Source organism: Myxococcus sp. AM011 (assembly GCF_013372595.1).
Lineage (GTDB): Bacteria > Myxococcota > Myxococcia > Myxococcales > Myxococcaceae > Myxococcus > Myxococcus eversor.
In genome coordinates this window covers 1-52140 of the sequence record NZ_JABXEM010000042.1, presented here as the reverse complement: position 1 = coordinate 52140, position 52140 = coordinate 1, and the positions used below count along the sequence as shown (strand labels likewise).

General features: G+C 69.0%; 49 protein-coding genes. 21 read left to right on the top strand and 28 right to left on the bottom strand.

The features are described 5' to 3' along the window. Window positions 1–19: 19 nt before the first annotated feature. Window positions 20–877, top strand: coding sequence for a hypothetical protein (locus HUW62_RS11685; RefSeq protein WP_176434458.1), 858 nt, complete (start codon window positions 20–22; stop codon window positions 875–877). A gap of 10 nt (window positions 878–887) precedes the next feature. On the opposite strand, the gene HUW62_RS11680 is transcribed toward HUW62_RS11685, so the two are convergent. Beyond that, window positions 888–1667 carry an alpha/beta fold hydrolase gene (locus HUW62_RS11680; protein ID WP_176434460.1) on the bottom strand — a complete coding sequence of 260 codons (780 nt, stop codon included), beginning with the start codon at window positions 1665–1667 and terminating at the stop codon, window positions 888–890. Between the two features lie 95 nt (window positions 1668–1762). On the opposite strand from HUW62_RS11680, the gene HUW62_RS11675 reads away from it, so the two are divergent. From HUW62_RS11675 to HUW62_RS11665, 3 genes are all read left to right on the top strand, one after another. After that, window positions 1763–2281, top strand: a complete 519-nt coding sequence (locus tag HUW62_RS11675) for a nuclear transport factor 2 family protein (RefSeq protein WP_176434457.1) — start codon at window positions 1763–1765, stop codon at window positions 2279–2281. 372 nt (window positions 2282–2653) lie between these two features. Then, the gene (locus HUW62_RS48670) at window positions 2654–3037 is read left to right on the top strand and encodes a hypothetical protein (protein WP_255203379.1); all 384 of its coding nucleotides are present in this window, start codon (window positions 2654–2656) and stop codon (window positions 3035–3037) included. A 2-nt stretch (window positions 3038–3039) separates the two neighbouring features. Further along, on the top strand, window positions 3040–3501 hold the full coding sequence (locus HUW62_RS11665) for an SMI1/KNR4 family protein (RefSeq protein ID WP_176434456.1): 462 nt from the start codon (window positions 3040–3042) through the stop codon (window positions 3499–3501). A gap of 14 nt (window positions 3502–3515) precedes the next feature. On the opposite strand, the gene HUW62_RS11660 is transcribed toward HUW62_RS11665, so the two are convergent. Beyond that, entirely contained in the window at window positions 3516–4352 is an 837-nt protein-coding gene (locus HUW62_RS11660; RefSeq protein WP_176434455.1) for a ceramidase, read from the bottom strand. Window positions 4353–4395: 43 nt separating this feature from the next. Next, on the bottom strand, window positions 4396–5763 hold the full coding sequence (locus HUW62_RS11655; RefSeq protein ID WP_176434441.1) for a hypothetical protein: 1368 nt from the start codon (window positions 5761–5763) through the stop codon (window positions 4396–4398). Window positions 5764–6094: 331 nt separating this feature from the next. Here HUW62_RS11655 and HUW62_RS11650 point away from each other — a divergent pair, with 331 nt between their 5' ends. Both HUW62_RS11650 and HUW62_RS11645 read left to right on the top strand, forming a co-directional pair. Beyond that, window positions 6095–8545, top strand: a complete 2451-nt coding sequence (locus tag HUW62_RS11650; protein ID WP_176434454.1) for an ABC transporter permease — start codon at window positions 6095–6097, stop codon at window positions 8543–8545. Between the two features lie 78 nt (window positions 8546–8623). Further along, window positions 8624–9007, top strand: coding sequence for a hypothetical protein (locus tag HUW62_RS11645; RefSeq protein ID WP_163863023.1), 384 nt, complete (start codon window positions 8624–8626; stop codon window positions 9005–9007). Between the two features lie 109 nt (window positions 9008–9116). Here HUW62_RS11645 and HUW62_RS11640 read toward each other — a convergent pair whose 3' ends face one another. From HUW62_RS11640 to HUW62_RS11610, 7 genes are all read right to left on the bottom strand, one after another. Next, the gene (locus tag HUW62_RS11640) at window positions 9117–9698 is read right to left on the bottom strand and encodes a DUF1629 domain-containing protein (RefSeq protein WP_163863021.1); all 582 of its coding nucleotides are present in this window, start codon (window positions 9696–9698) and stop codon (window positions 9117–9119) included. A 15-nt stretch (window positions 9699–9713) separates the two neighbouring features. Then, complete coding sequence (locus HUW62_RS11635; RefSeq protein ID WP_368670389.1) at window positions 9714–10727, bottom strand: AHH domain-containing protein; 1014 nt, start codon at window positions 10725–10727, stop codon at window positions 9714–9716. 410 nt (window positions 10728–11137) lie between these two features. Continuing rightward, window positions 11138–11875 carry an urease accessory protein UreG gene (gene ureG / locus HUW62_RS11630; RefSeq protein WP_163863017.1) on the bottom strand — a complete coding sequence of 246 codons (738 nt, stop codon included), beginning with the start codon at window positions 11873–11875 and terminating at the stop codon, window positions 11138–11140. Window positions 11876–11887: 12 nt separating this feature from the next. Then, entirely contained in the window at window positions 11888–12550 is a 663-nt protein-coding gene (locus tag HUW62_RS11625) for an urease accessory protein UreF (protein ID WP_163863015.1), read from the bottom strand. Between the two features lie 16 nt (window positions 12551–12566). Then, window positions 12567–14282 carry an urease subunit alpha gene (ureC, locus tag HUW62_RS11620; protein ID WP_176434452.1) on the bottom strand — a complete coding sequence of 572 codons (1716 nt, stop codon included), beginning with the start codon at window positions 14280–14282 and terminating at the stop codon, window positions 12567–12569. After that, window positions 14279–15049: an urease subunit gamma gene (gene ureA, locus HUW62_RS11615; protein WP_163863011.1), complete on the bottom strand. Its 771-nt coding sequence runs from the start codon at window positions 15047–15049 to the stop codon at window positions 14279–14281. Before ureA ends, ureC begins: the two co-directional genes overlap by 4 nt. An 85-nt stretch (window positions 15050–15134) precedes the next feature. Next, window positions 15135–15980, bottom strand: coding sequence for an urease accessory protein UreD (locus HUW62_RS11610; RefSeq protein ID WP_368670388.1), 846 nt, complete (start codon window positions 15978–15980; stop codon window positions 15135–15137). A gap of 174 nt (window positions 15981–16154) precedes the next feature. Here HUW62_RS11610 and HUW62_RS11605 point away from each other — a divergent pair, with 174 nt between their 5' ends. Both HUW62_RS11605 and HUW62_RS11600 read left to right on the top strand, forming a co-directional pair. Then, window positions 16155–17285 carry a saccharopine dehydrogenase gene (locus tag HUW62_RS11605; RefSeq protein ID WP_240356135.1) on the top strand — a complete coding sequence of 377 codons (1131 nt, stop codon included), beginning with the start codon at window positions 16155–16157 and terminating at the stop codon, window positions 17283–17285. After that, window positions 17285–17938 carry a TetR/AcrR family transcriptional regulator gene (locus tag HUW62_RS11600; protein WP_163863005.1) on the top strand — a complete coding sequence of 218 codons (654 nt, stop codon included), beginning with the start codon at window positions 17285–17287 and terminating at the stop codon, window positions 17936–17938. Before HUW62_RS11605 ends, HUW62_RS11600 begins: the two co-directional genes overlap by 1 nt. A 40-nt stretch (window positions 17939–17978) precedes the next feature. Here HUW62_RS11600 and HUW62_RS11595 read toward each other — a convergent pair whose 3' ends face one another. The 3 genes from HUW62_RS11595 to HUW62_RS11585 form a co-directional block, all read right to left on the bottom strand. After that, the gene (locus tag HUW62_RS11595; protein WP_163863003.1) at window positions 17979–18341 is read right to left on the bottom strand and encodes a PilZ domain-containing protein; all 363 of its coding nucleotides are present in this window, start codon (window positions 18339–18341) and stop codon (window positions 17979–17981) included. A gap of 82 nt (window positions 18342–18423) precedes the next feature. After that, window positions 18424–19125, bottom strand: coding sequence for a zf-TFIIB domain-containing protein (locus tag HUW62_RS11590; protein WP_176434450.1), 702 nt, complete (start codon window positions 19123–19125; stop codon window positions 18424–18426). Window positions 19126–19147: 22 nt separating this feature from the next. Beyond that, window positions 19148–20569, bottom strand: a complete 1422-nt coding sequence (locus HUW62_RS11585; RefSeq protein WP_163862999.1) for a galactose oxidase-like domain-containing protein — start codon at window positions 20567–20569, stop codon at window positions 19148–19150. A gap of 214 nt (window positions 20570–20783) precedes the next feature. Between HUW62_RS11585 and HUW62_RS11580 the strand changes: the two genes are divergently transcribed. Both HUW62_RS11580 and HUW62_RS11575 read left to right on the top strand, forming a co-directional pair. Continuing rightward, a complete protein-coding gene (locus HUW62_RS11580) occupies window positions 20784–22226 on the top strand; it encodes an ELWxxDGT repeat protein (protein WP_163862996.1) in 1443 nt (480 codons plus the stop codon). Window positions 22227–22288: 62 nt separating this feature from the next. Continuing rightward, complete coding sequence (locus tag HUW62_RS11575) at window positions 22289–24808, top strand: hypothetical protein (protein ID WP_176434449.1); 2520 nt, start codon at window positions 22289–22291, stop codon at window positions 24806–24808. 38 nt (window positions 24809–24846) lie between these two features. Here HUW62_RS11575 and HUW62_RS11570 read toward each other — a convergent pair whose 3' ends face one another. Both HUW62_RS11570 and HUW62_RS11565 read right to left on the bottom strand, forming a co-directional pair. Continuing rightward, window positions 24847–25620 (bottom strand): glucose 1-dehydrogenase, encoded by a 774-nt coding sequence (locus HUW62_RS11570; RefSeq protein WP_163862992.1) that lies wholly within the window; start codon window positions 25618–25620, stop codon window positions 24847–24849. 32 nt (window positions 25621–25652) lie between these two features. Beyond that, window positions 25653–26639, bottom strand: a complete 987-nt coding sequence (locus tag HUW62_RS11565; protein ID WP_163862990.1) for a zinc-dependent alcohol dehydrogenase family protein — start codon at window positions 26637–26639, stop codon at window positions 25653–25655. Window positions 26640–26884: 245 nt separating this feature from the next. Here HUW62_RS11565 and HUW62_RS11560 point away from each other — a divergent pair, with 245 nt between their 5' ends. Further along, window positions 26885–27940, top strand: coding sequence for a lysylphosphatidylglycerol synthase domain-containing protein (locus HUW62_RS11560; protein ID WP_163862988.1), 1056 nt, complete (start codon window positions 26885–26887; stop codon window positions 27938–27940). Here the strand turns inward: HUW62_RS11560 and HUW62_RS11555 are convergent. Further along, window positions 27873–30089 carry a molybdopterin oxidoreductase family protein gene (locus HUW62_RS11555; RefSeq protein ID WP_176434448.1) on the bottom strand — a complete coding sequence of 739 codons (2217 nt, stop codon included), beginning with the start codon at window positions 30087–30089 and terminating at the stop codon, window positions 27873–27875. The two genes, HUW62_RS11560 and HUW62_RS11555, sit on opposite strands and share 68 nt — an antisense overlap. Before the next feature lie 121 nt (window positions 30090–30210). Between HUW62_RS11555 and HUW62_RS11550 the strand changes: the two genes are divergently transcribed. The 6 genes from HUW62_RS11550 (at window position 30211) to HUW62_RS11525 (ending at window position 37615) form a co-directional block, all read left to right on the top strand. Next, window positions 30211–31128, top strand: a complete 918-nt coding sequence (locus tag HUW62_RS11550) for a hypothetical protein (protein ID WP_176434447.1) — start codon at window positions 30211–30213, stop codon at window positions 31126–31128. A gap of 143 nt (window positions 31129–31271) precedes the next feature. After that, on the top strand, window positions 31272–32282 hold the full coding sequence (locus HUW62_RS11545) for a 3-oxoacyl-ACP synthase III family protein (protein ID WP_163862982.1): 1011 nt from the start codon (window positions 31272–31274) through the stop codon (window positions 32280–32282). A gap of 312 nt (window positions 32283–32594) precedes the next feature. Then, entirely contained in the window at window positions 32595–33146 is a 552-nt protein-coding gene (locus HUW62_RS11540) for a chalcone isomerase family protein (RefSeq protein ID WP_163862980.1), read from the top strand. Window positions 33147–33285: 139 nt separating this feature from the next. Then, entirely contained in the window at window positions 33286–34089 is an 804-nt protein-coding gene (locus HUW62_RS11535; protein WP_163862978.1) for an OmpA family protein, read from the top strand. 38 nt (window positions 34090–34127) lie between these two features. After that, a complete protein-coding gene (locus tag HUW62_RS11530) occupies window positions 34128–36743 on the top strand; it encodes a TonB-dependent receptor (RefSeq protein ID WP_163862976.1) in 2616 nt (871 codons plus the stop codon). 2 nt (window positions 36744–36745) lie between these two features. Further along, window positions 36746–37615 (top strand): hypothetical protein, encoded by an 870-nt coding sequence (locus tag HUW62_RS11525; protein ID WP_163862974.1) that lies wholly within the window; start codon window positions 36746–36748, stop codon window positions 37613–37615. A 66-nt stretch (window positions 37616–37681) separates the two neighbouring features. On the opposite strand, the gene HUW62_RS11520 is transcribed toward HUW62_RS11525, so the two are convergent. The 3 genes from HUW62_RS11520 to HUW62_RS11510 form a co-directional block, all read right to left on the bottom strand. Continuing rightward, the gene (locus tag HUW62_RS11520) at window positions 37682–38251 is read right to left on the bottom strand and encodes a DUF1629 domain-containing protein (protein WP_176434459.1); all 570 of its coding nucleotides are present in this window, start codon (window positions 38249–38251) and stop codon (window positions 37682–37684) included. A gap of 15 nt (window positions 38252–38266) precedes the next feature. Continuing rightward, window positions 38267–39625: an AHH domain-containing protein gene (locus HUW62_RS11515; protein WP_163862970.1), complete on the bottom strand. Its 1359-nt coding sequence runs from the start codon at window positions 39623–39625 to the stop codon at window positions 38267–38269. 68 nt (window positions 39626–39693) lie between these two features. Then, window positions 39694–41022, bottom strand: a complete 1329-nt coding sequence (locus HUW62_RS11510; RefSeq protein WP_163862968.1) for a hypothetical protein — start codon at window positions 41020–41022, stop codon at window positions 39694–39696. A 212-nt stretch (window positions 41023–41234) separates the two neighbouring features. Between HUW62_RS11510 and HUW62_RS11505 the strand changes: the two genes are divergently transcribed. Both HUW62_RS11505 and HUW62_RS11500 read left to right on the top strand, forming a co-directional pair. After that, entirely contained in the window at window positions 41235–41663 is a 429-nt protein-coding gene (locus tag HUW62_RS11505) for a hypothetical protein (RefSeq protein ID WP_163862966.1), read from the top strand. A gap of 160 nt (window positions 41664–41823) precedes the next feature. Further along, a complete protein-coding gene (locus HUW62_RS11500) occupies window positions 41824–42234 on the top strand; it encodes a hypothetical protein (RefSeq protein ID WP_176434446.1) in 411 nt (136 codons plus the stop codon). 118 nt (window positions 42235–42352) lie between these two features. On the opposite strand, the gene HUW62_RS11495 is transcribed toward HUW62_RS11500, so the two are convergent. After that, a complete protein-coding gene (locus HUW62_RS11495) occupies window positions 42353–43606 on the bottom strand; it encodes an Hsp70 family protein (RefSeq protein WP_163862963.1) in 1254 nt (417 codons plus the stop codon). A 165-nt stretch (window positions 43607–43771) separates the two neighbouring features. Between HUW62_RS11495 and HUW62_RS11490 the strand changes: the two genes are divergently transcribed. Together HUW62_RS11490 and HUW62_RS11485 are read left to right on the top strand one after the other, a co-directional pair. Further along, window positions 43772–45244 carry a hypothetical protein gene (locus tag HUW62_RS11490; RefSeq protein ID WP_176434445.1) on the top strand — a complete coding sequence of 491 codons (1473 nt, stop codon included), beginning with the start codon at window positions 43772–43774 and terminating at the stop codon, window positions 45242–45244. Between the two features lie 77 nt (window positions 45245–45321). Then, complete coding sequence (locus tag HUW62_RS11485) at window positions 45322–45846, top strand: hypothetical protein (RefSeq protein ID WP_176434444.1); 525 nt, start codon at window positions 45322–45324, stop codon at window positions 45844–45846. 59 nt (window positions 45847–45905) lie between these two features. Here the strand turns inward: HUW62_RS11485 and HUW62_RS11480 are convergent, their stop codons facing one another. The 8 genes from HUW62_RS11480 to dps form a co-directional block, all read right to left on the bottom strand. After that, on the bottom strand, window positions 45906–46805 hold the full coding sequence (locus HUW62_RS11480; protein ID WP_163862956.1) for a CHAD domain-containing protein: 900 nt from the start codon (window positions 46803–46805) through the stop codon (window positions 45906–45908). A gap of 4 nt (window positions 46806–46809) precedes the next feature. Then, a complete protein-coding gene (locus HUW62_RS11475; protein ID WP_163862954.1) occupies window positions 46810–47349 on the bottom strand; it encodes an inorganic diphosphatase in 540 nt (179 codons plus the stop codon). Between the two features lie 90 nt (window positions 47350–47439). Beyond that, window positions 47440–47853, bottom strand: a complete 414-nt coding sequence (locus HUW62_RS11470) for a hypothetical protein (protein ID WP_163862952.1) — start codon at window positions 47851–47853, stop codon at window positions 47440–47442. Beyond that, entirely contained in the window at window positions 47850–48404 is a 555-nt protein-coding gene (locus HUW62_RS11465; RefSeq protein ID WP_163862950.1) for a hypothetical protein, read from the bottom strand. The genes HUW62_RS11470 and HUW62_RS11465 overlap by 4 nt, the downstream gene beginning before the upstream one ends. A 56-nt stretch (window positions 48405–48460) precedes the next feature. After that, window positions 48461–49903 carry a YdiU family protein gene (locus tag HUW62_RS11460; protein WP_176434443.1) on the bottom strand — a complete coding sequence of 481 codons (1443 nt, stop codon included), beginning with the start codon at window positions 49901–49903 and terminating at the stop codon, window positions 48461–48463. 20 nt (window positions 49904–49923) lie between these two features. Continuing rightward, complete coding sequence (locus HUW62_RS11455; RefSeq protein ID WP_163862946.1) at window positions 49924–50541, bottom strand: glutathione S-transferase N-terminal domain-containing protein; 618 nt, start codon at window positions 50539–50541, stop codon at window positions 49924–49926. Further along, window positions 50538–51398, bottom strand: coding sequence for an SDR family oxidoreductase (locus HUW62_RS11450; RefSeq protein WP_176434442.1), 861 nt, complete (start codon window positions 51396–51398; stop codon window positions 50538–50540). Before HUW62_RS11450 ends, HUW62_RS11455 begins: the two co-directional genes overlap by 4 nt. 102 nt (window positions 51399–51500) lie before the next feature. Beyond that, window positions 51501–52058 carry a DNA starvation/stationary phase protection protein Dps gene (gene dps, locus HUW62_RS11445; RefSeq protein ID WP_163862944.1) on the bottom strand — a complete coding sequence of 186 codons (558 nt, stop codon included), beginning with the start codon at window positions 52056–52058 and terminating at the stop codon, window positions 51501–51503. Between the last annotated feature and the right edge of the window lie 82 nt (window positions 52059–52140).

Here is a 52140-nt window from a genome sequence, read left to right as displayed (position 1 = left end):
TGTATAAGAGACAGGGACGATGGAGGGCGTGCAACTGGCGGGCATCGCCAACGTCACGGGCGGCGAGGCGTTGGGACTCCAGCTCGCGGCGGGTGGCAACCTCGCCTTCGGTGGGGCGACGGGCGTGCAGCTCGGGGGCATCATCAACTACTCGGAGCGCTCCTTCTCCGGGTTCCAGCTCGCCGCGGTGGGCAATCGCTCGGACGCGGACATGCATGGGCTCCAGCTCGTCGGCGGCGTCAACATGGTGGAGAACCTCACGGGCGCGCAGATTGGTGTCTTCAATCTGGCGGGCAGCGTGACGGGCGCGCAGGTGGGCCTCATCAACGTCGCGGGCAATGTGAGCGGGGTGCAGCTCGGGCTCATCAACATCGCCGATGACGTGTCGGTGCCCATCGGCCTGCTCAGCCTGGTGCGCAAGGGGCGCATCGCCTTCGAAATCTGGACGGACGAAGTGACACCGCTGTCCGTCGGCGTGAAGTACGGCAGCCGCACGGTGCACGTGCTCGCGAGCATCGGCATGAAGGGGCTGGAGGGAGACGACTCCTGGCGCACCGTCACGTCGCTGGGCGTGGGCGTGCACCTGCCCTTCGGCGACGCGGACCGCTACTACGCGGACGTGGACCTCTCCCTCGGCGGCTGGCAGCCCAAGCTCTTCGGTGAAGGCACGAAGAACAACCTCTATCGCCTGCGCGGCAGCGTGGGCTGGGAGCTGAAGCGTCGCTTCGCGCTCTTCGGCGGCGTGTCGCTCAATGCCTATACGCCGCCGGAGGACAACCCCGACAAGGGGATGACGTGGATGCCCCAGTGGCAGACGGGACGCGGGCCCTCGGGTACGCGCATGTGGCCCGGCCTGTTCATGGGTGTGCGCATCTGACGCGCGGGCCTCAGTCGCGCAGCAGCCACTCCAGCAGCTCCTTCGCGGCGTCCACATGGACGAAGTGTCCCGCACCGGGGAGCGTCGTCACCGGGCAACCGGCGGCCTCCAGGCGGGCGGCCTCCTCGTCGGAGACGTAGCGCGAGCGGCCTCCTCGGATGCACCGCATGGGTGGACGGCCCGTGCGCTCCACCGCGGTCCACAGGTCCGTGCCATTCACGCGCGAGTGCAGCTCCGCGAGGGCCTGCCGGTCGAAGCGCCAGCGCACGCCGTCGCCGTCCGTCATCAGATTCATCACCAGCCAGTCCGCGAGTCCGTCGGACAGTCCCTTGCTGGTGAGCGTCGCGCGCATCTCCCTGCGGTCCTTCGCTTGGGGCGGGGCCTGGAGGAGGATGCCCAGCACCATGCCGCTGTCGGACAAGTCGTAGGGCACGGGGCCGGGGGCGATATCGAGCAGCGACACGCGGGAGACGGCCTCGGGGACGTGGAGGCTGGCGGCGAGCGAGACGCGACCGCCGAGCGAGTGGCCCACCCAGTCGAGGGCGCCGTTGAAGCCCTGGGCGCGGGCGGTGTCCAGCACGTCGCGAGCGACGGTGTAGAGGTCGGCGCTCGGGGGAGGGACGGGCGAGGTGCCGTGGCCGGTGAGGTCGGGAAGGAGGAAGCGGCGCCGAGGGTCCGCGGCGCTCCACGCCAGCGCCAGGGAGCGCAGGTTGCGCCCCGAGCCGAGGAAGCCGTGCAGCAGCACCGTGGGCACATCCCCCTCACCGACCTGGAAGCTCTCGAGGACCACGCGACTCACGCCTTTCTGGCCCGCCCGGAGTCTTGACCCGGGGGTGGGCCGTGCCGCTTCATATCGCGAACTTCTCTTCGACGAGGTTGCCCCGCGTGTCCACTGTCTCCCTGTTGTTGTTCGTGCTCGCCGCCGCTCCCGTGACGGGAGCCTCCTCGGACCCGAAGGCCGCCATCACCACCGTGTTGGACGACTGGCACAAGGCCGCCGCCGACGCGGACGAGGCGCGCTACTTCGGGTACTTCACGCCGGACGCCGTCTACATGGGCACGGACGCCACGGAGCGGTGGACGCGCGACGAGTTCCGCGCCTGGGCGAAGCCGTACTTCTCCAGGGGCAAGGCGTGGAGCTTCAAGGCGGTCTCCCGCCACATCTTCGTGTCGAAGGACGGCGCGGTGGCGTGGTTCGACGAGGCGCTGGACACGCCCAACCTGGGGCCCAGCAGGGGCAGTGGTGTGTTGGTGAAGGACGGCGCCACCTGGAAGATTGCCCAGTACAACCTGTCCATTCCGATTCCGAACGACATCATGGATGAGGTGGTGAAGCGCATCCAGACGCAAGAGCCCGCGAAGCCCGCGCCGGCTCCCGCGCCTCCGGCTCCGAAGAAGAAGTAGTCACGAGGGATGAGGTGCGGAGTCGTGGTGCGGTGCGTGCCACCGCGACCTCGCGCGAGGCGCGTCTCCCCGATGTTCTTCTCGAATTCGCTGAGGCTATTTCGCCCTATGTCAGTCTCCCTCGGGTCCTTGTCTCGCGCGAGCAGCCCCCTCCTGCTGCTCGTCATTTCAGGTTGCGGCTCAGCCACGATCAGCTCCACTGGTGCCACACCAGCCACGGCGAAATGGATAGGTCCATCGATGCCGACGCCTGATGGTGGTTCGGTGCGAACGGCCATCTATTACGGCCCCTGGCAATGCAACGCGCAGTGGATGGCGCGGTGTGAGCAATGATGTGCCACGGCCGGGCACGCGCTGCTCGGCTGTATCTGGTTGGCGGACATCAAGGGGGATTGGACGGGGCGCTTCCTGGGCTTGCCTGCCGAGGGGGGCACTCGCCTCGCAGTGACGCACTGCTGCTGTGACTACCCGACGGTCAGCAATGCGGAGGAGATTCGCCGCCAGTGGGACAACGTGCGGAAGACCTTCCGGCGCACCTGGGCAGAAGAACTGGGCGAGTGGCCACAGACCGCTGGCCGGAACTGGCCGGGGCACCACATCCACGACCTGCTCCATGGCGGACATCCCACGGCGCAGTCGAACGTGCTGCCCCTCCCCGAAGAGGTGCACAAGGTCGTCAACGACGCGTACCCTGCATGCTATGCCAGGGACCCGCGATGGCTCTCCATCGGCTCAGTGAAGCCGTACGTGGACTGACCATGACGATGGAAGAACTCCTCGCCGAAGTCTCCCGTGTCCATCATCCGCATGCACCCGCGGCGCGGGCGGAGATCGCCGCTTTCGAGGAACGGGTGGGCTGGCGCCTGGATGATGAACTTCGCGCCTTCTATCAACACTGTGATGGTGCCGAGCTCTTCGACCCGTTGCCGGATGCGCGCTACAGCATCCTCTCGCTCGCGGAGATTCGACGTGCACGCATCGCGATTCGGGGAAGAGACGAGGACTCGGCGGGTCCTGCTGGCTGGTGGGCGCTCGTGGATGTCCAGGACGGGGACTATGCCCTGCTCGACGTCAGCGCTCCTCGTGACGGCGGATACCCACTCCTGGATGGGTGGCACGAATCGTATCCACTCAGGTGCCGGCCGATTGCCGCATCCTTCCGTGAGTTTCTGGAGCGAGCGCTGTCGGGTGGCGACAAGCTCTATTGGCTGAACGAGTAGGCTCGCTCCTGTCGTCAGGTGGGATTCGCTCCGTCCCGTGACGAGGGTGGTGCCACCTGCTCCCTGAGCCGTGAAGGCAACAGGACTCGCGGAATCACGCCGAGCACGGCCCGAAGCTGGGACTCCTTTCCCAGCGTCCTCAACCGCTCCCGCGCAATCACGAGCAGGAGCGCGTTGAACCCGAAGGCCACGAGCACGTGCCACCATGCATGGAATTGGGGGTTGGGGATGCCTCGTGCGGGAAGCGTCTCGTTGAGCGTGGGGCAGAAATGGATGTCACTCACCCACAACACAATCGCGAGCGCATAGGCCCCGATGCCGAGCTGGAACAGTCGCTTCGTGGCCATGTCCGGACTGCGCCGCTGCAGGAAGTACGTCCGCCCGAGCGCGAAGAACTCCAGCGACGCGAAGCTCACCTGGAAGAGGAAGAACTGCACCGCGCCCCGGGTGAACGCCGTCAGGTACGTCACCAGCACCGCGTGCCCGAACAACGCCCACGGAAACCAGCTCCCGAACCGTCGTTGGGGCCGGTCCTCCAGCAGGATGTAGACGATGACGATGGCCAGATAGAGCATCGGCAACTCGTCCAGCATCTGGTGCTCGCGGCGCAGCGTCATGTGGAACGCCGTGCTGCCCACGCCCACCAGCGCGAGCAACGCGAAGGCGAGGAGGAACCGCCGCTCCAACACCCGGCGGTGCAACACGACGCCCAGCACCCCCGTGAGGACCAGGATGAGACTGGACGCCGAGTTGAACAGCTCTCCGACGTGGAACAGGTGCTGGTAGTTCGTCTCGCACCAATCCACCGTGGAAGTGCTCGGGCCCCAGAAGCCCGTCGTGGTCGAGGACATGATGCCCGGCAGCGTAGCACCCGGACTTCACGTCTACCTGCACTCAGCGCGGCGCGACGATGTAGCGCCCCAACCGCGACACGGTGCCGCTCACGGTGTTCGCCGCCGTGTCCACCTGCGCTCCCGGAACCTCCTGCGCGATGCTCGCCGCGGGCTTCCAGTAGAGCGTGAGGGAGGACTCGGACGCGCCCGTGGGCATGAGGCTTGGGTCGTAACGCACCGTCAGTCGAGCCTGCTTCAAGAGCGGTTCTTCCCCGAACGTGAAGGAGTAGTTGTGCGTCCCGGCGAACGATTCCCACCCGGTCGGCACCACCATTCCCGAGCGCCAGCTTCCAGGCCCGACATGAAAACCCTCGGCCACGGCCCCCGCTGGAAGCTCCCAGTGCACTCGCCCTCCATACATGGAGATAGTGCCGCCGGCAGGGGTGAAGCTCGCCACGTCACCGCATTGGTTCGGGCGCAGCTCTCCCGCCATCGTCAGCCCCGTGAAGGTGTCCTCGCCCGCGAGCCCGTCCAGGAGGCGGTGATACTGGTACATGGACGTGGCGAGGGGAACGCCCCGGTAGAGGACCTCCGTCCCATCGCCTCTGGACCACAACGTGTCGATTCGCCGCACGCTCTCCGCGAGCTGCGGATAGTCGAGCCCGTGCTGCTGGCACAGGTTCCAGGCCGTGGGTGCGAACAGCTCGTTCGTCGCATCACACAGGCTCTGGGCGTCTCCGCTGACGCGGTAGGAGACCGCGCGCACGAACCACTCGTGAGAGAACTCATGGCGCAGGAAGAACACGACGTGCGCGTACTCGTGTGCCACCAGCACCTGGTTCGCGCGGGCCAGCGCGTTCTCCACCGTCAGGGGACGCGGGACGTTGGGCGGCTGTGCTCGCGATGCCTCCAACTCCCACAGGCAGACGTTCGACCCGGGCCCTGGACCTTCCGGTGTGGAGTTCATGAACGACGCGCCCGCGAGGTTGCCCGGACTCCCGCACACGCTGTCCGAGGCGAGGTGGATGTCCACCGGCATCATCTTCGGCGCCACGTCGACCCCCGTGAGTGACAGCAGGTCGTCCTTCACCGCGCGGAAGCCCGCGTAGCGAGCGAAGATGTACGACTCCTCGATGGGGCAGGGCGCCTGACAGACGATGCGGAACGTGTCCCCGGCGCGCTGATAGGCGACGTAGGACTGCCCGCCCAGCGTCACCGTCTGCGCGGGAATCGAGGGCACCTCGATGGGAGGCCCAGCATCGGCCCCGGCATCCGTCCCGCCATCGGTCCCCGCATCTGTTCCCGCGTCGCGCCCCTGGACACCCGCGTCGACAGGGTCACCGGGCGACGGGTCCTCCTCGTCGCCACAGGCCGTGAGCAAGAGCAGCGTTCCGAGCAGGGCACATCGCGCGAGATGAAGGAGGGTCATGGAGGATGTCGTCTCAGGGGGGGTCGCGAAGACGGATATGGCCCATTTCTCCTGTCGTGGGTACCCGTCCTCCCCGGAGTCTTCACCTGAAGTGGTCGCATCCCAACGCTTCGGCGAGGTCCGCGCGAGCCCTTGGCGTCGTCTCCCCGTCCGTCATGCACCACGAAGCGCGAGTGAGGCGCTGGCAGGCCCCACTTCGTGTTCCACGGGTGGGATTGGCTTGTCCCATAAGTGGTGCGCCCAGGAGCCCGCTGGAGCGCCAGGCGGGGGGCGCTCCGTGGCACGCTTATTCCATTCCGGGGAGCGGCATCCCCGGAACGGAGCGCGCGGCATGACGGCAGTCTGGCAGGACCTTCGGTATGCCGCGCGCGGGCTGAGGCGCGCTCCTGGCTTCACGCTGGTGGCGGTGGCGGTGCTCGCGCTGGGCATCGGCGCGAACGTGAGTCTCTTCTCCGTGCTCCACGCCGTGCTGCTCAACCCGCTGCCGTACTCCGAGCCGGAGCGACTGGTCGTCGTGCAGCAGGCGAAGCCGGGTGAGCTGGGCGGAGTCGCGTATCCGAACCTGCTCGACTGGCGCTCGGGCAGCACGTCCTTCGAGCGGCTCGCTGTCTACACGTCCACCCGCTTCACGCTGAGCGGTGACGGTGAGGCCACGCGCGTCACCGGTGTCATCGCCTCCTCGGACCTGTTCCCATTGCTGGGCACGTCGCCCCTGTTGGGGCGCACCTTCCTCCCCGAGGAGGACCGACCCGGCGGTGGGCCCGAGGGGGCACGGCCGGTGGTGTTGAGCCATGCGTTCTGGCGCAAGCACTTCCCTGGCGCGGGCGCGGGGGATTCGGGCGTGTTGGGGCGCGTGGTGCGACTGGATGACCTGTCGTTCACCATCGTCGGTGTGTTGCCCGAGGGCTTCAGCTTCCCGCTGCTGCACGAGCCCGCGGACCTGTGGGTGAGCGTGGCGGTGGACGCGGAGCCCAGCGTGTACGGCGGTACCATTCCGTCCAGCCGTGGCTACATGCGCTACGACGCGGCCCTGGGCCGGCTGAAGCGGGGCGTCTCCGTGGAGACCGCGCGGCAGGAGCTGAGCGCGCTCGCGAAGGAGCTGGAGAGGGCCCATCCGGACAGCGGCACGTTCACCGGAGTCGAGGTCGTCTCCGGGCTGGAGCGACTGGTCGGCCCCGTCCGGCCGGTGCTGTTGCTGCTGTTCGGCGCGGTGGCCTGTGTGCTGCTCATCGGCTGCGTCAACGTGGCGAATCTGCTGCTGGCCCGTGCCACGGTGCGACGGCGTGAGGTGGCGGTGAGACTCGCGTTGGGAGCGAGCCGCGCGCGCGTGGTGCAGTGGATGCTGACGGAGAGCCTGGTGCTGTCCTCCCTGGGCGGCGCGCTGGGCCTGCTGCTCGCCGTGTGGGGCGTGGATGTGATTCAGGCGTTCGCTCCGGCGGAGGTGCCTCGGCTCGACGAGGTGCGCGTGGACGCCGTCGCCCTGGGGTTCGCGGTGTTGCTCTCACTGCTCACGGCGCTCGCGTGTGGGCTGGTGCCCGCGCTGAGTGGCACGGAGCCGGGGCTTCGCGAGGCGCTCAAGGACGCGGCTCGGGGAACCACGGGTGGACGCTCGGCGATGCGATTGCGCGGTGCGCTGGTGGTGGCGCAGACGGCGCTCGCGCTGGTGCTGCTCGTGGGCGCGGCCCTGTTGGTGAACAGCCTGGTGAGGCTCACGCACGTGGACCCGGGGTTCGAGACGCGCGGGGTGCTGGCGGTGAGCCTGGACCTGCCCGTGTCCCGCTATCCGATGCGCTCGGCGAGCGTGACGGGCTTCTATGCGCGGTTGGTGGACCGGCTGCGCGGGATGCCCGGCGTGCTCTCCGTGAGCACCGCCGAGGGGCTCCCGTTGAGCGGGATGAACAACGGCACCAGCGTGCAGGTGGAAGGGGCTCCCGTGCGCAAGGACGAGGCGCGGCTGCGCTTCGTGGGGCTCGACTACTTCCGCACCCTGGGCATCGGCCGTGTCGCGGGTCGGGACTTCGCGGTGGGCGATGACCGGACGAGCCCCTCCGTGGTGATGGTGAATGAAGCCTTCGTGCGGCGATACCTGGACGGACAGGCCCCGCTGGGGCGTCGGCTGAAGCTGGGGTGGGGCGGCGAGGCGCCGAAGGAGATTGTCGGCGTGGTGCGGGACGTGAGGCACCAGGGGCTCGGCGCACCGCCGGAGCCCGAGGTGTATGTCCCTCATGCCCAGTTCCCACTCAACGCGCTGACGGTGTTCCTGCGGACGTCGAGCGAGCCGCTATCGCTCCTGGCCACGGTCCGCGCGGAGGTGCGCGCGCTGGACGCCGGGGTGCCACTGGCGGGAGCGCGGACGGTGGAGGGCTTCATCGAGGAGGCCCTGGTGCCGCAGCGCTTCGTGACGTTGCTGCTGGGCGCGTTCGCGGCGGTGGCGCTGGTGCTGACGCTGCTCGGACTGGGCGGCGTGATGGCGTACACCGTGGCGCAGCGCACGCACGAGTTCGGCGTGAGGGCGGCGCTGGGTGCGCAGGCCTCGGATGTGCTGTGGTTGGTGTTGCGGCAGGGGATTCGTCGCACCTGCGTGGGCGTGGCGCTGGGTCTGGTGGGCTCGCTCGTGCTCACGCAGGTGCTGGAGCGCTGGCTGTACGGCATCACCGCGACGGACCCGTGGACCTTCGTGGGGGTGTCGTTGCTGCTGACATTCTGTGCGCTCCTGGCCTGCTATCTGCCGGCACGACGGGCGACGAGGGTCTCCCCACTGGTCGCGTTGCGGGCCGAGTAACCGCGCGCGGCGCGGTGTCCTGGTGGTGTTGACGGCCTGGGTGGGAATATCCTGGGCGCATTGTTCGAAGGGGGCGCCATGTTTGATCATCCCCATCCGTGGCTTTGGGCCGTCATCAATCTGCTGGTCATCTATGTGGGGGCACTGGCCATCAAGGCGGTCCGGAAGCAGCGCCACAGGCGGAACTGGATCCTCACCCATGGCCGACGGGTGAAGGCCACGTTGCGCGAAGTCGACACCGGGTCCATGTTCCCGCAGGAGGAGGCGACCCTCAAAATGTCGCTCCTGATGCACGAAGGGGAGCCGGGCAAGGACTGGCTCCTGGAGCAGGTGCGTTTCGTGGAAGGGCGTGAGCGCATCGGCCAGCTGACAGCCGGCACGGTGTTGGATGTGGCCTATGACCCCGCGGCCCGTGAGAAAGATCCGCTGATTCTCCAGGTGGATGGCGACACCGTGATTTGAGTCGCATCGACAGTGCCTCCCAGGCTCTGGACGGTGGAAGGCAACTGATGTGGGCCATGCCCCCTCGGACCGTGAGAAGGGTTCGCGGCGGCCCCGACGGAGACGGTGGCTACCGCGCGGGTCCCGTCACGTCCGTGAACTTCGCGCCGGTGATACCCGCTCGCTCCATGGCCTCTTTGATTTCTTCGGAGACAACCAGGGCCACCGTCCAACCCCAGGTGCGGAAGACCTTGGCGCTTCCCACCTGTATCGGGTCGATGCGCATCCCGGCTACCGAGGCGTATGTGCCCACCTTCTCGGGCAACCCATCCTCCGGAGTCCAGTACCGCACCTCTTCGCTCGCCGTATCGTCGATGCACTTCACCAAGCGAGTGGCGTTGAGGATGAAGTGTTGTTCCGGGGAGTCGAGTTCCACGGGAAAAAGCTGCACGTCGTCGGGTGCCAATGCGGTGAAGAGGGGTGCCGCCTTCGCATGGATGACGGGGAGGCTGAATGCCGCGTGTGAGTAATCGAGCGGCTTGCCTGGGTGCTTGACGGGAATCTGGATGCGCTCAGTGGATTCAGTCGGATGCCCGCTCCTGAACCGCCATGGGTCCTCAATCTTCTGGCCCTCCTGGTCGAGCGGGTGCCCCAGTTCCCACCGGCCGGCGAGGTACACGTCATCAGTCAGTTTGAAGAACCGCTTCGGCATGAAGTCAATCTTCCGTCATTCAGTTCGGGTGACCCACCGGTTGAGTCGTGTCCCCGTCTTCGCGACCTCGCGAGCCAACATCCCGAGAATCCTGGTCAGCGCTTCTCGGCAGCGCTCGATGCTCTTGCAGGTCGAGGTGGCCTCGTCCAGTCGCTCGTAGACCTCTTCATGGTACTGCCTTGGATGAGGCCCCTTGTGGCCGGGGACTCGGACCAGGTTCGCCGCGTCGTCGAGCGACATGCCCGCCCGGTCGAAGACTTCTTGATACCTGGGCGTCCAAGGGCCTCCGTTGTTGGTGGACGTGCCGAACTTGTCGGAAGCAATGTGATGCCAGGGGCCCTCTGTGTCGACCGGAGCAATGCTGGTGGCGCTCGTTTCGCGGGCTGACATTGCCAGTGCGCCAGGTGCGAGCGCGATGGTGATTGCGCCCTCGGCGGGAATAGCCACCGCGCCGACCTCCGCGAGCGCCGCGAAGCGGAAACCGCCCTGGACCTCGGCCAGTCGCATGGCCTGGACGGAGCCCGGAAGTCCTGGTGTCTTGGTTGCCAGCCCCGCTGTGCTTCCCACGGCAGCCGTCGCGAGCATGATGAATACACGTGCCGAATTCTCGCCGAGGACCTGGCCGTAGCTTTCGCCGGCTGCGCGCAGTTCGTCGAAGGTCGTGGCGTGCCCGACGTCTTCCGCGAGGCGCTGCCAGCCTGCAATCAGGCTCCAGACGGTATCGATGCCCAAGTATGCGATGAGACATGCTGTCAGGGTGGCGGCCACGCCTTTGCTCACGGGCTCGGGTAGCAACCAGAGGCCGAGATACACGCTCATGGCGGTAATAATCGTGTTCCGCACAGCGATGGGGTCCGCCATCTCAGCCAGCGCTTCTTGGGTCTCCCGCAGGACCGAGCCGAGGGCGAAATGAAGAGCGACGGTGCGTCTGGCCTCTTCGTCGAGCGTGGGGCCATCCTCCAGCAGCCGAAGGCAGTCTCGGGCGTGCTGCGTCTGCTCGCACCAGCGACCATAAGCCCGCGTCAGCACTGAGTCTGCTTCTGGCCTCCAGGCCTCGCTGGGGTGGTCGCCGATAGACACGAGGCCCAAGCGTCCACGCACGTTCGCGTAAGCCTCATGCGAGGGGGGCCCCAACAGCCGACGAGCAGCCGACCCAGGTTGTGCGGACCTGCGCACATCCCGACCCAGACTCGCGATTGCCTTCGTGAAGTCGTCCTCATCCAGTTCCACGACCGCAACGTCATGGGGGCGTGGGGTGAAGGTGATGGGCTCGCCCGAGACTGTCTCCAGGCGCACGGTTCTGCTCGCACCTCCGCAGCCGACCACCATCAAGAGCAGCAGGGGAAGCAACCCTCGTGGTGACATGCGGAGCCTCTTGATGCGAGTTCACTTCGTCGGACGCTCCATCGAGCGCCCTCACAGCATCATGAACCGCCGGGTCAGGACGCGCGGGCCCCGGTGCGCTGCTTCCACGCGGTGAGCAGGTGTTCGACGACCTCGTCCAGGCCCACGTCCTTGGTGACCTGGGTGAAGACGAAGGGCCCGCTGCCTCGCATCTTCTTCGCGTCGCGCTCCATCACTCCCAGGTCCGCGCCCACGTGCGGCGCCAGGTCCGTCTTGTTGATGATGAGCAGGTCCGACTGCGTGATTCCCGGCCCGCCCTTGCGTGGCACCTTGTCCCCTCCCGCCACGTCAATGACATACACCGTGTAGTCCGCCAGCTCCCGGCTGTACTGCGCCGCCAGGTTGTCGCCGCCGCTCTCCACAATCAGCAGCTCCGGCGTCAGCTCCTCCATCAACTGCTCCAGCGCCAGCAGGTTGTGGCTGATGTCCTCGCGAATCGCCGCGTGTGGGCACCCTCCCGTCTCCACCGCCTTGATTCGCTCCGGCGACAGCGCGTGGTTGCGGACCAGGAACTCCGCGTCCTCCTTGGTGAAGATGTCGTTCGTCACCACGCCCAGCCGGTAGCGCTCGCGCAGCCTGCGGCACAGCGCCAGCACCAGCGCCGTCTTCCCGCTGCCCACCGGCCCGCCGATGCCGATGGTGAAGGCCCTCGACTGGTAGTCGCGCTTCTTCGGCTCCTCCCGCTCCTCGAAGTGGCCCGGATGGTCCCACTCCTCATGCGTGTGGTCGTGCTCGTCGTCATGGCCATGGCCGCGGTGGTCATCGTCGTGCATGTGCGCTTCACCTCAGGACAGGAAGAGTCTCGAATAGAGCCGGTCGTGCGTGGAACCCAGCAAGTCCAACAACGGAGACGGCTGCGCCAGCTCCTCCAACCCCAGCCCCGCGCAGCGCTCCCACACCGTGTCCAACAACGTCGCCGCCTGATGCTGGAGCTGGTGCGACTCGTGCGTGCCGATGATGCCCAACCGCACCGCCGCCGACAGCGTGCCTCTCAGCGTCAATGACAGATGCAGCCGCTGCGCCTCCGCCAGCTCCACCTCCAACACGTTCAACACCGCGCCGAACACCGGCGCGTGGTGGAAGCCCAGCCCCGCCGCCCGCGCTGACTCGCGCAGTGGGCCCACCGGCCCCGGGAAGATGCGCGCGCACGTGTCCAGGAACGCGCGGCCCTGCGTGCGGCTCGCCCGGTGCGCCACGTGGCTGGTGAGGAACGCCTCCGCGCGCGCGTCCAGCTCCGGCAGTCGCGACGGCTCGCGATGCGCCGCGCTCAACAGCGGCAGCGCTCCATACCCCGCCTGCCACAGCAGCTCCCGCGCGAAGCGGCGCAGCTCCGGCGCGCCGCGCACCTCGCCCGCCTGCACCGCCGCCTCCAGTCCCCCCGAGTGCGCGAAGCCCCCCGTGGGAAACCCCGAGTCCGCCAGCTGAAGCACCTTCCAGGACGAGCCCATGGCGCGCGGCTCCCGGTCAGAACAGCGAGTAGCGCTGCGCCAGCGGCAGCTTCACCGCGGCCTCACACCGCAACAGCTCTCCGTCCGCCCGCACCTCGTACGTCTCCGGGTCCACCGTGATGACCGGCAGCGCGTCGTTGAGCCGCATGTCCCGCTTGCTCAACCCTCGACACCGCTTCACCGCGACCACCCGCTTCGTCAAACCGAGCTCGCGCGTCGTCCCCTCCGCGAGCGCGCGCGGCGAGACGAACACCACGCTGGTGGCCCCGAGCGCGCGTCCCCGCGCTCCGAACATGGGCCGCATCAGGTACGGCTGCGGCGTGGGAATGGAGGCGTTGGCGTCACCCATCTGTCCCCAGGCGATGAAGCCGCCCTTGATGACCAGCTCCGGACGGATGCCGAAGAAGGCCGGCCGCCACAGCACCAGGTCCGCCAGCTTCCCCACCTCCACCGAGCCCACCTCGTGGGACAGCCCATGGGCGATGGCCGGGTTGATGGTGTACTTCGCGACGTAGCGCCGGATGCGCAGGTTGTCGTTGTCGCCCGTCTCCTGGCTCAGCCGCCCGCGCTGCTCGCGCATCTTGTGCGCCGTCTGCCACGTGCGACAGATGACCTCGCCCACGCGCCCCATGGCCTGGCTGTCCGAGGACATGATGCTGATGGCGCCCAGGTCATGAAGGATGTCCTCGGCCGCAATCGTCTCGCCCCGGATGCGGCTCTCGGCGAAGGCCACGTCCTCGGGAATCTCACGGTCCAGGTGATGGCAGACCATGAGCATGTCGAGGTGCTCGTCCAGCGTGTTCACCGTGTACGGCCGCGTGGGGTTGGTGGACGAGGGCAGCACGTTGTCCACGCCGCACACGCGGATGATGTCCGGCGCGTGGCCACCGCCCGCGCCCTCGGAGTGGTACGTGTGGATGGTGCGGCCCTTGATGGCCGCGAGCGAGTCATCCACGTAGCCCGACTCGTTGAGCGTGTCCGTGTGGATGGTGACCTGGACGTCCTCGTCCTCGGCCACGGTGAGGCACGTGTCGATGGCGGCCGGCGTGGTGCCCCAGTCCTCGTGCAGCTTCAGGCCGATGGCGCCCGCGCGAATCTGGTCCACCAGGCCCTCCGGCATGGACGTGTTGCCCTTGCCCGTGAGGCCGATGTTGAGCGGAATCGTGTCCGTGGCCTGGAGCATCCGCTGGAGGTTCCAGATGCCCGGCGTGCACGTCGTGGCTTTCGTGCCCGTCGCGGGGCCGGTGCCTCCGCCCACCCAGGTGGTGATGCCGCTGGCGAGCGCCTCGTCCGCCTGCTGCGGGCAGATGAAATGGATGTGCGTGTCCAACCCGCCCGCGGTGACGAGGTGCCCCTCCGCGGAGATGGCCTCCGTGGTGACGCCCACCACCATGCCCGGCGTCACCCCGGCCATGATGTCCGGGTTGCCCGCCTTGCCGATGCCGACGATGCGGCCCGCCTTGATGCCGATGTCCGCCTTGTAGATGCCCGTCCAGTCGAGGATGAGCGCGTTGGTGAGGACGACGTCCAGCGCGTCCGCGTCGCCAGCCCCCGCGCGCTGGCCCATGCCCTCTCGCAGCACCTTGCCTCCGCCGAACTTGCACTCGTCACCGTAGACGGTGGCGTCGCGCTCCACCTCGGCCCACAGCCCCGTGTCGCCCAGCCGCACCTGGTCTCCGGTGGTGGGCCCGAACATGTCCGCGTAGTGGCGCCGGTCCATCTTCCGACTCATTCGCGCTCCCCCTCATGGCCGAAGCCTCGCGCACGGACCGCTTCCATTCCGCGTGCGAGGTTCTCGGCGGACACCTTGCCGCTGCCCAACGCGTTGCCGCCGCGCACCACCTGCTCGCCCGCGATGGCCACCAACTGCACCGTCTTGCGCTCACCCGGCTCGAAGCGGACGGCCGTGCCCGCGGGGATGTCCAGGCGTCGGCCGTAGGCCTTCTCGCGGTCGAAGGCGAGCGCGCGGTTCGTCTCGAAGAAGGGGTAGTGGCTGCCCACCTGGATGGGGCGGTCTCCCAGGTGCGTCACGGTGAGGGAGAGGGTGTCGCGGCCCGCGTTGAGCTCGATGTCGCCGGGCTTCACGCGTACTTCACCGGGCACTCCGTCCCCCGTGGACACCGGCGCGCTGAAGCGCTCCAGCGAGGGCACCGGAAGGAAGCTGCCGTACAGCGCCAGCTCCAAGTCGCCATGCTCGGCCACCACCGGGTGGTGCACCGTCACCAGCTTGGAGCCGTCCGGGAAGGTGCCCTCCACCTGCACCTCCGCGAGCATCTCCGGCACGCCCTCCATCACCTGCGCGCGTCCCAGGAAGCGCCGCCCCAGGTCCATCAGCTCGGCCACGCTCCGGCCGTCACGGATGAACTCCAGCAACTGCGTGGCGATGAGGGCGACGGCTTCCGGGTAGCTCAGCCTCACCCCTCGGGCGAGCCGCTTCTGGGCCAGGAAGCCCGCCTGATGCAGCAACAGCTTGTCGACGTCGCGAGGGGACAGGTGCACGAGACCAACTCCCGGGTGCCCGAGGGCGCCATGACTTGACGCGTCAACACTAGTGCAACGGGTCGGTCGTCGCCAGGGAGGAGGTTCAGACGCGGCGGGCCCAGGGGTCGTCGCCGAGCAGCGCGGGGAGGAAGGAGAGCCAGTCCCGGGTGGTGCGCACCAGCTCCTCCACGGACATGGCGGCGGCGCGGACCAGCAGTCCCTGGGTGCCCAGCGGGCTGGAGGAGGGGATGAGCAAGGCGCGCGAGGTGACGGGCAGCGCGGTGATGCGGGCGTGCAGCGCCTCGCGCACGGTGGCCAGCGCGGGGCCGACGAGGAGGAGGGTGGCCATGGCCTCGAAGCGTCCCAGGCGTTCGGGGAGCGTGCCGTGCGTGGGGTCCAGCAGCCAGCGCTCGTCGACGAGGGCGCGCTCGCCCACGTGGACGCGCAGGGTGGAGGCGTAGTGCGAGAAGGCCCAGCGCTCGCCGCTGGCGCTGCGTCCGGAGGTGATGAGGTCCGCGAGGACGAGCGACGCACCTGGCGCGAGCTGGAAGGCGAGGGTCTGGCTGTAGCGCGCGCCGGTGAAACACGCGGTGGGGTCCGGCACCCAGGCGAGCAGCGCGTCCTCGCCCACGCGGGCCGACACATCGCTGCGACAGCCGGAGGGCGAGCGGTAGACGCGATTGGCGCCCTGGGAGGACACCCACGCGGCGGCGCCGGGCGCCACGTCCACCTGGAGCGAGAGGTGGTCCCCGTCCACGAGGCCGCCGCCGAAGGAGCTGGTGTAGGCCCACGCTGCGTGGCCGTGGTTGCGCGGGGTGAGCAGGCGCAACGGGCTGTGCGCGAGCGCGGTGCGCACCACGGTGCGGGGACCTGCGCGCTCGAAGGCGAGGTGGGCGAAGCCCGCGCGGCGGGGTGTCTCGTGGAGGGGGGACAGCGGGGCCAGGCTCACGCGGTCAGCCTGGGCCAAACGCCGCTGGAGCACAACGCCCGGCCCGTGGCGAGTTGCCCACGCGCGCGCCTCTGACGGGAATGAGCCCCTCGCTCCCACCAGGGCGTCCCGGGCGATTGTCGTGAAAATTAGGTCATGTGACCTATATTGTCCTCGTCGAGGCACGGACGTCCCGTGTCCACCCGTGTGGGAGTCGTCATGGTGTCCGAGGGAAGTGTCGTGCTGGTGGGGGGCTACGGCGTGGTGGGCGTCCGGCTCGCCCGCTTGTTGAGGGAGCGCCATCCCGGGCTGCCGCTCGTCATCGCTGGCCGGAGGCTGGAGCCCGCGCGCGAGCTGGCCGCCGAGCTCGGGAACGCCGAGGGCGTGGCGTTGGATATCCGGGCCCCGTCACCGCTGGCGGTGCTCGGTGCGAAGCCTCGGGCCGTGGTGTCGTTGGTCAATGACCCGGAGGACCATCTGCTGATGTCGGCGGCGCGCGACGGCGTCCCCGTGCTGGACATCACCCGATGGACGTCGCGGGTGAGGGCCGCGGTGCTGCGGCTGTCGGGCACGCCTCCGCGCGGGCCGGTGATGCTGGGCTCGGCGTGGATGGCGGGGCTGGTGCCTCGGCTGGTGGCCATGGCCGCGCGGCGCCTGGGACGGCTGGAGCACGTGGACGTGGGCATCCGCTTCGCGCTCGCGGACGAGGCGGGGCCGGACTCCCTGGAGTACATGGACCGGCTGGGGCTGTCCTATGACGTGACGGAGCAGGGACGGGAGCGCCAGGTGCTGCCGCTGACGGACGGGCGGCGCGTGACGTTCTCGGACGGACGGAGCACGCGGGTGTTCCGGCTCGACACTCCCGAGCAGGCGACGCTGCCCATGGTGCTGGGCGCGCGCGGCGTGGCGACGCGGCTGGGGTTCGACTCGGGCTCGGCGACGTGGTCTCTCGTGGTGCTCCAGCGGCTCGGAATCCTCCGCCTGCTCCAGCATCCCCGGCTGACGCCGCTGCGCCGCGCGCTGCTGGCGACCCACGGCACCGGAGGCGAGGCCGCGTGGGTGGCCGACCTGGAAGGAGCGCACGGCCGCACCCGCATCGAGGTGGTGGACCCGAAGGGCCAGGCGCACCTCACGGCCGTGGGCGCGCTGCTCGGCGTCGAGCGGCTGTTGGGGATGGATGGCGCGCCGCCTCCGTCCGCCGGCGTGTGGTTCCCCGAGCACGAGCCCCGGCCCGAGGAGCTGCTGGCCACGCTGCGCGCCTGTGGCGTCACCGTGCGGCTCGATGAGGTAGCGTCCTCCGAGGTGCCGACGAGGAAGGCGGCCTGATGTCCCCACGCGCGAGCAAGTCTCCCGGGAAGCTCCCCTCCGCGAAGCCGCGAGCGGGCACCGCCGTCCACGCCAAGGGCCATGAGCGCGTGGAGCGCATCCTGGACGCGGCCATGGACGTGCTGGTGGAGGACGGCTACGCGGGGCTGAGCCTGCGCGGCGTGGCCCAACGCGCGGGCCTGAGCCTGGGCAATCTCCAGTATTACTTCCCCACCAAGCAGGACGTGGTGCGCGCGCTGCTCGCGCGCTACCTGGAGACCGCCATCCGTCGCGTGCGCGAGCGCATGGACGGCGGAGGACAGGAGCCGGCGAAGCGGCTGCGACACGCACTGGACGCCTTGCTGGAGGACCAGGAGTCCCCCCGCCACTTCCAGCTCTTCGCGGAGCTGTGGGCGCTGGCCGCTCGCGACGCCATGGTGGCGGAGGCGCTGGGGGTCTTCTACGCCGGCTATCGCGAGGGCGTGGTGGCGCTGCTGCGAGAGCTGTCTCCCGACCTCACGCCCGCTCGACGGGAGCGACGCGCGGCCCTGCTGGTGGCCTTCTTCGAGGGGCTCTCCCTCTTTCGCGGCGGAGGCAGCCTGCGTGCCTCCTCCGTGCCCGGGTTGGAGCAGGAGCTGCGCGCCCTCTGGGACGAACTCGCCGGACGGCCCTGAGCCTTCCAGCGCCGTGCGACGAGGGAAGCTCCGGGGGCCTTCAGTCCTCTTCGACGACGAGCACCGACTTGAGGCGCTCCAGCGTCTCCGGGGTGACGTCCGTGAACGCGAGGCCTACTTCGTAGACGGCCACGCCGTCCTTGGGGAGCTTGCGCAGCCATGCCACGCGCGCGCGACATTCCAGCGTGGAGCCGTCTCCCAGAAACAGGTCCACCTCGAGCTGGGTGCCCTCCGCGTACTGTTCGTCGGAGTAGATGCGGACGCCGCCCAGGCTCGCGTCCAGCACCTGCCGCTTGTCGCCGAATTTCAGACGCGCCGGGCGCGCGTACAGCGGCGCCTGAAGACGGGGAAACAGACGACGGTCATCCGGCGGAATGCTCTTCGTGCTCACTTGGCTCATCATTCGGCACTCCCCCCGTCACAATCCGGCGGGTCTCACGGGACTGTCACGAGCATAGGGGATTCAGGCGCGGTGTGAAGGTGGGTCAATGGAACAACCCCGCCACCACCTCCAACAACCCACCCATCGCTTCTCCCACCAGGTTCGCCCCCTCCACGGCCGCCTCGGCGGCGGAGCCCAGTCCCTCGCTGGCCGCCTCCACCGTGACGCCCAGCATCTCGCCGACCTCCACCACGTCCGCCGCGTCGCCCGCCCGCTCCAGGGAGGTCGTCAGGACCTCGGCGGCCCGGGAGCGCTCGGGGCTGCCCGCCGTCACCTGGGACAGCGCCGCCACCGCCACCGCCGCCGCGGCAGCCGTACCCACCACCGCCGCGCCCACCGCGAGCGGACGCTGGGAGCGCTGGTGCCAGTCGATCAACGCCTTGAGCTCGTTCGCGTCCAGCCAGAGGCCATGGCAGCTCCCACACAGGTCGACCGAGCACACCTCCGTGCGCACCTGGGAGAGGAACTTCGCGCAGGACGGACAGCGCGCCGCGGGAGCGCCGCACAGCCCGCACTGCTCATGCGTCGCCGGGACATGGTGCCGCGAGTGACGGCAGCGCCGGGTCGCCGTCGGCAGGGCCGCCCGGAGGGCCTCCGTCTTCCAGCCCGGTGCCAGCCGCTCCAATTCACCCGCGTCCAGCCAGTGGCCGTGACAGCGGGTGCAGGTGTCGACGGAGACACCGCGCAGGTCGATGACGCGCAGCGTGGGAGCAGGTTGTGTGCAGACGGGGCAGTCGCTCTTCATGCGGTGTGCATTCTTCCACGAATCAGGGCGGGGGAATGCGCAGCCTCCGGCCACTGGAAGGCACGCCCGCGCTGTTCACGATGAAGAGCTGGTAGTAGCCCGGCGGCGCGAGGTTGCGATTGGCGGGCATGGTGGCGGTGATGCTTCCCGCGTCGCGCGTGAAGGACAGCGTGAGCAACCGCTGGTTCTGGTCGAACGTGTGCGTCGTCGCGTTGAGCGCGATGAGGGACACGCGGGTGGTGCTGGCCGCGTCGGGTGTGGTGATGGTGATGGTGCTCGCCGGCTGGGCCGTCGTCGGGGCCGCGGTGACGACGGGGCGCGCGCCCTTGAAGAGGTAGGGCGGTGAGTAGACCTCGGCGGTGCGCTCCATGTTGCCTCCCGCCGACAACACGCGTCCATCCGGCAGGAGCACCCCGGTGGAGTGATAGCCCCGGTAGCGCACGTTGCTCGCGAGCGAGGTCCAGGTGTTGGTGGCGGGGTTGTAGAGCTCGGCGTAATAGACGGGGAAGTCGGACGAGTCGAAGTCCGGGCCGCTGCTGCCTCCCAGGACGAGCACGGTGCCGTCCGGCAGAATGACGGCGTTGTGCTGCCGACGGCGGATGCTCATCGGGGCCATGTATTGCCAGGTGGGGTTGGCCGCGTTGAGGTCAATCTGCTCCACGGTGGAGGTGGGGGGCTGTCCTCCGCCGATGAGGAGCACCTTGCCGTCCAGGTAGACGGCGGGCCCGTAGCTGCGGGTGCCGTAGTTGCTCACGGGCCCGGTTCTCCAGGCGCCATTGCTGGTGGGGTCCAGCCAGAGCGAGCCGCGCAAGGAGCCGGCGTAGAAGAGCTGCCCGTTGGGGGCGAGGAACATCTTCGGGTAGTAGGGGATGTCCATCGACGCGTTGGTCAGCGTCCGCCAGGTGTTCGTCCCCGCGATGAAGCGCTGGGGAATGAGGTTGATGTCGTTGGCCCCATTCATCTCTCCAGAGGTGACCACGATGTCACCGTTGTTGAGCGTGGTGTTGGTGGGGTACCAGCGCGGACCGTTCATGTCCGGCATCTGCGTCCAGGTGTTGCTGAGGTAGTCGAAGATGCTCGCGTGGGGGAGGCCCACGTGGCTGGCGATGTGTCCTCCGGTGACGAGCAGCTTGCCATTCGAGAGGAAGGAGTGGCCGGAGCAGAAGATGTTGTAGCCCGCATAGGGATACTCGGTGAGCACATTGGTGGCGGGGTCCCAGCGTCGGGGCGGCAGGGCCCCCTCCTCGAACTCGCCGTAGAACATCACCTTGCCATCGGGGAGCAGGCTGGTGTGGGTGGCGGAGATGGGCCAGTTCATGACACTGGCCCATCGGCCGACCTGAGCGGGGGCCGGCTGGGCGCGGGCCGACGAGGCACACACCACGAGCCCGAGCAGCCAGAGCGCGCTGACGCGCGGCGAAAGCGTGACACAGCGGTTCGTCATGGAAGGGGAGACTCCGAACGCGGGGTTGTCCAGGCGCGGGCCAGAACGTAGGGGCGAGGCCGACAACGTCGAGCTGTTCCCGAGTCCCGTTCGCTGACGATTGCCCGACGAGACGCTGCCACTGGAGGGTCGTTGTCGCGCGTCGCGAAGTGTCTTCAGTCTCGGGCCCGCGCGAGTGATGGCTGTCGACTCGAGCGGATGAGGAGAAGTCCCGATGAGGTACAGGTGCTGTTTCCTGGTGGTGGTGTGTTTGCTGGCGAGTTGCTCGTCGTCTTCGGGGTCGCCGGAGCCGGTGCAGGCGGGCTCATCGCTGCTCGCGGGTCCCTGGGAAATCTGTACGAGGACCGCCGTGTCGCTGGGGGTCTCCCTGTTGGAGGAGTCTCCGTTCGCGCCGCCCGCGGAGCTCGTGACGCCCATGGCGCCCAGCGCGGGAGGCATGGTGTTCAGCGTGGACGACGGGGTGCGAGGCAGCGAGCCGTGGGTGAGCAGCGGCGCTCCGGGGGCGGGCACCCGGCTGCTGAAGGAGATCATCCCTGGAGCGGTGGGCTCGCACCCGACCTGGTTCACGACCGTGGGGAGCCGGGTGTTCTTCGCCGCCGATGACCCGGTGGCCGGGCGCGAGCTGTTCGTGACCGATGGAACGGTCGGTGGCACCCGCCGCGTGAAGGACATCTGGCCCGGCGCGGTGGGCTCGTTCCCGAATGAGCTGTTCGCGTTCAACGGACTGCTCTACTTCGCCGCGGGGGACCCGACGCATGGACGGGAGCTGTGGCGCAGCGATGGCTCCGCCGCCGGGACCTTCATGGTGGAGGACTTCGAGCCGGGCATCGAGGACTCCTCGCCCCATCGGTTCACCCTGGGGGGAGACGGCTCGCTCTACTTCCTCGCGTCGTATCGCGGCGTCATCACGATACTGCTTCGCTCGGACGGGGGGCCAGGCGCCGACGAGGTGTTCCGGATGTCGAGCGACCATGGCTTCCAGCTCCCGTTGGTGGCCGTGGGCAGCAAGCTGTTCTTCGCCGTGGGCGTGTCGCACTCGGGTGGAGCGATGCTGATGGTGACGGACGGGGGGGCGCCTCCGGTGATGCTGCGTCAGTTCGGGATGGTGGGGGAGATGGCGGGCGTGGGAGGGAGGTTGCTCTTCAGCGCGGCCATGGGGATGGACAGCGACGACATGGAGCTGTGGCGCAGTGATGGCACGGCTTCGGGGACGGTGCTGGTGGAGGACATCCTCCCGGGGCCCATGGGCTCGAATCCCGACCACTTCACGGTGCTGGGCAACCAGCTCTTCTTCGCCGCGGACGATGGCGTCCATGGCGTGGAGCCCTGGGACAGCGACAGCACGGCGGCGAAGACGCGTCTGTTCGGCGACCTGGAGGCCGGAGCGGGGAGCTCGTTCCCGGACGTGCTGACCACCGTCGACAACCTGTTCTTCTTCAGCGCGGCGATTCGCAACCGGGGCGCGGAGCCCTGGGTGAGCAACGGGGTGCGCATCACCACGGTGTCCCTGACGGAAATCGCACCCGGTCCGCTCGACTCCTTCCCGAGGAGCTTCACGCGCTCCGGTCAGAATGTCTTCTTCACGGCGCAGGACAACAGCGGCGTCCGGTACGTGTATGCGCTGCCCATCGCGCCCGTGGGAGGGTGTCCTCCCTGAGCCAGGCGCGTCCTGGCGCCGTCCGGGAGTACAGCGGCGCCGGGACGTTGTAGACAGGGGGCATGGCCCTTCCGTGGGAGAACGGTGCCCTGCGTGGCACGCGGGTGCGGTGTCCAGGCTGCACCCGCTTCAATACACCCGGCGTCCGCTGTCCGAGCTGCGCGTGCGGCCCGGTGCCGCCCGAGCACTACGGCGCCGCGCGCATGCTGCTCCACGCGGGCGTGGACCGCTTCGCGCTGGTGGGGCGGCTGGAGGCGCTGGCGCCCGCCCTGTCGTGGCAGTTGGAGTCCCAGTACGCCGCGCGGTGGGCGGACGTGCTGCGCGTCATCGCGGACGTGCGCCGATGCGAGCCCTGCCTGCTGCTCCCGGGCTTCGTCGAGGAGGCCGAGGACCGCTGGGCGGAGCTGCTCCCGTGGACCCAGCCCCCGGTGCCCGAGTCCTCCCCGGAGGACGGCGAGGACATGCTGACGGTGATGTTCCGGCACGGTCCGGGCTCCGAGGTCCGCCAGCTCGCGGCGCTCGCCAAGGTGCACCTGCGACAAGACACGCGGGACATGTTCTCCACCGTCCTGTCCTGTCTGTATGAAGAGGGGCGCGCGGCGATGGAGGCCGCGCTCGCCCTGACGCGCTGGCGGGTGTGGAGCCGCACGCGGTTGCAGCGGCAGCAGCGCGAGCTCGTCGAGCGTCACGCGCGTGCCGCCTTCGCGGCCTTCCCGGAGCAGGCCGCGTGGGCCGCGGTGGCCTGGGTGCGAGCCACCGGAAAGCCGCCGGAGGTGGACCTGCTTTTCGCGCTGCGTGAGGGGCTGCGCTCCCGGGATGAGGACCTCCGCTTCGAGTGCGCGCTCGTGCTCCGCGACGAGCCGGGGCTGCTCGCGGCGCTGGATTCGGAGGACGGAGACGTGGTGACGGAGGCGCGGGGCACGCTGGCGGCGCTGGGCTCGTCGGCGCTGCTCGCGAGCCTCGGCGAGACGGGAGACGCGGACTTCGTCCGGGACGTGCTGCGGCGGCTGCCCTCACCGCCCACGCTGGAGGCGCTGGACGCGGTGCTCGCCGTCGCCGCGCGGGAGCCGGACACGCTCGCGGACGCGGTGCAGTCCTGGGCCCGCGACACTCCCTTCGAGCGCCTGTCTCCAGAAGTCCATGCCCGCTGGGAGACGTGGGCCCGTGACATCCTGGGCACGTGGCCCGCGCGCAACGTGATGCGGTGGTTGGAGTGGGCTACCGATGAACGCGAGGCCCGGGCCACGCCGGCCGCGCGCGCCTTCCATGACGCCGCCGTGCGGGCGCTCCGGCTCGCCCCTTCCGCCGAGCGCGTGGAGCTGGTGCGAGCGAGCGGCTTCACGACCTTGCTCGCGCTGGGCGACGTGGAGGAGCTGACGCTGGTTCACTCGTGGGCGCGCGATGCGGCCTGCGCGGAGCCGCTGTTGGACTTGCTGGTGTCGCTGCCAGGGCGGCTGGACCGCCTGACGCCGGAGCTGGGAAGAGGCCGCTCGGCGCGGCTGCTGATGGCGGCGTGGGAGAAGCCCTCACGCGCGGCGGTGCTGGCTCCCTTCGCGAAGGCGGTGCGCTCCTGGAGCGGCATCTCCGGACGCGAGGAGCTCATCGACGCCGTGTGGCTGCGCTTCCAGCGCTACCCAGACGAGCGCGCGGAGCTGCTGGCCGCCTTCACGCCCTGGCGACAGGAGCTGTGGGAGCGTCAGCTCGCGGCGGAGCCGGACCCCCTCGTCACCTTCGAGACGTGGTGGCGCGTGGACTCGCAGCTCCAGCTCCCGAAGCTGGTGGCGTGGTTGTTGGACGACGTCCCCGCCCGGACGCTGGCCGAGCGCCTGCCCTTCGTCTGGAGGGCGGCGGAGGCTCGGGTGGCGGCGTGGCCGCGCTCCACCTCGCATGCGGTGTTCCACGCGTCCTCGCCGCTCAACCATGCGCTGCGCCAGGGGAACGACTTCCTCATCCCCGACGTGGAGCGCTTCCTGGCGTGGCTCCCGGACTTCGAGCGGCGCATCCGCGAGGCACCCGTCCAGGAGGCCGAGTCCAGCTACCACCGCGACCTGCTGGAGGACATCCACGTCGACGTGAAGATGATGGGCGAGTACCTCCAGCGCCAGCGGGACGACGAGGAGTCACGGCGCCAGGACGAGCTGCGGCGGCGCGTGGAGGAGTCCCGACGCAGGGACCAGCAGCGGCAAATCGAGCTGGCCCAGCGCGAGGCCGAGGCCGCCCAGCGCGAGGCGGACCGGGTGCGCGAGGAGCAGGAGGCGCACCGCGTGCGGCTGATGAACGCGGTGGCTCAAATGGGACCGCCCGTGTCCCTGGAGCGGTGGTTCCAGGCCCGCCCCCAGGTGGACGCGCAGGAGCTGGACACGGAGGTCATCCTCCCCGGGGCGACGCTGGGCACGTTGCTGGAGTACGCGCGGGTTCTCAAGGCGATGAGCGTGTCGAGCAACGCGCTGGCGGTCTTCGAAGCGCGCGGCCTGTCGATTGCCGACTGGAGCACGGAGGCGCAGGCCTGGATACAGGCGATGATGCGGCGCCCGGAGCTGAGCGTGCGCTTCGCGCAGATGCTGACGGCGCCCTGGACCTGAGCGCCGCCAGTCACCCGGCTTGAAGCTTGAAGCCGGGGCTACTGCGCGGACGAGCCGCCGTCGAGGACGAACTCGGAGCCCGTCATCAGCTTCGACTCGTCCGACGCGAGGTACACGACGGCGTGGGCGATGTCGTCCGGCTCGCCCAGGTGGCCCAGGGGGATGCTGCGCCGCATCCCCTCGCGCATCTTGTCCGGCACGCCGCTGGCGTCCATCAGCGCCTTCACCATGGTCGTCTCCACGAAGGTGGGGTGGATGGAGTTGCAGCGGATGCCGTAGCCCTGCTGCGCGCAGTGCAGCGCCACCGACTTGGTGAACATGCGCACGGCGCCCTTGGCGCTGCCGTAGGCGGGCAGCGTGGGCACGCCGATGAGGCCCGCCAGCGAGGAGATGTTGATGATGGAGCCCTTGGCGCCACACTTTCGCATGGCGCGGATGCCGTGCTTGCAGCCCAGGAACGTGCCGTCCAGGTTGACCGCGTGCACCAGCCTCCACTCCTCCAGGGAGATGTGCTCCACGTCCTTGGGGATGCCCAGGCCCGCGTTGTTGACGAGCACGTCCAGCCGGCCGAACTTCTCCAGCGTCGTGTCGATGGCCTGGACCCAGTCCTCCTCGCGCGTGACGTCGAGCGGGAGGAACAGGCCCTGGCCCTCGCCCAGGGACGCGGCCACTTCACGCCCGAGCGCTTCCTGGCTCTTGCGGTCCGTCACCACGACCTTCGCGCCCTCGCGCGCCAGCATCCGCGCGGACGCGCTGCCCAGGCCGCCCGCCGCGCCCGTGATGAGTGCCACCTTGCCTTCCACGCGTTTCATCGTCGTGTTCCTTTCGGGGCTGCGAGTGGGAGTCAGACGGGACCGTTGGGCGTGAGCAGCACCTTGCCGCCGCGTCCGCCTTCCATGGCGCGCGCCAGGGCGTCCTGGATGGCATCCAGCGAGAAGGTGCCCTCCACCGCCGTCTTCAGCGTGCCGTCCGCCAGCAGCTTCGACAGCCGGGCGTAGGTGTCGCGCTGGTGCTCGCGCTGGGCGCGCTTCAGCCACAGCACCAGCCAGAAGCCGCGCAGGGTGACGTCCTTGAAGATGGTGGCCTCCGCCGACAGCTTGGGGCCCTTGCCGCTCATGACGCCGTAGTTGACCACCGTGCCGCCGGTGGCGAGCGAGTCGCCGAGCCGCCGCGTGGAGTCGCCACCCACGCCGTCGATGGCCAGCCGCACCTTCGCGCCGCCCGTCGCCTCGCGCACGCGCTCCTTCAGGTCGTCCGTGTCCGTGAGCACGACGTCCGCGCCCAGCGCGAGCAGCTCCGGCGCCAGCTCCTCGCGGCGCACGACGTTGAGCGTCTTGTAGCCGGCCTGCTTCGCCAGGGTGATGAGGTAGCGGCCCACCGCGGAGTTGGCCGCGTTCTGGAGCACCCAGTCTCCGGGCTGCAGGGTGACGAACTCGCGCAGCATGATGTCCGCGGTGGGCGGGTTGACGAACAGCATGGACGCCTGCTTCACGTCCGTGCCCTTGGGCACCGGCATCAGCCCCTCGGCGGGGGCGACCAGGTGGGTGCGCCACGTCCCAGAGCCCAGCGGCAGGAAGACGACGTCTCCCACCTTCACCGCCGACGAGTCCTTCACCTCCACCACGCGGCCCACGCCCTCGTTGCCCGGTATCGCCGGCAGCTTGGGCAGCGAGCCGTACTGGCCGGAGAGGGTGAGCACGTCCGAGGGATTGATGGGGCTGGCCAAAACTTCGAGCCGGACCTCGCCCGACTTCAGCTCCGCGTCGGGCTCCTCCACCACCTCCACCACCTTCAACGGGTGCCCGAACTTCGAAAACCGGACCGCTTTCATGTGTTGCTCCGTGTGCGCGCGGGAAATCGGTGTCGCACCCTAGCGACCTTCGAGGCCGGAGCCGAGCACGCACTCGGAGTCGCTCGGGCAACCAGCGCTCCGGGGCGGGGCGGCCGAGCGCGGATGTCCACCGGCGGACGCGAGGAAAGGGAGGTGGCTTCCGGGCGACGGGCGACCCTCGCAATCCCAGCCGGGGCTGTCCACCTTCCACCGTGACTCGGGGCGCAGGGTGGGTGAGGGAGGCGATGGTGAGCAACGCGCGCGGGGAGATGACCCTGGGCCGGCCGATGGACGCCGCGATGGCGCTCCCCTCGGTGTCGGTGCCCTGGCGGAAGAAGGTGACGGGGCTCTTGCGGCCCGTCTTCGCGGTGGCGGGCCTGGCCATGCTGGCGCTGCTGGTGCGAAAGGCGGGAGCCCGGGAGCTGGGCGGGGTGCTGCTGGAGGCCGCGCCCTGGCTGCCCTGGGTGGTGCTGCTGGAGCTGGGACGTCAGGGCATGGACGCGCTCGCGACGCGCGCCTCCTATGGTGCCCGGGCCGAGCACGTCCCGATGCGCGTATTGCTGCGCGCGCAGCTCATCGGCACGGCGGTGTCCAGCATGGCCCCCGCGGGCCGCGCGGCGGCGGAGGCCACCAAGGCCGCGCTGCTGTCGCCCCACATGGGCGGCGCCACGGCCACCGCGGCCGCGGCCACGTCGCAAGCGGCCTCGCTGGGAGCGGGCGGCCTCATCTCCTTTCCCTGCGCGGCGGCGTCCTATCTGCTGACGGGCTGGTCCGTCTTCACCCTGGCGATGCTGGGCCACGGCGTGGTGCTGGTGGTGGCCTCCACGGGCCTGCGGGCATGCATGCGCGCGCGAAAGCCCTGTGCGTGGCTGGCGCGTCGCTCCCAGCGCTGGGCCCACCACACCGAGCAGTTCCGCGCGACGGCGTGCCACGGCACGTTGCTGCCGAGAGGCCCGATGCTGGCCTTCCTGGGCAGCCGCGCGCTCCAGGTGGCGCAGTACGCGGTGCTGACGCACGCGGTGGGCATCGACACGTCGCTGGTGCAGGCGCTCTTCTCGCAAGGCCTCTACCTCTGCGCGCTGGCGGTGGGCTCGCTGGTGCCCGGGCAGGTGGGCGTCAGTGACGGCGCCTTCGCGCTGGCGGCGGGTGTGCTGGACACCACCGCCGCGCGCGCCATGTCGGTGGCGCTCCTGGGCCACCTGGTGCAGCTCGTCTTCGTCACGGCCGGCGCGCTCACGCCGCTGGTGTGGCGGGTGCGTCCGGCGGCCCGACCGGCTTCACCCGAACCGGCGTGCCGTTGAAGGCGGCGTTGCCGCTGAGCAGGTCCACGGCGCGGTCGTCCGTCAGGTCGTTCTGGCTGATGCCCGCGTGCTCGGCGGCGATGCGCTGGCCCGTGCCCTGACGGCGGTGGCCATAGCCGTGGGGCAGGCTCACCACGCCGCGCATCACGTCGTCCGTCACCGCCACCGGCACCGTCACTTCGCCCACGCGCGAGGTGACGACGGCGGCCACGCCATCGACGAGGCCCAGCCGCGAGGCATCCTCCGGGTGCACCATCAGCGTGCAGCGCGGCTTGCCCTTCACCAGGCCCGCCACGTTGTGCATCCAGGAGTTGTTGTCGCGCAGGTGGCGCCGGCCGATGAGCAAGAGCTCTCCCTCTTTCGGCTCTTGAGCTGCGCCCTCCGGGAAGGTCTCTCGCAGCCGGCGCACGTCCGCCATCAGCGGCGCGGGTGCGAGCTGGATGCGCTGGTCCTTCGTCTGGAGCCGGCCGAGCAGGCACGGCTGGAGCGGGCCCAGGTCCACGCCGTGCGGTGACGCGCGCAGCTTCGCCAGCGACAGGCCTTCGCGCAGCGGATGGAAGCGCGCGCCGTACGGGCCCATGCGCAGGCCGACATCCAACACCCGCTCCGGTCCCAGACGCGTGAGGGCCTGGTACTTCAGTGTCGCGCGCAGCGAGGGACGGCCCCGGCGCAGGTTCTCCAGCCGGTGCTGGAGCGCCAGGACGACTTGCCAGTCCTGACGTCCCTCCGGCCCGGGCTGGAAGAGGGGCGGCGAGTACTTGGCGGTGTTGCGCACCGAGAGCACGTGGAAGGCCACGTCGTAGTGGCCGCGCTCCAGCGGAGAGACGGGCGGGAGGATGAGGTTCGCGTGGCGCGTCGTCTCGTTGAGGTACGGGTCCAGGCTCAACATGAAGTCCAGGCCCTCCAGCGCGCGCTCCAACTGCGGCCCGTTGGGCGTGGACAGCACGGGGTTGCCGGCCAGGGTGATGAGCGCGCGGATGCGGCCCTCGCCCGGGGTGAGCATCTCCTCGGCGAGCACGGCGGCGGGCAGCTCTCCGCCGACCTCCGGCAGTCCGCGCACGCGGCTCTTCCAGCGGCCGTAGCTGCCGCGTCCGAGCGCCATCGCCTTGGGCCCGCCGACGACGTCGAACGCGGGCTGGGTGAACATGGCGCCGCCCTGCCGGTCCAGATTGCCCGTCACCGTGTTGAGCACGTTGATGAGCCACTGGCACAGCGAGCCGAACGGCTGCGTGGACAGGCCCATGCGCCCGTAGCAGACGGCCTGCTCGGTGGAGAGGAAGTCCCGGGCGATTCCGCGCAGCGTCTCCGCGGGCACGCCGGTGTGGGGCGCGACGCGCTCGGGTGGGAAGTCGCGCGCCAGCTCGCGCACGGCCTCCAGGCCCTCCAGGTGCGCGGCCAGGTGGCTTGCGCGCGGCGTGTTCTCCACGAGCACGACGTGCAACAGGGCCAGCAGCGCGAGCGCGTCCGTGCCGGGGCGGATGAAGACGTGGCTGTCGGCGATGGCGGCCGACTCCGTGCGGCGCGGGTCCACGACGACGAGCTTGCCGCCTCGCTGCTGAATCGCGCGCAGGCGGGCGCGGATGTCGGGCGCCGTCATCAGGCTGCCGTTGGACGCGAGCGGGTTGGCGCCCATGACGAGCAGGTACTGCGTGCGGTCCAGGTCGGGGATGGGCGTGAGGAGCTGGTGGCCGAACATGAAGTACGACACGAGCTGGTGGGGGAGCTGGTCCACCGACGTGGCGGAGAAGCGGTTCTTCGAGCGCAGCGCGCGCACCAGCTCCGGGCCGAACACCATGTTGCCCAGGTTGTGCACGTTGGGGTTGCCCAGGTACGAGGCCACCGCGTCGCGCCCGTGCTCCTTCTGCACCGCGTGGATGCGCCGGGCCGCCTCGTCGAGCGCGTCGTCCCACGACACGCGCTCCCAGCCCGTCGCCGTGCGCCGCATCGGGTGGCGCAGCCGGTCCGGGTCCTCGTGCAAGTCCTTCAGCGCCAGCGCCTTGGGACACACGTGGCCCCGGCTGAACGGGTCCTCGTCGTCACCTCGGATGGCGGTGATTTTCTCGCCCTCCAGCTCGATGCGCAGGCCGCACATCGCCTCGCACAGGTTGCACGTACGGAAGTGGACCCGGGACGTAGCCGTCGCGCTCATGCGCGGCACTGTACCTCGCCCGTGCCAGCGCCAATGCCTGTCACCGTCGCGTTCCGCTGTGCGGATTCAGGGCTGACGATATTGGCAAGCCCATGAAAGGATTGCGGCGAGAGGGGAACAAATGCGCCGAATGTGGTCGTGGGTCGCTGTCGCGGTGATGTCGCTGTCGTCCGTCGCGCTGGGAGACGAGGTGAAGGGCGACCGGGAGGAGCTCGGCCGGACGATTCGCTTCACCCGGAAGGACGTGGTGGTGGGGCAGGCCGAGGAGCAGCGGCTGCGCATGGAGATGACCCAGGACTTCCACGTCACCGGGCCAGAGATGGAGCCGGAGCCCATGTCGCTCAAGAGCGTGATGGTCCAGAACCAGGTCCTCACCACGCTCGCGGCGAAGGGGCGCGTCATCACCCAGCAGAAGATTGCCTACGGTGAAGTGCGGGACGTGACGAAGGACGGCGACGGCAAGGAGACGCGGGAGGTGGCCGCCGTCAGTGGCAAGAGCTACCTGGGGGAGTTCAAGACGGGGCGCATCCTGGTGACGGACCTCCGCGGAATGGCCGTGACGAAGGAGGTGCGGGAGACGGTGCTCTCGGACCTGGAGGGGCTGGGCGAGGAGGACCCCATCGTCGCCGCCTTCCCCGAAGCGCCGCTCAAGATTGGCGACAGCGTGGAGCGCGTCGCCCAGGCGTTCCAGGCCAGCCTCCAGAAGGGAGGGGGCGCCGACGGGGTGAAGTTCAAGGACACCCGCATCCAGCTCTCGGAGATTCGCCACGAGGTGCGCGGGCCCGTGGGCGTCTTCGCGGTGTCCACCACGCTGGAGGTCCCCTCGGACGAGGAGACCCCCGTGTCGATGTCCGTCACCTACCAGGGGACGATGAACGTCCTGGCCGCCGGCACCGTGCTCATCAGCTTCTCGATGGCCGGGCCCCTGACGCTCACCCCCACCCCGGAGATGCACAAGCTGGGCATGCGAATCGAAGGCAAGGGCGACTCGCGCCTCGTGCTCACCACCCAGGTCCTCCCCCCACCGCCCGAGAAGTGACGACACAGCGCGTCAGCGGCGTGGCGGAAACGTGACGGGAATGGTCCGGCGCTCCGCACGAGTGGCCGGCTGCTCCGCGGAGTGGCGAAGGCGTGACAGGGCGCTGACAGAGAATGGGCAGGGTTCGTGGTTAGAGGGTTCACATGTTCCTGCACGCGCTCGGCCATTTCCATCCGCCCAACCTCCTGACCAATGCCTTCCTCGAGGAGCTGGGGCTCGAGACCTCGGACGCGTGGATTGTGGAGCGGGTGGGCATCCGCTCCCGTCACACGGTGCTGCCGCTGGAGTACCTGCGGGAGACGCGCAACAAGGACGTGCGGGCCGCGCAGGAAGCGGCCCTCTTCAGCAACGCGGAGACGGGGGCCCAGGCGGCGCGGATGGCGCTCACGCGCGCGGGGCTGAAGCCGTCCGACATCGGCCTCGTCGTCGCGGGCGGGTGCAGCCCGGACGAGTGCATTCCCGCCGAGTCCAACCGCGTGGCGCAGGTGCTGGGCATCGACGCGCCGGCGGTGGACCTCCAGAGCGCCTGCTCCTCGTTCTGCACGCAACTGCACTTCCTCACGGGCATGCGGCCGGAGCGACTGCCGGACTACGTGCTGGTGGTGAACATGGACAACTCCACGCGCGTCGTCGACTACACGGACCGCTCCAGCGCGGTGCTGTGGGGGGATGGCTCGGCGGCGGCGGTGCTCTCTCCCCGCGTGCCGGGACGCTGGCGAATCACCGAGACGCGGCTGGCGGGAGACCCGTCGGGCGCGGACAAGGTGCGGGTGCCGCGCATCGGCCACTTCACCCAGCACGGCGCGGAGGTGCAGAAGTTCGCCATCCGCCGCGCGGGCGAGACGTTCCTGGACTTGCGCGCCCACTACCTGCGTCAGCACCCGGGGAAGGGCAACGAGGACGTCACCTTCATCGGCCACCAGGCCAACCTGCGCATGCTGGAGGCCGTCCAGCGCCGCTGCGAGGTGCCCGAGTCCCGCCACCGCTTCAACGTCAACGTCCGGGGCAACACCGGCGCGGCCGGAGCCCCAGGCGTGCTGAGCGAGCACTGGGACGACGCCTCCCTGGGCAACGCGGTGGTGCTGAGCGTCGTCGGCAGCGGCCTCACCTGGGCCGGCGCCCTGCTGGAGCGCACGGACCCCGGCACCCTCTGAGCGACGTGTCGGAAAGGGCTCGGTCCGGATGCCCGGAACCCGGCCTGTCATGAAGCCCGGAGCCCCGCACGTCGGAGAGCACTGGTATGTTCTCCAACGAGCGTCATGGACCCGATTCACCCCGACATTCCCCTTCAGCCTCCCACCGGGTGCCCTGGCAGGGCATCCCTGGGTTCGACACCCGGCGTGACATCGGACTCACCGGCGGTCTTCTCCGTCCACCAGGGCACAGGTGCACACGTGGATCTGCTGGCGGCGAGGCGAGGGCGTGCGCACCTATCCCGGCACCGTAACGGGGCGGGGGTCGGACGCATGAGAGAGCAGGCGTGGAAGAGCGCGCGGTGGCTCGTGCTGGGGCTGGTGTTGGTGGCGGGCTCGGCGCGAGCGGGACAGAAGCAGGTGGGCGGAGTCCATATGCCGGACTCGATGACGCTCCAGGGGCGAACGGTGGAGCTCGCCCACATGGAGCTGCACAAGCGCTTCCTCTTCAAGGTGTACGTGTGGAGCCTCTATCTGGAGGACCGTCCACGCAGTGCGTCGGAGGCCATCGCCTCCAACTCGGTGAAGCGGCTGCACTTCCGCTTCCTGAGGGACATCACCCGCTCGCAGTTGGTGGACAGCCTGCGCCACGGCCTGCTCCGCAGCGCGGAGCTGCGCGAGGGGCCTCTGTCCCAGCAACTCGGCGTCATGCTCGACTCGATGCGTGACGTGGAGAAGGGCGGGGACCTCATCATCACCTACACGCCTGGGGGCGGATTGGAGATCGGCGGCGCGGCCAGCGGCGGCGTCTCCATCCCCGGCAAGACGTTCGCTGACGCGCTCTTCTCCGTCTGGCTGGACGTGCACCCCATCTTCCCGCGCTGAGGGCCACGCCACCGAGGACCCCCTGGCCACCGGCCAGGGCACCCGGCTGGCGAAATGCCCCTGTGGGTTCTTCCTGACCTTGAAGCTCCCGAGCAGTAAGGTGGAGCTCCAACCATCGTTGTCGGGAGAACCCATACATATGCGGACACGGCTGATTCTGGCGGCATTCGTCGCGCTCTCCACGGGATGCGTTTCGCAGGGCAAGTTCGACGCGAAGGCCCTGGAGGCGGAGCAGCTCACCAAGGGCCTCACGGACGAGAAGGGCGCGCGCGAGGCCGCCGAGGCCAAGGTGAAGGAGCTGACGGAGAAAATCACGGCGCAGGAGCAGGAGAAGACGGCGCTGGAGACGCGGCTGACCACCTCTGAGTCTCGACTCACGTCGGGCGCCGCCGAGCGCCGGGCGCTGCAGGAGCAGAACGCGCAGCTGGCCGCGCTCAATGACGAGCTGGCGCGCAACTCCAAGAAGCTGGCGCAGGCGAAGGAGGAGCTGGAGAAGAAGAGCTCCGAGTACGAGAACCTGGCGCAGAGCCTCAAGTCGGAGATTTCGGAAGGCAAAATCGAGCTGTCCGAGCTGAAGGGCCGGATGACGGTGCAGCTCAAGGACAAGATTCTCTTCGCCTCCGGCTCGGCGCGGGTGGGCAAGGAGGGCGTGGACGCGCTGAATAAAATCGCCACCGCGCTCAAGACGGTGCAGGGGAAGATTGTGCGCGTGGAGGGCCACACGGATGACGTGCCCACGGGCGGCGGTCAGTTCCCCACGAACTGGGAGCTGAGCCTGGCGCGGGCCATGGCGGTGGTCCGGGCGCTCCAGGACGCGGGTGTCGACCCGACGACGTTGTCGGCGGCGGGGTACGGCCAGTACCAGCCGATTGCGGCCAACGACTCGCCGGAAAACCGCAGCTTGAACCGGCGCATCGAAATCGTCCTCGCGCCCAAGTTGTGAGAGCTTCGGGAGGGCGCGCGTTGGTGCGCCCCTCCCTCATGAAAACGCTCTTCACCGTCTTCTGCTTCCTCGTTGCCACCGGGGCGCTGGCCCAGGCCCCGGATGGCGGCGTCGCCGACCCCGATGCGGGCATCCCCGCGGGTGTGCTGACGAAGCCACCCGAGCTCCTGCGCCAGGTGGAAGCGCCGTACCCCGCCGAAGCCGCCGCCCAGCAGTTGGAGGGGACGGTGGTGATGTTCATCGACATCTCGGAGACGGGCGCCGTCACGAATGTCGAGGTGACGCAGGCCGCGGGGCACGGCTTCGACGAGGCCGCGGTGGAGGCGGTGAAGCAGTTCGAGTTCTCCCCGGCGGAGGTGGACAACGTCCCCTCCCCGGTGCGCATCCAGTACGCGTACCAGTTCGTCTTCCGGCCCGTGGAGCCCACGCCCACGGAGGACGGTGGCGTCTCGCAGCCCGAGGCGCCGGTGAACTTCAGCGGTCAGGCGCTGGAGCGAGGCACGCGCAAGCCGCTCAACGGCGCGGAAATCGTGCTGCCGGAGCTGGACCTGTCCGCCGTCGCGGACGCGGAGGGACGCTTCTCCTTCCGAGGCGTGCCGCTGGGCACCCACGAGGTGCTGGTGGTGCAGGGCGGGTATGACCGCTTCAAGACGAAGGAGACGATGTCCGAGGGGTTGGAGACGCGCGCCACGTACTACGTGCAGAAGCGCATCTTCAGTCCGTTCGAGACGGTGGTGAGAAGCGACCGTGAGCGCAAGGAGGTGACGAGCACCACGCTCCAGGTGGCGGAGGTGCAGCGAGTGCCTGGCACGCAGGGCGACACGCTGAAGGTGGTGCAGAACCTGCCCGGCGTCGCGCGGCCCGCGTTCAACGGTGGCGCGCTCGTGATTCGAGGCACCAGCCCGCAGGAGTCCGGCGTCTTCCTGGACGGCCAGCGCATCCCCCTGCTGTTCCACTTCGGCGGCCTGACGAGCGTCTACAACTCCGAGCTGTTGGAGTCGTTGGACTACCTGCCCGGCAACTTCTCCTCGTACTACGGCGACATCACCGGCGGCGTCATCAACGTGAACAGCCGCGAGCCGAGGATGGACCGCCTCCACGCCACCGTGGGCGTGAGCCTGATTGAGTCCAACGCGGTGATTGAAGGGCCGATTACGGACACGCTGGGCTTCGCGATTGGCGGCCGGCGTTCGTACATCGACATCGTGCTGGGGGTGATTCCGGAGGGTGACGGCCCGAGCCTCCAGGTGGCGCCGCGCTACTACGACGCGCAGCTCAAGCTGGTGTGGAAGCCGCTGTCGCGTCACACCTTCACGCTGCAGGGCATCACCTCGCGCGACAGGTTGGGGCTGGTGTTCGACCGGCCGTCGGACAACGACCCCACCGTCAACGGCAGCCTGGACGTCACCACGGGCTTCAACCAACTGCGGCTGCGTCACCAGTACCGCGCGGACCGGCTCACGCTGGACACGCACGCGCTGGTGGGCAACACGCTGGTGGAGTTCGAGATTGGCGACCGCAACCTGCGCATCGCCTCCACGGACCTGAACCTGCGCGCCACGGCGGAGTACGCGCTGGTGGAGCCCTTCACCCTGGCGGGTGGCGTGGACGTGACCAGCAGCTTCGCGAACGTGAAGGCGCGCATCCAGCGTCCGCCGCGCGAGGGCGAGCCGCCCAGTCCGCTCATCACCGAGGACCTGCTCAACACCGACGGTGACTTCCTCCAGTACTTCCCCTCGTTGTGGATTGAGGGGCGCTGGCGTCCGTTCAAGGGGCTCCTGGTGGTGCCGGGCGTGCGGTACGAGGGGTATGTCTTCACGGACCAGAAGGACGTGAAGCGCACGCTCAACCCGCGTCTGGCGGTGCGCTATGCGCTGACGGACACGCTGACGCTGAAGGGTGGCGCGGGCGTGTACCACGGGCCTCCGGTGCAGGATGAGCCCAGCCTGGCGTTCGGCAATCCGGACCTGTCGGCGAAGCGCTCGCTCCAGTACGGCGTGGGCGCGGAGTGGCAGCCGCAGCAGGAGTGGTTCGTCAGCGGCGAGGTCTTCTACAACGACTTGGACGACCTCATCAGCCGCTCGGACGCGCTGGTGGAGCGGGACGGGGAGCTGGTGCCGGAGCGGCTGAAGAACGGGGGCGTGGGCCGCGTGTATGGCCTGGAGATTCTCATCCGCCGCTCGCTGACGGAGCGCCTGTTCGGCTGGATTGCGTACACGCTCAGCAGGAGTGAGCGCCGGGACGCGCCGGGGGCGAACTGGCGCCTGTTCGACAACGACCAGACGCACGTGCTGACGGCGATTGCCTCATACAAGCTGCCGAAGGGCTGGGAGGTGGGAGCGCGCTTCCGCTTCGCGTCGGGCAATCCGACGACGCCGGTGGTGGGCTCGGTGAGGGATGACGGCACCGACGTGTTCCTGCCGCTGTTCGCCGGGGTGAACTCGCGACGGCTGCCGTCGTTCAATCAGTTGGACATCCGCGTGGACAAGATTCTCGTCTTCGACAAGTGGACGCTGGACCTCTATCTGGATTTGACGAACGTCTACAACAACGCGGCGGTGGAGGGCATCGCCTACAACTACAACTACACCGAGAGCGCCTACTTCGAGGGACTGCCCATCCTTCCGGTCCTCGGCGCCAAGGGGAGCTTCTGAGCATGCGCACGCGAGTCCTCGTCACACTGGCCGCGCTGCTGTTTGCCTGCGGTCCCGACTTCGAATTGCAGAGTGAAATCCGCCGGGTGCGGGTGCTGGGCATCCGCGCGGAGCCGCCGGAGCTGGTGCTGAATCCGGACACCGGGACGTTGCCCGGGCCGGTGACGTTCAGCGCGCTGGGCGTGGCGCCGGAGGGGCGTGCCGTCACCGTCACGTATGCGCTGTGTCGCTACAACGGGAATCCGTATGACGGTCGCTGCCCGGGTGTGAACGGCGTGGCGCTGCCGGATGGTGTGTTGTCATTGCAGGACCCCAACGTGCAGGTGGTGTTGCAGGAGGCGCTGGCCGCGGCGAATCCCAATGGAGGAGGGACGCCGAATCCGGATGACCCGCGCACGCGCGAGGCGCTGGAGCAGGGCATTCCGCTCTTCGTGGGCTACGAGGCGTCGGACGGCACGGGCACGCCGGAGGGCGTGGAGCGGGGCGTGAGGCAGGTGCTCGTGCGCTCGACGACGGCGCCGAATCAGAATCCGGCGGTGGCGGACATCCTCTGGGACGATGCGACGCTGACGGGACCGCTGCCGTTGGCCACGGAGGTGGTGTTCCGTCCGGTGCTCACGGAGGGCAGCCTGGAGCTGTACACGGCGGAGGACGGCCCGCGCACGGAGCAGGTCTTCTACAGTTGGTTCGTCACGGGGGACGGCGAGGTGAAGGAGTTCCGCTCGCAGGAGCCCGTGGACAACAGGCCTGGAGACCCGACGTCGAAGTACGAGACGCCCGCCACGGCTCAGCGAATCACCGTGTATGTGGTGGCGCGCGACGGACGCGGCGGAGTGGGTTGGCTCAGTCGGGATGTGGACGTGGGGCCGTAGTCACGGCGCTGAGCGCCCGCACAGCGACTCTGGCGTGGTGTAGGGGCAGGTTTCGAGGCGGGAGGGTTAGACCGCTTCGAACAGCATTCCGGTGGCCCCTGCTTGCTCTAGCGCGCCTTTGAGCCTTTCAGAGACAACGAGGACAACGGACCATCCCCAGGTCCGAAACACCTGGGTGTCGCCCACTCTCGATGGGTCGATGCGCATTCCCGAAACCTTGCGGTACTGCCCTACTTTCTCCGGGCGCCCATCCTCTGGCTTCCAGTATTCCACTTCTTCGGATGCCGCATCATCGACGCACTGAATGAGCTTGGTCGCGACCAAGATGCAGAACTGATCGGCCTGTCCCTGGATATTGACTGGCAGGATTTGCACGTCGGCTGGGGCCATTTCCACGAAGAGGGAAGCCACCCGGACGTGAACGATGGGCGTGGCAAATCCCGCCAGGGAAAAGTCCAGGGGCTTCCCTGGGACATCCACCGGAACCTGCAAGCGGCCCAGGTCTGGAACGGGTCTCCCTTTCTTGAAAATCCACGGGTCTTCCACTTCTCGGGCTTGCAGATCAGCGGGTGTTCCGAGCACCCACCGTCCCCGAATACTCATGTCATCGGTCAGCTCGAAGTACCGCTGCGGCATGATGCGCACCCACCGTCATTCGCTGCGAGTCACCCATTTGTTGAGCTTGGAGCCTTCCTTGGAAATCTCCTGCGCCAAGCGGCGAAGTTCTGCCGTCAATGCTTCGCGGCACTGCTGCATGGTGCGGCAATCCTCCGTTGCTTCAAGCAAGCGCTTGTGAACTTCCTTGTGATACGACTGCGGGTGCGGCCCTTGATGGCCCTTGATATTGACGATGTTCGCAGGGTCATTTTTCAGCGACATGCCTGCTCTGTCGAAGATTCTTTTGAAGAGGGGCGACCATGGCCCGCCGTCCTTCGTGTCCGTCCACCACTTGTCGGTGGCGATGTGGTGATCCTGGCCCTTGGCGTCCACCGGAGCGATAGCCGTACCGCCAATGCTCCGTGCCGTCGTGGAGACCGCGCCAGGAGCGAGCGCCATGGTGACTGCTTCTCCCGTCGCCGTCACCGCCTGCACTTCGCCCACGGCGGCCAGCACGATGCCCGCTCGGGAACCTGCCTGCATGGATGCTTGCGCCGAGCCGGGTAGCGTCGGCACCTTGCCCGCGAACCCCGCCGCCGTGTTCCCGATGGCCACCGTGGCGAGAAGGGCGAATGCGCGCGCCGCGTTCCGTCCCATGACCTTGCCGTACCGCTCCCCAGCGTCGCGCAGTTCATCGAAGGTGCGGGCATGATCCGCCTCGTCTACCAGTCCCCGGAAGCCTGTAATCAGGCTCCAGAAAGTGTCCACTCCCAGGTAGACAATCAGGGTGGCTGTCATGACAGCAGCCAATCCCTTACTCACCGGTTCGGGCACCGTCCATAAGATGAGATACAGCGTGCCCGTCCACAACGCGTCCGCCAGCATGGCGTGCGGGTCGACCATGTCCTTGAATGCTTCCAACATCTCTTCGTTCACAGCGTCTTGGGCGAGCGCCATGGCCAGCGCGTAACGACCATCCCCAGTCACCGTGGGTTTCTCCGCTAACAAGCGGAGGCAATCTCCTGTCCTCTCCGTACGTGCGCACCAGCGCAGGTAGGCACGCGTCAGTTCCACGTCTGCTTCCGAAGGCTCCCCCTCCAGACGCTCGCCTGACCCAAGCGGCGTGACTTGGCGGGTGCGCGCATCGAAGAGGTACGTTCCTCCACGCGCGTCCATTTCGAAGAGCCGCCGGGCGGCCTCTTGCGGGTGTGCCGGAGGTCGCTGGGTTCTCGCGTGCTTGAACAGAGCCTCTTTGAATTCATCCTCTTCCAATTCGACGGGCTCGGCTTCGTCGGTGCGAGGAATGAAGGTGAGCACCTCACCCCGGTCCGTCTCCAAGCGCACCACTCGCGCCGTGGCGCAGCCTGTCAGCAAAGGCAAGAGCAACAACGCAAGGGCGCGATGCAGTCTCATGGGCACTCTCCAGGAAGGGCTGGCCTGCACTGGAGCATGCCAACCCTGTCTGCGATGTGGATACCAGGCTACTGCGCTGGCGCCGTCGCGGGTGGCTTCCAGAGGAACACGTTGCGCCGTGTCCCGTTCACGACGACGAACACGTTGCGCGCGCGGCTGTAGCGGAACCGTCCATAGGTCCCATTCGACGCGGCCGGGCCCGGGTCATCCCCCGTGCCCGTGACTTCCACCCAGCGCGCGTTCGGCAGGTCGAGCATCGCCAGCCTCTTCCCTCCGGGATACGCGACGAATCGGTCCAGCACCGGTGAGTACGCGAGCCCCGGCGCTCCACCCACCGGCGTGCTCAATCCCGTGGTGGTGACGGTGGCCTGCGTCTTCCCCGCATCACCCAACCCATACGTCGACACCGTGGCCCCCTCGCGCACCAGCGCCAGGACGTTGCGCCGCGTGTCCACGTCCGCGCCCGCGTAGTAGTAGCCCACGCCATCCGCCGCATGCGCCGTCCAGGTGTCGGCGACCGGGTCGTACTCGTGCAGCTTCCTCGGCCCCACGTACCAGACGTGCCCGCGCGCATCGGCGGCGCTGGCTCCGTAGTCGATGACCGGGTTGTTCGCACCGCGCACCCAACGCCCCGTCGCGAAGTCGAAGCCCATCACCAGCTTCGAGCCCGCCTGTCCGCTGGGGTACGGACCCACGGAGCCGAGCACATAGAATCGCCCTGTCGCCTGGCTGAAGGCGATGTTGCCGTAGGTGTGTGCGCTGCGCGGCTGCTGCAAGTCGACCTGGGCGAGGATGCTCGGCTCGTCACACAGCTCCGGACGCACGTAGCCGCTGGCCGTCAGGCTCGTGTCCGGAATATCGAGCGACGCGACGGACGGATAGAAGCCACACGTCTCCAGCCGCTTGTCCCGCATCACCGGCGTGACGCTGTTGCCCGTCATCCCCGGAGGCAGCTCCGTCCACCGCTTCCACGTCATCGACGCGAGGTCGAACGTGAAGACGTTGTTGTACGGCGAGTCGTCATGCCCGCCGCCCCAGACAACCAGCCTGTCTCGCAGCGAGTCGTAGGCCCCACCGCTCCACGCAATCATCACCGCTTCGCACGGATAGCTGGAGTACGGCGGGGGACAGACGTCCGCCATGTTCGTCCCCGGCAGCTCCTTCCATGAGCCCGCCGGCATGGCGGCGATGATGGCGTCGACAGGGCCCGGCTCGATTCCCCCCGCGTCGGGCACCGGGCCGGAACCTCCGTCGCCTCCGTCGCCCGCGTCCGCACCAGCGCCTCCGTCCGCTCTCGGCGGTGTCTCGGAGGGGTCGCTGTCATCACAGCCGGGAGACAGCACGGCGGCCCAGGCCAACGCGGCGGCGGGGAGCAGGATTCGGGAGATTCGTCGCATCCCTCATCCTGTCCGGCCCGCTCACGACGCGTCTCGGCAAGAGGGGCGCGGTCTCACCTCGATGGCGGAGCTTCCTGGAACGACGGATGTGCCCCGAGTCAAATAAAACCTGATTCTGTCTCTTAAAATAAGAATTCGCGAGAAGTCCGCTTGGTTCCGTTCTTCAGGAGTGGTTGGTTCCGCCCCTCCCTACACCTGGAAAGGACTCCCCCATGCGGAACCTCCTCGCAGTGACTGCCTCCCTCTTCGCTCTCACGTTCCTTGGCTGCAACGCCGCGCCCGCGGAGCCGACCCCCGAGCCCACGCCGGAGGCCGCGGAGCAGACGCAGAGCCTGACGGCGACGGGCAAGGGCTGCTCGGCCGACACGCAGTGTGCTTCTGGCCTGTGCTGGGTGGAGGCGGACTCCTACCCCCTCTACAACCCGGCCTGGATTCACGCCGACAGCTGCACGGAGGAGTGTGGTGGCCCTGCGGACCATGCGAGCTGCCGCACCCTGGCCGCGGACCTGAACGCTCCGTCCCCGAACAGCGCGCGCTGCATCGCCGCGCGGGGCGTCTACGACAACTATCCCTACGACGACATCTTCTACGTGTGCGACCTGGTTGCCGCCGGCCTGGGCAAGGTCCACTGGGTCGAGTAGTCGCGACGTGACTCGCGCCGCCCGGAACGCAGTCCCTCCGGGCGGCGTGTCGCCGTGGATGAACTCCACCGGGTTGCACCTGTCAGGCGGTGGCGCCCCCCCGAATCATGATGATTCCATGATTGGCTTTGGCGCGGGCGCGGGCGGGAGACTCCCCGTCATGAGATGCCTTCTTCTCGCCGTGGGCCTCGTCACCGTCCTCTCGTCGAGTGCCTGTGCCCCACGTGTCCTCAGGCCCGCGCCGAAGCTCGGCCAGCTCGCGGACGTCCACACGAGGCCAGGTCGATACGACGGCTACTCGGTGGACCTCTGCAAGCCCGACAAGAATCCAGACCGACGCCTCATCGTCGTCACCGGCCATGGCTCACGGGTCTTCGCGCCCGTCGTCGCGGGAGAGCCCGAGGACCATGACCAGCGCCGTACCTTGGCGGTGCTGATGGGCGGTCCAGACGAGCAGGCCCGCGCTGACCGCACCCGGCCCGGCTGCCACGCGCCTCATGCGGCCCGAGTCTCGGTCGTCGGCTACACGAGGACGTCGACGCGGCCATTCGCTATTGGGGCGGCCTCCTGAAGGCGGGCAACCATCGAGGCGAGGTGCTCATCTCCGTGCAGGGCCCGACTCAGGGCCCCTGAGGCGCGAGCGCGCGGGGCCGTACTTCATGTGCACGCAGTGAGCGCGTGCCCGCGGCTCAGCCGAACGTCGCGGAGGCGCGTCCCAGACCCTCGGCCACGGAGGTGAAGGCGTCCGCGGTCCGCACGCGCTCCTCGCCGAAGCGATTCACGTAGAGCTGGCGCACGGCGGGAATCTGCGAGGAGCCACCCGTGAGGAACACGGCGTCGATGTTCGCCGCCTCGGGGTGACGCGACAGCAGCCCGACCGTGCACTGCTCCAACTCGTCGAGCAGCGGCTTGCTGAACGCCTCGAACTCCTTGCGGGTGATGGGCTCGTGGAGGTTGATGCGGGCCTCCTCGAAGTCCACGGTGGCCACCTCGTCGCGGGACAGGCGCACCTTGGCGGCTTCAATCGCGCGGAACAGGCGATAGCCCAGGTTGTCCATCACCAGGTCGTGGAGCGCCTCGATTTCGGGCTGCTTGTCACTGGTCTCCAGCATGGTGTCCAGCAGGTCCTGGGTGGACTTCTCCCGGATGAAGGACATCTCGTGCCAGGACAAGAGCTTGGCCATGACGTGCTGGGGCATGGGCAGGCGCTTGTCACTCAGGCCTCGCACCCGGTAGGTGGAGCCCGCGCCAAAGCGGGGCAGCAGCTTGTGGCGCATGATTTCGGCGTCGAAGCGGTCACCGCCGATGCGCACACCGGTGGAGCCCACGACGTCCGGGCGGCGGTCCTTGGCGCCTCGGCGCGACGGGCCCAGGCGCATCAGCGTGAGGTCGGTGGTGCCGGCGCCGAAGTCGGCCACGAGGACCAGCTCATCGCGGGTGAGCTGCGCCTCGTACGCGAGCGCGGCGGCGATGGGCTCGATGAGGAACTCGATGTGCTGGAAGCCGGCCAGCTCGGCGGCGCGGTGCAGGCGCTTCTGGGCGAGCGCGTCCGCGTCCTTGTCCGGGGTGAAGACGGCGGGGCGGCCGAGGATGACGGCTTCCGGGAGGCCTCCCATGTGGGCGCCCGCCGCCTCGCGCACGCGACGCAGGAGGATGGCGACCAGGTCCTCGATGGTGAAGGTGCGGCCCCTCACCTGGGTGGCGCGGAAGGAGTTGGAGTGGAGGAAGGACTTCACGGACTGGATGAAGCGTCCGGTGTTGTCCTCCATGTAGCGGTTGATGGCGTCGGCGCCCGTGTAGATTTCGCGCTCGTCGTCCGGGAAGAACATCACGGAGCGGAAGAGGCGGGGCTCCGAGGTATGGGGTTGCAGCGACAGCACCGTGCCGTCAGGCAGGGCCGCGGCGGTGTTGCTGGTTCCGAAGTCGAGTCCGCAGGCATGCATGGGGGTGCGCCCCTTATCGCCAAACTCCAGGAAAGGGTAGGGCGTCGTGAGCCGGGCTGCCCGGTGGAGGACGGGCGAGTGGGCGGCCGCCCGGAGAGGGCGTGGGTTGGCGAGATTCGATGACTTCCCATGTTTCTTTTTCGGAAGTCACGACAGGGGGTCTTCATGAAGGTCCGCGCGAGAGGGTGGGTGGCCGCCGGTGCCGCCGCGTTGCTCGTCACCGGCTGCCGTGAGCGCGGCCAGGAGGCGCAGTCGCGGCAGGGCACGGAGGCGACCGCGAGCGAACAACAGCATCAGGCGAACAGCGCCCAGGAAGAGGTGCGGCGGAAGCAGCAGGCCCTGGACGAGGCCAAGGCCCGCGCCCAGCGTGAGTCGGGCGAGGCGGACCAGGCCCAGACCGCACAGCAGACGGAAGCCGCACAACAGGCCGCCCAGGCCCGGCAGCAGGCCACGGATGCGACGCAGCAGGCCGGGGCAGCGCGGCAACAGGCGGCCCAGGCGAATGCGCAGACGGGTGCGGCCCAGCAACAGGCGGGGGCCGCGCAGCAGCAGGCCACCGGAGCTGCTCAGCAGCAGGCTGCCCAGGCGGGACAGCAAGCCACGGACGCTCAACAGCAAGCCGCACAGGCGGGACAGCAGGCCACGGACGCTCAGCAGCAAGCCGCACAGACGGGACGGCAGGCCACGGACGCTCAGCAACAAGCCGCTCAGGCAGGACAGCAGGCCTTGGATGCGCAGCAGCAGGCCCAGGCCAGCGCCACCGGCACGGAGAGCGAGGCGGAGCGACAGGCCGACCTGCGGGCGGAGCGGGACGCCGAACTCCGCGCGGAGCAACGCGCTGAACAGCAGGCGGCACAGAGTGGTTCCGCGCCGTCGGACACGCAGTCACAGACGGGGCAGGACACGCAGTCACCCGTGGCCTCCTCCTCGGGAACGGGCACGTCATCCACACCATCCACCACCGGGTCGCCCACGGACTCCAGCTCGGGACAGGCCTCCGGTGGCTCCGGGCAACAGGTCGACGAGGGTCCGCAGCCGCTGTCTCCCCTCGAGCAGCTCGATGCCCGACAGCAGCAGGGTCAGACGACGAGCGGAACGGAACAGCAGCCCACCACGTCGTCGACCCCGTCGGCCACGGAGCAGCAGCCCATCGCCACCGCGCCTTCGACGACCGAGCAGCGGCAGCCCGCCTCCGGGACCCCTGACTCCACGACGGGCACCTCGGGCACCACCCAGCAGCCGCAGCCACAGCAGGGCGCGCAGCAGCCCCAGCAGCCCGTGGTCATGCTCCCGGTTCCCTCCGGTTCTCAGCAGGGCAGCGGCACCACGTCGGGAACACAGGCTCAGCAGAACACCCCGCAGCAGTTCACCGGCGAGGTGGTCCGCGCGAGCGAGACCGAGGTCCTGCTCAGTCAGGGGGGGGAGCCCCAGCTCCGCTTGACGGTCAAACCCGAGACGCAGGTGACCGTGGATGGGTTCCGCTCCGTCGCCGAGGACATCCAGGAAGGCGCCCAGGTCCGCGCCTCGTACACCATGGATGAGACAGGGGAGGCCAAGGCCGTGAGCATCGACGCGACCTCACAAGGGAGTACCCCGGGGACGGGTTCGACCCAGGAGCAACCCACGCAGCAGCAGTAATCAGATGGCGACGGGTGTCACGCTGTCCGCCGCCGCCGTGGTAATCCCAGACCCCTCTTTCGAGAGGGGTCACGCACATGAAGCAGCAACTGGTCGTCCTCCTGGGTGGATGGTGTCTCGGCGCGCTCCTCGGCTGCAACGCGGGCGGGCCGACACAGGTCGCGGACAACTCCGTGTCGCGAGCGATGCTCACCGAGGAAGAGCCTCCCCAGGGCCCCTGTGGCGAGGACGGCATCTGTGACCTCGGGGAGACTCCCGAGACGTGCCCGCTCGACTGCGACAGTCCCGGCGACCCCTGCGGCAACGGACTGTGCGAGTCGCTCGAAACACAGCAGAGCTGTCCCACCGACTGCGGCGCCGGTCCCATCGGAGGCACGTGCGGCAACGGGCTCTGCGAGCTGAGCGAGACGCAGCTGAGCTGCCCCACCGACTGCGGCGCCGGTCCCATCGGCGGAACGTGCGGCAACGGCTACTGCGAGCCGCTCGAGACGCATTTGAGCTGCCCGCTCGACTGCGACACTCCCGTCGGTGACACGTGCGGCGATGGGCTGTGCGAGTCGCACGAGACGCACCAGGGTTGCCCCACCGACTGTGACGGCTGAGCGTCACCCCACGTCCCGCGAATACGTGGACGCCCTCGTGTGGCGCCCACGTGTCCGCGCTACGCGAGCACCTGGAGCAGCCGTCGGGGAATCGCCTCGGCGTGCCAGCGCTGGAGCTCGCGTGCAATCTCCGCGGAGCGTTGCGCCCGACCCTCGCGGATGAGCGGCAGCAGGGCACGCGCGGCCTTGCGCTCCCCGGGCTTGCCTCCGGCGGCGAGTCGCTCGAACACCTCCAGCCTCACGTCCGCGTCGTGCAGCTCCCCCAGCCCCTCCTGGAGCGGGACGAGCACCTCCACCAACGCGCCCAGCGTGCGGCGGAACGCGGGCTGGAAGATCTCCAACTCGTAGCGCAGCTTCTTCAAGTCCTTGCGCAGCGCATGCGCGGACGCGGCATCCGGCGCGTCCATGTAGACCTTCATCCGCTTGCGCACGCGGCGCACCCGCCAGAGCAGAGGCTCCTTCACCCGGCGCCCGCCGAAGCGATGGTCGTCCTCCAGCCCGTCCACCTTGCGCAGCAGCCGGGGCATGGTGCGCGAAGCCCACCGCTCCAACTCCGAGCGCAGCCGCTTCTCCTTCGCCTTCAGGCCCGTGAGGCGCGCCTTGCCCAGCGCGGCGATGCCCGCGCGCGTGTCGGGCTTCTCGCGGCGCGACTTCTTCGCGACCTCCTCCAGCCAGGCCGCCTGGACGTGCAAATCCCTCACGTCGCCCAGCGCGTCCTGGAGCCGCTTCACCTCCACCTCCAGCTTGCCCAGCCCGCCGAGCGGACGGAACACCTGGATGGCGGCGCGCAGCCGACGCGTGGCCACGCGCATGTCGTGGACCCCGTCGTCGTCGAGCGCCTCCGCGAGCTTCGCCTCGGGCTTGCGGACATCCGCCAGCCGGCCCGCGAGGATGCGCCGCGCGGCCTCGCCCAGCTCGCTGTCCGGGCCCAGTCCTCGAATGGGTGTGGGTTGGGCCATCGAGTCAGCCTCCCGTCGCGGCTTGGGTGTGCAACATCCGCTCGGCGGCCTCGGGGCCTTCCCAACCGAGGATGCGCGCTTCCTTGTCCTCGAAGTGCACGGCGGTGAGGAAGAAGTGCGCCAGCTCCTCGCGCTCGCGACGGGACACGTCCTGGTACGTGCGCAGGTGCTCGGTGCGCGGCGACGCCGTGGGCAGCGCGATGATGCGGTCATTGCGCTCGCGCTCGCCCGGCTTGCCGCCCTTGCGCTTCTGGTCCACCTGGAGGACGCCCAGCGCGCGGCAGGGCAGCACCACCCCGGGCCACGTGGTGTCGTCCCACAACACCATGGCATCCAGCGGGTCTCCGTCCGGACCCTTCGTCGATGGGATGAAGCCCCAGTCGAACGGATAGCGAAGCCCCCGGGTCAGGGGGCGGGAGAGCGTGAAGGCCGAGAGCGCGGCGTCGTACTTGAGCTTCACCGTCGAGCCCCGAGGGGACTCGACGACGACGTGAAAAGCGCCCTGGGGCCCACGCGAGGGCAGGCGGGTGAGGTCCGTCGTCATGGAAGGTGGAAGGTCAGCCCGCTCCCCCCGCGCGGCAAGCGCCCTCGGGGGTGACTTTCGGCTCGCCAACCTTCCAGGCGAGCAGGCGGGCTAGATGGAGCCCAACACCGCGACGATGCCGCTGCCGACGAGTCCCACGCCCGTCAGGACGAGGCCGGTGATGGGCATCCACCGTCGCTGTCGTCCCGGGGGCTCCCGGGTGCGGTACAGGGCCACGACGTTCACTATCGCCGACGCAATCTGGATGGCGATGCACATGGGGACGAGCGAGAGCACGCCCAGGACGAGCCCGCTGACCACGAGCCCCATGCCCGCGACTTCCGGCGCGTTGACGGTGCGCTCGCGCAGGTCCCAGCACGAGGGGCACATGGGGCGCGCCTCCGGACGCACCCGCCGCTCGCACCCCGGACACATGAACGTGCCGCAGCGGCCACACACCCAGCTCGCGATGACGTCGGGATGCCCCGCGCAGGAGGCTCCCTCCGGTGGCGTCTCCACGCTCATGCCGACTGCCGCTCCAGCGGGTGCTGCACGCCGCGCGACCGCCGCCGCCCGGAGCTCAGGTGCGCGGTGATGGTGGTCGCCGCCGACTCGCTGGGGAGGGAGAGGGTGATGTGCCGCTCGTCGATTCGCTTCACCAGGGGCACCCGTCCCTTCATCACCGCGAAATAGGCCACGACGGGCAAGAGGACGGCCAGCAGCACCGCCACGAGGATGGGCGTCCCATCGCTCCTGCCCGCGAACACGGTGATTCCACCCACCAGGATGGCGATGGTGCCCAGGAAGGAGAGTCCGAAGAGCAGCTTGCTCCGCTGCCACCGGGCCCACCCCTCTTCGCTGAAGGGCAGGGTGCCCTTGGCGCGCTTGGTGAGCGCTATCGCGATGAGCAGCACGATGAGGGCCGCGAACGGCACGAAGATGAGCAGCCAGCGCGGATACCACGCGAACTTCACGGGCTTGAAGGAGATGCCCTCCGTCTGGCCGGTGATGACACAGACACGGGGCAGGTCGAACTCACTGAGCTCGTTCTTGGGAATGACAACGTCAGCGGACATGGCGCGCGGTTCTAATCCAGACACTTCGGCGCGCGCCAGTCAGGGTCTCCCGTGCCTCACGAACTGCAGCTCACCACCAGGTGCCGGCCCCAGGCAGGAGGCTCCGTGGTGTACTCCTCGTACTCGGAGCGCTGCGTGAAGGGGTCTTCCAGGGCGGCGAGCAGGCGGTCCACCTCCGAGAAGTCGCCCTCCTGGGCGCGGATGATGGCGGCCTGCGCCATCCAGTTGCGCAGCACGTACCGCGGATTGACGCGCTCCATCCGCGTGCGCCGCTCCTCGTCCACGCTGCCTTCCGACGCGAGCCGCGCCCGGTATCGCTCCGCCCACGCGTCGAAGCCCGTCCGGTCCGCGAACATCGCTCCCACCGAGTCCAGCCGTCCCAGCGCGCGGAAGAAGCGGGTGTAGTCCACGCGGGCCTCGGCCATGCACGCGAACAGGTCTCCCACCAGGGCGCGGTCCTCGTCGCGTGACTCCTGGAGGCCCAGCTTCTGGCGCATCCGCTTCAGGAAGTGCTCCTTGAAGGTGGGCTCGAAGGTGGTGAGGACCGCGCGGGCCTCGTCCTCGGACATCAACGTGAGGAGCGCTTCACCCAGACAGGCCAGGTTCCACATCGCGATGCGCGGCTGCTGGTCGAACGCGTAGCGGCCCCGGTGGTCGGAGTGGTTGCAGATGAAGCCCGGCTCGAACGCGTCCAGGAAGCCGAAGGGGCCGTAGTCCAGGGTGAGGCCGAGGATGGACATGTTGTCCGTGTTCATCACCCCGTGCGCGAAGCCCACCGCCTGCCATTGCGCCACCAGCCGCGCGGTGCGCTCCACCACTTCCGCGTAGAAGCGCGCGTGGCGCCCCGGCGCTCCGGACAGGTGGGGGAAGTGTCCGTCGATGACGTGGTCGGCCAGCAGCGCCACGTGCTCGTGCTGCTCGGAGTGGTGGAAGAACTCGAACGTGCCGAAGCGCACGTGGGACGGAGCCATCCGCACCAGCATGGCGCCCGGTTCGATTTCCTCGCGGTACACCCGCTCGTCGCCGCCAATCAGACACAGCCCGCGCGTGGTGGGGATGCCCAGCCCGTGCATGGCCTCGCCGCACAGGTACTCACGGATGGAGGAGCGCAGCACGGCGCGCCCGTCTCCACCGCGCGAGAAGGGCGTGGGGCCTCCGCCCTTGAGGTGCAAGTCCCACGACGTGCCCGCGCTGGTGCGCACCTGGCCCAGCAGCAGGGCGCGGCCGTCCCCCAGCCGGGGCACGTACACGCCGAACTGGTGCCCGGCGTACACCATGGCGAAGGGCTCCATGCCCGGCAGCGGACGCCCACCGCCCAGCGCCTCGACGAACTCCGGACGTCGAGCCTCCTCTGGCGACAGCTCCAGGAGGCGCAGCGCGGCGGGATTGAGGCTCACCAGCCGGGCATTCGGGAAGGCGCGAGGAGACACTCTCGCGCCGAAGCCAGGAGGCAGGCGGGCGTACGAGTTGTCGAAGCGAAGCTGTTCGAGCGCGGGCATGGAGAGGGGAACAGTAACGCTCAGGGGACCTTCATGCCGCGCTGCACGGCGGGACGGTCACCCACGCGCGACAGCCACTGCGGCACCTGGCCCAGGCCCGCGAAGATTTCCGGGACGAACGAGCGCATGCCCGCGACCCACGGGTAGAGGGCGATGTCGGCGATGGAGTAGCGGCCCGCCACGTAGTCCCCCTTGCCCAACTGCCCGTCGAGCACCTTGAGCAGTCGCTTCGACTCCTCGGTGTAGCGGTCGATGGCGTAGGGAATCTTGGTGGAGGCGAAGCGGCCGAAGTGGTTGAGCTGGCCGAACATGGGGCCCACGCCGCCCATCTGGAACATCAGCCACTGCGTCACCTCCGTCTTGCCGCGCAGGCTGGACGGCATGAGCTGGCCCGTCTTCTCCGCGAGGTACAGGAGGATGGCGCCCGACTCGAAGACGGAGATGGGGCTGCCGCCCGGCCCCTCCGAGTCGACGATGGCGGGAATCTTGTTGTTGGGATTGATGGCCAGGAACTCGGGCTTGAACTGCTCGCCCTTGCCGATGTTCACCGACTTCGCGGTGTACGGCAGTCCCAGCTCCTCCAGGGCGATGGAAACCTTGCGCCCGTTGGGCGTGGCGAACGTGTACAGGTCAATCATGGTTGGACTCCCGTGAGCCGCGCGCTTTCCCGCCAGAGCTGCTCGGCGAGGGCGTCGTCCCGCGCGGCGGCGGACGGCTTCCTCTTCCGGCAACGGATGAAGTACTTGCCCGAGACTCCGTCCACCTCCGGCGACGACGCCAGGTAGATGGACGTCTTCGCGCCGCCCTCGGCGGAGAGGAAGAACGGCGCGCCCAGCTTCACAATCCAGCGGAAGTAGCCTTTGGTGTTGTGGCCGAAGCCCGAACGCACCACGCCAGGATGCACCGCGTTCGTCGTCACGCGCGTGCCCTCCAGCCGCTTCGAAAGCGAGTGGGTGAACAGGACATTGGCCAGCTTGGAGTTGGCGTAGACGCGGAAGCCGTCGTAGCGACGCTCGCTCTGGAGGTCGCTGAAGTCGAGCTTGCCGATGCGGTGCACGTCCGACGAGAGGTTGACGACGCGCGCGGGGCCGCTGGCCTTGAGCGTGTCCATCAAGAGATGTGTCAGGAGGAAGGGCGCCAGGTGGTTGGTGGCGAGCGTGGCCTCCAGCCCATCCACCGTCACCTGACGCTGGTCGATGATGAGGCCCGCGTTGTTGACCAGCACGTCCAGGCGCGAATGGCGCGAACGGAAGGTGTCGGCCAGCGCACGCACGGCCTGAAGCGAACTCAAGTCCGCGAGAATCGTGTCGACACTCGCGCCCGCGACGACCTGGTTCACCGCGTCCACGGCGGCCTGGGTGCGGGCGGCGTCGCGGCCCACCAGCACCACCGTGGCGCCGAGGCGTCCCAGGGCCTTGGCCGTCGCCAGGCCGATGCCGCCGGTGGCCCCGGTGATGAGGCACACCTTCCCGTCCAACCGTGTCTCAGCGCTCATGTGGGCGTCCTCTGGATTCCGAGGACGCCTTCTATATGCCGACACGGGCCCGGACGCTCGTGGAAGCGCCGGGCCCATGGGGAAGGGAGGTCGGAGTGTGGCTCAGGCGTGCGGAGGCCGGGTGGGCTCGCTGGAGCGAGACTCGTCGCGACCGCCCTTGGTGCGCGGCGTGGGGCGCGCGGTGCCGTTGAGGTGGCTCTCCAGGAACCACATGTCCAGCTCCACGTCGCCCAGGATTTGGGTGAGCAGGTCCACGGTGATGGGCTCCTCCAGTTCATCGCAGCGCTGGATGCCTCCGCGGATGGAGGCGCCGTAGCGCGCGAAGCGGTCCACCAGGCACTTCAGGTGGTCCTCGCTCTCCACGGCCTTGAGGTCGTACTCGGGCAGCTCGCTGTTCTTGGCGGCCAGGCGGATGGTGCCCTCGGCGTAGCCGCCCAGGGTGCCGGCGCGCTCGGCGAACTCGTCGGCCTGCTTGCGCGCGTGCTTGGCCAGGTCGTCGAAGAGCAGGTGACGGCTGTAGAAGTGGGTGCCCCGGATGTTCCAGTGCGCTTGCTTGATTTGCCAGTGCAGGTCGATGGAGTCGGCCAGCAGGTTGTTCAGCAGGTCGATGATCTCCTCGCGCGTCTCACTGGGGACATTCACATGGCTGGGAAAGTTCATGGTTGGCGCTCCCTCCAAGAAGGCTGTCCGAAGGGTGGGGACGGCCTTCCCCATGTGCCATGGCGCGGAATCCTGGCTGGAG

Coding starts and splice junctions, on each gene's coding strand:
- HUW62_RS11640 (WP_163863021.1), bottom strand. CDS start 9,698: ATGCCGAAGCGGTTCTTCAAACTGACTGATGACGTGTACCTCGCCGGC.
- HUW62_RS11500 (WP_176434446.1), top strand. CDS start 41,824: ATGAGATGCCTTCTTCTCGCCGTGGGCCTCGTCACCGTCCTCTCGTCG.
- HUW62_RS11575 (WP_176434449.1), top strand. CDS start 22,289: ATGGCCCTTCCGTGGGAGAACGGTGCCCTGCGTGGCACGCGGGTGCGG.
- HUW62_RS11510 (WP_163862968.1), bottom strand. CDS start 41,022: ATGCGACGAATCTCCCGAATCCTGCTCCCCGCCGCCGCGTTGGCCTGG.
- HUW62_RS11450 (WP_176434442.1), bottom strand. CDS start 51,398: ATGAGCGCTGAGACACGGTTGGACGGGAAGGTGTGCCTCATCACCGGG.
- HUW62_RS11655 (WP_176434441.1), bottom strand. CDS start 5,763: ATGACCCTCCTTCATCTCGCGCGATGTGCCCTGCTCGGAACGCTGCTC.
- HUW62_RS11465 (WP_163862950.1), bottom strand. CDS start 48,404: ATGTCCGCTGACGTTGTCATTCCCAAGAACGAGCTCAGTGAGTTCGAC.
- HUW62_RS11455 (WP_163862946.1), bottom strand. CDS start 50,541: ATGATTGACCTGTACACGTTCGCCACGCCCAACGGGCGCAAGGTTTCC.
- HUW62_RS11585 (WP_163862999.1), bottom strand. CDS start 20,569: ATGACGAACCGCTGTGTCACGCTTTCGCCGCGCGTCAGCGCGCTCTGG.
- HUW62_RS11660 (WP_176434455.1), bottom strand. CDS start 4,352: ATGTCCTCGACCACGACGGGCTTCTGGGGCCCGAGCACTTCCACGGTG.
- HUW62_RS11505 (WP_163862966.1), top strand. CDS start 41,235: ATGCGGAACCTCCTCGCAGTGACTGCCTCCCTCTTCGCTCTCACGTTC.
- HUW62_RS11685 (WP_176434458.1), top strand. CDS start 20: ATGGAGGGCGTGCAACTGGCGGGCATCGCCAACGTCACGGGCGGCGAG.
- HUW62_RS11480 (WP_163862956.1), bottom strand. CDS start 46,805: ATGGCCCAACCCACACCCATTCGAGGACTGGGCCCGGACAGCGAGCTG.
- HUW62_RS11600 (WP_163863005.1), top strand. CDS start 17,285: ATGTCCCCACGCGCGAGCAAGTCTCCCGGGAAGCTCCCCTCCGCGAAG.
- HUW62_RS11555 (WP_176434448.1), bottom strand. CDS start 30,089: ATGAGCGCGACGGCTACGTCCCGGGTCCACTTCCGTACGTGCAACCTG.
- HUW62_RS11535 (WP_163862978.1), top strand. CDS start 33,286: ATGCGGACACGGCTGATTCTGGCGGCATTCGTCGCGCTCTCCACGGGA.
- HUW62_RS11570 (WP_163862992.1), bottom strand. CDS start 25,620: ATGAAACGCGTGGAAGGCAAGGTGGCACTCATCACGGGCGCGGCGGGC.
- HUW62_RS11560 (WP_163862988.1), top strand. CDS start 26,885: ATGGTGAGCAACGCGCGCGGGGAGATGACCCTGGGCCGGCCGATGGAC.
- HUW62_RS11475 (WP_163862954.1), bottom strand. CDS start 47,349: ATGACGACGGACCTCACCCGCCTGCCCTCGCGTGGGCCCCAGGGCGCT.
- HUW62_RS11530 (WP_163862976.1), top strand. CDS start 34,128: ATGAAAACGCTCTTCACCGTCTTCTGCTTCCTCGTTGCCACCGGGGCG.
- HUW62_RS11470 (WP_163862952.1), bottom strand. CDS start 47,853: ATGAGCGTGGAGACGCCACCGGAGGGAGCCTCCTGCGCGGGGCATCCC.
- HUW62_RS11625 (WP_163863015.1), bottom strand. CDS start 12,550: ATGGGCTCGTCCTGGAAGGTGCTTCAGCTGGCGGACTCGGGGTTTCCC.
- HUW62_RS11525 (WP_163862974.1), top strand. CDS start 36,746: ATGCGCACGCGAGTCCTCGTCACACTGGCCGCGCTGCTGTTTGCCTGC.
- HUW62_RS11460 (WP_176434443.1), bottom strand. CDS start 49,903: ATGCCCGCGCTCGAACAGCTTCGCTTCGACAACTCGTACGCCCGCCTG.
- HUW62_RS11665 (WP_176434456.1), top strand. CDS start 3,040: ATGACGATGGAAGAACTCCTCGCCGAAGTCTCCCGTGTCCATCATCCG.
- HUW62_RS11540 (WP_163862980.1), top strand. CDS start 32,595: ATGAGAGAGCAGGCGTGGAAGAGCGCGCGGTGGCTCGTGCTGGGGCTG.
- HUW62_RS11545 (WP_163862982.1), top strand. CDS start 31,272: ATGTTCCTGCACGCGCTCGGCCATTTCCATCCGCCCAACCTCCTGACC.
- ureC (WP_176434452.1), bottom strand. CDS start 14,282: ATGAGTCGGAAGATGGACCGGCGCCACTACGCGGACATGTTCGGGCCC.
- dps (WP_163862944.1), bottom strand. CDS start 52,058: ATGAACTTTCCCAGCCATGTGAATGTCCCCAGTGAGACGCGCGAGGAG.
- HUW62_RS11565 (WP_163862990.1), bottom strand. CDS start 26,639: ATGAAAGCGGTCCGGTTTTCGAAGTTCGGGCACCCGTTGAAGGTGGTG.
- HUW62_RS11590 (WP_176434450.1), bottom strand. CDS start 19,125: ATGAAGAGCGACTGCCCCGTCTGCACACAACCTGCTCCCACGCTGCGC.
- HUW62_RS11485 (WP_176434444.1), top strand. CDS start 45,322: ATGAAGCAGCAACTGGTCGTCCTCCTGGGTGGATGGTGTCTCGGCGCG.
- HUW62_RS11515 (WP_163862970.1), bottom strand. CDS start 39,625: ATGAGACTGCATCGCGCCCTTGCGTTGTTGCTCTTGCCTTTGCTGACA.
- ureG (WP_163863017.1), bottom strand. CDS start 11,875: ATGCACGACGATGACCACCGCGGCCATGGCCATGACGACGAGCACGAC.
- HUW62_RS11650 (WP_176434454.1), top strand. CDS start 6,095: ATGACGGCAGTCTGGCAGGACCTTCGGTATGCCGCGCGCGGGCTGAGG.
- HUW62_RS11550 (WP_176434447.1), top strand. CDS start 30,211: ATGCGCCGAATGTGGTCGTGGGTCGCTGTCGCGGTGATGTCGCTGTCG.
- HUW62_RS11495 (WP_163862963.1), bottom strand. CDS start 43,606: ATGCATGCCTGCGGACTCGACTTCGGAACCAGCAACACCGCCGCGGCC.
- HUW62_RS11595 (WP_163863003.1), bottom strand. CDS start 18,341: ATGATGAGCCAAGTGAGCACGAAGAGCATTCCGCCGGATGACCGTCGT.
- HUW62_RS11520 (WP_176434459.1), bottom strand. CDS start 38,251: ATGCCGCAGCGGTACTTCGAGCTGACCGATGACATGAGTATTCGGGGA.
- HUW62_RS11490 (WP_176434445.1), top strand. CDS start 43,772: ATGAAGGTCCGCGCGAGAGGGTGGGTGGCCGCCGGTGCCGCCGCGTTG.
- HUW62_RS11645 (WP_163863023.1), top strand. CDS start 8,624: ATGTTTGATCATCCCCATCCGTGGCTTTGGGCCGTCATCAATCTGCTG.
- HUW62_RS11580 (WP_163862996.1), top strand. CDS start 20,784: ATGAGGTACAGGTGCTGTTTCCTGGTGGTGGTGTGTTTGCTGGCGAGT.